Origin of the sequence: Polycladomyces abyssicola, assembly GCF_018326425.1 — a bacterium.
GTDB classification, from domain to species: Bacteria; Bacillota; Bacilli; order Thermoactinomycetales; family JIR-001; genus Polycladomyces; species Polycladomyces abyssicola.
In genome coordinates this window covers 222,501-280,171 of sequence record NZ_AP024601.1, presented here as the reverse complement: position 1 = coordinate 280,171, position 57,671 = coordinate 222,501, and the positions used below count along the sequence as shown (strand labels likewise).

General features: G+C 52.8%; 46 protein-coding genes, 8 tRNA genes, 2 rRNA genes and 1 riboswitch (2 of these 57 cut by a window edge). Of the genes, 16 read left to right on the top strand and 40 right to left on the bottom strand.

Going from position 1 to position 57,671, the window contains the following annotated elements; all coding sequences use genetic code 11:
* From KI215_RS01440 to KI215_RS16060, 4 genes are all read left to right on the top strand, one after another.
* Nucleotides 1-1,565: the final stretch of a cation-translocating P-type ATPase gene (locus KI215_RS01440; protein WP_420830162.1), read on the top strand. The gene continues 3,070 nt to the left of window position 1, outside the view; 1,565 of the gene's 4,635 nt are visible here — the last part of the coding sequence; its start codon lies beyond the left edge, outside the window; it ends in the stop codon at nucleotides 1,563-1,565.
* A complete protein-coding gene (locus KI215_RS01435; RefSeq protein WP_212773856.1) occupies nucleotides 1,562-1,780 on the top strand; it encodes a DUF5132 domain-containing protein in 219 nt (72 codons plus the stop codon). Before KI215_RS01440 ends, KI215_RS01435 begins: the two co-directional genes overlap by 4 nt.
* A gap of 21 nt (nucleotides 1,781-1,801) precedes the next feature.
* The gene (locus KI215_RS01430; protein ID WP_212773855.1) at nucleotides 1,802-2,038 is read left to right on the top strand and encodes a hypothetical protein; all 237 of its coding nucleotides are present in this window, start codon (nucleotides 1,802-1,804) and stop codon (nucleotides 2,036-2,038) included.
* A 130-nt stretch (nucleotides 2,039-2,168) separates the two neighbouring features.
* The gene (locus tag KI215_RS16060; protein WP_275956724.1) at nucleotides 2,169-2,294 is read left to right on the top strand and encodes a hypothetical protein; all 126 of its coding nucleotides are present in this window, start codon (nucleotides 2,169-2,171) and stop codon (nucleotides 2,292-2,294) included.
* Between the two features lie 81 nt (nucleotides 2,295-2,375).
* Here the strand turns inward: KI215_RS16060 and KI215_RS01425 are convergent, their stop codons facing one another.
* The 9 genes from KI215_RS01425 to KI215_RS01385 form a co-directional block, all read right to left on the bottom strand.
* On the bottom strand, nucleotides 2,376-4,532 hold the full coding sequence (locus KI215_RS01425; protein WP_212773854.1) for a Tex family protein: 2,157 nt from the start codon (nucleotides 4,530-4,532) through the stop codon (nucleotides 2,376-2,378).
* A gap of 233 nt (nucleotides 4,533-4,765) precedes the next feature.
* Nucleotides 4,766-5,551 carry an RNA polymerase sigma factor SigB gene (sigB, locus tag KI215_RS01420; RefSeq protein ID WP_212773853.1) on the bottom strand — a complete coding sequence of 262 codons (786 nt, stop codon included), beginning with the start codon at nucleotides 5,549-5,551 and terminating at the stop codon, nucleotides 4,766-4,768.
* Complete coding sequence (gene rsbW / locus KI215_RS01415; RefSeq protein ID WP_212773852.1) at nucleotides 5,517-6,002, bottom strand: anti-sigma B factor RsbW; 486 nt, start codon at nucleotides 6,000-6,002, stop codon at nucleotides 5,517-5,519. Before rsbW ends, sigB begins: the two co-directional genes overlap by 35 nt.
* 2 nt (nucleotides 6,003-6,004) lie before the next feature.
* Nucleotides 6,005-6,331, bottom strand: coding sequence for an STAS domain-containing protein (locus KI215_RS01410; protein ID WP_212773851.1), 327 nt, complete (start codon nucleotides 6,329-6,331; stop codon nucleotides 6,005-6,007).
* A 56-nt stretch (nucleotides 6,332-6,387) separates the two neighbouring features.
* Nucleotides 6,388-7,401, bottom strand: a complete 1,014-nt coding sequence (locus tag KI215_RS01405; RefSeq protein ID WP_212773850.1) for a PP2C family protein-serine/threonine phosphatase — start codon at nucleotides 7,399-7,401, stop codon at nucleotides 6,388-6,390.
* 186 nt (nucleotides 7,402-7,587) lie between these two features.
* Nucleotides 7,588-7,938, bottom strand: a complete 351-nt coding sequence (locus tag KI215_RS01400) for a type II toxin-antitoxin system PemK/MazF family toxin (protein WP_212773849.1) — start codon at nucleotides 7,936-7,938, stop codon at nucleotides 7,588-7,590.
* A 4-nt stretch (nucleotides 7,939-7,942) separates the two neighbouring features.
* Nucleotides 7,943-8,239, bottom strand: coding sequence for a CopG family ribbon-helix-helix protein (locus tag KI215_RS01395; protein WP_212775006.1), 297 nt, complete (start codon nucleotides 8,237-8,239; stop codon nucleotides 7,943-7,945).
* A 404-nt stretch (nucleotides 8,240-8,643) separates the two neighbouring features.
* A complete protein-coding gene (gene alr, locus KI215_RS01390; RefSeq protein ID WP_212773848.1) occupies nucleotides 8,644-9,822 on the bottom strand; it encodes an alanine racemase in 1,179 nt (392 codons plus the stop codon).
* On the bottom strand, nucleotides 9,819-10,250 hold the full coding sequence (locus KI215_RS01385) for a hypothetical protein (RefSeq protein ID WP_212773847.1): 432 nt from the start codon (nucleotides 10,248-10,250) through the stop codon (nucleotides 9,819-9,821). Before KI215_RS01385 ends, alr begins: the two co-directional genes overlap by 4 nt.
* A 374-nt stretch (nucleotides 10,251-10,624) precedes the next feature.
* On the opposite strand from KI215_RS01385, the gene KI215_RS01380 reads away from it, so the two are divergent.
* The 6 genes from KI215_RS01380 (at nucleotide 10,625) to KI215_RS01355 (ending at nucleotide 18,996) form a co-directional block, all read left to right on the top strand.
* On the top strand, nucleotides 10,625-12,211 hold the full coding sequence (locus tag KI215_RS01380) for an alpha-amylase family glycosyl hydrolase (RefSeq protein WP_212773846.1): 1,587 nt from the start codon (nucleotides 10,625-10,627) through the stop codon (nucleotides 12,209-12,211).
* 490 nt (nucleotides 12,212-12,701) lie between these two features.
* Nucleotides 12,702-14,258 carry an aldehyde dehydrogenase family protein gene (locus KI215_RS01375; protein ID WP_212773845.1) on the top strand — a complete coding sequence of 519 codons (1,557 nt, stop codon included), beginning with the start codon at nucleotides 12,702-12,704 and terminating at the stop codon, nucleotides 14,256-14,258.
* Between the two features lie 9 nt (nucleotides 14,259-14,267).
* Nucleotides 14,268-14,885, top strand: a complete 618-nt coding sequence (locus KI215_RS01370) for a sterol desaturase family protein (protein ID WP_212775005.1) — start codon at nucleotides 14,268-14,270, stop codon at nucleotides 14,883-14,885.
* Nucleotides 14,886-14,964: 79 nt separating this feature from the next.
* Nucleotides 14,965-15,157: riboswitch (Lysine riboswitch) on the top strand.
* A gap of 73 nt (nucleotides 15,158-15,230) precedes the next feature.
* Nucleotides 15,231-16,709: an amino acid permease gene (locus tag KI215_RS01365; protein WP_212773844.1), complete on the top strand. Its 1,479-nt coding sequence runs from the start codon at nucleotides 15,231-15,233 to the stop codon at nucleotides 16,707-16,709.
* Between the two features lie 45 nt (nucleotides 16,710-16,754).
* On the top strand, nucleotides 16,755-18,164 hold the full coding sequence (gndA, locus tag KI215_RS01360) for an NADP-dependent phosphogluconate dehydrogenase (RefSeq protein WP_212773843.1): 1,410 nt from the start codon (nucleotides 16,755-16,757) through the stop codon (nucleotides 18,162-18,164).
* A gap of 265 nt (nucleotides 18,165-18,429) precedes the next feature.
* Nucleotides 18,430-18,996, top strand: coding sequence for a shikimate kinase (locus KI215_RS01355; protein WP_212773842.1), 567 nt, complete (start codon nucleotides 18,430-18,432; stop codon nucleotides 18,994-18,996).
* 102 nt (nucleotides 18,997-19,098) lie between these two features.
* Here the strand turns inward: KI215_RS01355 and KI215_RS01350 are convergent, their stop codons facing one another.
* Both KI215_RS01350 and KI215_RS01345 read right to left on the bottom strand, forming a co-directional pair.
* A complete protein-coding gene (locus KI215_RS01350) occupies nucleotides 19,099-19,758 on the bottom strand; it encodes a YdbC family protein (RefSeq protein ID WP_212773841.1) in 660 nt (219 codons plus the stop codon).
* Nucleotides 19,759-19,782: 24 nt separating this feature from the next.
* The gene (locus KI215_RS01345) at nucleotides 19,783-22,428 is read right to left on the bottom strand and encodes a penicillin acylase family protein (RefSeq protein ID WP_212773840.1); all 2,646 of its coding nucleotides are present in this window, start codon (nucleotides 22,426-22,428) and stop codon (nucleotides 19,783-19,785) included.
* A gap of 341 nt (nucleotides 22,429-22,769) precedes the next feature.
* Here KI215_RS01345 and KI215_RS01340 point away from each other — a divergent pair, with 341 nt between their 5' ends.
* Nucleotides 22,770-23,036 (top strand): hypothetical protein, encoded by a 267-nt coding sequence (locus KI215_RS01340; RefSeq protein ID WP_212773839.1) that lies wholly within the window; start codon nucleotides 22,770-22,772, stop codon nucleotides 23,034-23,036.
* A gap of 438 nt (nucleotides 23,037-23,474) precedes the next feature.
* Entirely contained in the window at nucleotides 23,475-24,035 is a 561-nt protein-coding gene (locus tag KI215_RS01335) for an MBL fold metallo-hydrolase (protein WP_212773838.1), read from the top strand.
* Nucleotides 24,036-24,401: 366 nt separating this feature from the next.
* Here the strand turns inward: KI215_RS01335 and KI215_RS01330 are convergent, their stop codons facing one another.
* The 12 genes from KI215_RS01330 to KI215_RS01275 form a co-directional block, all read right to left on the bottom strand.
* Nucleotides 24,402-25,433 carry an outer membrane lipoprotein-sorting protein gene (locus KI215_RS01330; protein WP_212773837.1) on the bottom strand — a complete coding sequence of 344 codons (1,032 nt, stop codon included), beginning with the start codon at nucleotides 25,431-25,433 and terminating at the stop codon, nucleotides 24,402-24,404.
* 40 nt (nucleotides 25,434-25,473) lie between these two features.
* On the bottom strand, nucleotides 25,474-27,030 hold the full coding sequence (locus KI215_RS01325) for an NAD(P)H-hydrate dehydratase (protein ID WP_212773836.1): 1,557 nt from the start codon (nucleotides 27,028-27,030) through the stop codon (nucleotides 25,474-25,476).
* An 85-nt stretch (nucleotides 27,031-27,115) separates the two neighbouring features.
* Nucleotides 27,116-27,502 carry a holo-ACP synthase gene (gene acpS / locus KI215_RS01320; protein WP_212773835.1) on the bottom strand — a complete coding sequence of 129 codons (387 nt, stop codon included), beginning with the start codon at nucleotides 27,500-27,502 and terminating at the stop codon, nucleotides 27,116-27,118.
* An 11-nt stretch (nucleotides 27,503-27,513) separates the two neighbouring features.
* A complete protein-coding gene (locus KI215_RS01315) occupies nucleotides 27,514-28,620 on the bottom strand; it encodes an ABC transporter permease (protein ID WP_212773834.1) in 1,107 nt (368 codons plus the stop codon).
* Nucleotides 28,621-28,623: 3 nt separating this feature from the next.
* The gene (locus KI215_RS01310) at nucleotides 28,624-29,532 is read right to left on the bottom strand and encodes an ABC transporter ATP-binding protein (RefSeq protein ID WP_212775004.1); all 909 of its coding nucleotides are present in this window, start codon (nucleotides 29,530-29,532) and stop codon (nucleotides 28,624-28,626) included.
* 306 nt (nucleotides 29,533-29,838) lie between these two features.
* Nucleotides 29,839-31,359 carry a class I adenylate-forming enzyme family protein gene (locus KI215_RS01305; RefSeq protein ID WP_212773833.1) on the bottom strand — a complete coding sequence of 507 codons (1,521 nt, stop codon included), beginning with the start codon at nucleotides 31,357-31,359 and terminating at the stop codon, nucleotides 29,839-29,841.
* A gap of 166 nt (nucleotides 31,360-31,525) precedes the next feature.
* Nucleotides 31,526-32,428 carry a DMT family transporter gene (locus KI215_RS01300; protein WP_338048316.1) on the bottom strand — a complete coding sequence of 301 codons (903 nt, stop codon included), beginning with the start codon at nucleotides 32,426-32,428 and terminating at the stop codon, nucleotides 31,526-31,528.
* A 309-nt stretch (nucleotides 32,429-32,737) separates the two neighbouring features.
* Nucleotides 32,738-33,505 carry a 3-hydroxyacyl-CoA dehydrogenase gene (locus KI215_RS01295; protein ID WP_212773832.1) on the bottom strand — a complete coding sequence of 256 codons (768 nt, stop codon included), beginning with the start codon at nucleotides 33,503-33,505 and terminating at the stop codon, nucleotides 32,738-32,740.
* A gap of 72 nt (nucleotides 33,506-33,577) precedes the next feature.
* Nucleotides 33,578-34,729 carry a thiolase family protein gene (locus tag KI215_RS01290; protein WP_212773831.1) on the bottom strand — a complete coding sequence of 384 codons (1,152 nt, stop codon included), beginning with the start codon at nucleotides 34,727-34,729 and terminating at the stop codon, nucleotides 33,578-33,580.
* A gap of 30 nt (nucleotides 34,730-34,759) precedes the next feature.
* Nucleotides 34,760-35,788 (bottom strand): CaiB/BaiF CoA transferase family protein, encoded by a 1,029-nt coding sequence (locus tag KI215_RS01285; protein ID WP_212773830.1) that lies wholly within the window; start codon nucleotides 35,786-35,788, stop codon nucleotides 34,760-34,762.
* A complete protein-coding gene (locus tag KI215_RS01280) occupies nucleotides 35,785-36,939 on the bottom strand; it encodes an acyl-CoA dehydrogenase family protein (RefSeq protein ID WP_212775002.1) in 1,155 nt (384 codons plus the stop codon). The genes KI215_RS01285 and KI215_RS01280 overlap by 4 nt, the downstream gene beginning before the upstream one ends.
* Nucleotides 36,939-38,516: a fatty acid--CoA ligase gene (locus KI215_RS01275; RefSeq protein WP_212773829.1), complete on the bottom strand. Its 1,578-nt coding sequence runs from the start codon at nucleotides 38,514-38,516 to the stop codon at nucleotides 36,939-36,941. Before KI215_RS01275 ends, KI215_RS01280 begins: the two co-directional genes overlap by 1 nt.
* A gap of 352 nt (nucleotides 38,517-38,868) precedes the next feature.
* Here KI215_RS01275 and KI215_RS01270 point away from each other — a divergent pair, with 352 nt between their 5' ends.
* The 4 genes from KI215_RS01270 to KI215_RS01255 all read left to right on the top strand — a co-directional run bounded on the left by KI215_RS01270 (nucleotide 38,869) and on the right by KI215_RS01255 (nucleotide 42,200).
* On the top strand, nucleotides 38,869-40,572 hold the full coding sequence (locus KI215_RS01270; RefSeq protein WP_212773828.1) for a phospho-sugar mutase: 1,704 nt from the start codon (nucleotides 38,869-38,871) through the stop codon (nucleotides 40,570-40,572).
* Nucleotides 40,573-40,752: 180 nt separating this feature from the next.
* Complete coding sequence (locus KI215_RS01265) at nucleotides 40,753-41,040, top strand: antibiotic biosynthesis monooxygenase family protein (protein WP_212773827.1); 288 nt, start codon at nucleotides 40,753-40,755, stop codon at nucleotides 41,038-41,040.
* A gap of 16 nt (nucleotides 41,041-41,056) precedes the next feature.
* Nucleotides 41,057-41,500, top strand: coding sequence for a hypothetical protein (locus KI215_RS01260; RefSeq protein ID WP_212773826.1), 444 nt, complete (start codon nucleotides 41,057-41,059; stop codon nucleotides 41,498-41,500).
* Between the two features lie 145 nt (nucleotides 41,501-41,645).
* Nucleotides 41,646-42,200, top strand: a complete 555-nt coding sequence (locus tag KI215_RS01255; protein WP_246512156.1) for a class I SAM-dependent methyltransferase — start codon at nucleotides 41,646-41,648, stop codon at nucleotides 42,198-42,200.
* A 41-nt stretch (nucleotides 42,201-42,241) separates the two neighbouring features.
* Here the strand turns inward: KI215_RS01255 and KI215_RS01250 are convergent, their stop codons facing one another.
* From KI215_RS01250 to KI215_RS01170, 17 genes are all read right to left on the bottom strand, one after another.
* Nucleotides 42,242-43,780, bottom strand: a complete 1,539-nt coding sequence (locus KI215_RS01250; protein ID WP_212773825.1) for a N,N-dimethylformamidase beta subunit family domain-containing protein — start codon at nucleotides 43,778-43,780, stop codon at nucleotides 42,242-42,244.
* 431 nt (nucleotides 43,781-44,211) lie between these two features.
* Nucleotides 44,212-46,038 carry a glutamine--fructose-6-phosphate transaminase (isomerizing) gene (gene glmS / locus KI215_RS01245; protein ID WP_212773824.1) on the bottom strand — a complete coding sequence of 609 codons (1,827 nt, stop codon included), beginning with the start codon at nucleotides 46,036-46,038 and terminating at the stop codon, nucleotides 44,212-44,214.
* A 446-nt stretch (nucleotides 46,039-46,484) separates the two neighbouring features.
* Nucleotides 46,485-47,828, bottom strand: coding sequence for a phosphoglucosamine mutase (gene glmM, locus KI215_RS01240; protein ID WP_212773823.1), 1,344 nt, complete (start codon nucleotides 47,826-47,828; stop codon nucleotides 46,485-46,487).
* 119 nt (nucleotides 47,829-47,947) lie between these two features.
* Nucleotides 47,948-49,159, bottom strand: a complete 1,212-nt coding sequence (locus tag KI215_RS01235) for a CdaR family protein (RefSeq protein ID WP_212773822.1) — start codon at nucleotides 49,157-49,159, stop codon at nucleotides 47,948-47,950.
* Between the two features lie 3 nt (nucleotides 49,160-49,162).
* On the bottom strand, nucleotides 49,163-49,966 hold the full coding sequence (gene cdaA, locus KI215_RS01230) for a diadenylate cyclase CdaA (RefSeq protein WP_212773821.1): 804 nt from the start codon (nucleotides 49,964-49,966) through the stop codon (nucleotides 49,163-49,165).
* A 429-nt stretch (nucleotides 49,967-50,395) separates the two neighbouring features.
* Complete coding sequence (gene ppc / locus KI215_RS01225; RefSeq protein ID WP_212773820.1) at nucleotides 50,396-53,179, bottom strand: phosphoenolpyruvate carboxylase; 2,784 nt, start codon at nucleotides 53,177-53,179, stop codon at nucleotides 50,396-50,398.
* A gap of 690 nt (nucleotides 53,180-53,869) precedes the next feature.
* Nucleotides 53,870-54,766: an arginase gene (gene rocF / locus KI215_RS01220; RefSeq protein WP_212775000.1), complete on the bottom strand. Its 897-nt coding sequence runs from the start codon at nucleotides 54,764-54,766 to the stop codon at nucleotides 53,870-53,872.
* A 519-nt stretch (nucleotides 54,767-55,285) separates the two neighbouring features.
* Nucleotides 55,286-55,360: transfer RNA gene (locus tag KI215_RS01215), tRNA-Gly, on the bottom strand.
* Between the two features lie 3 nt (nucleotides 55,361-55,363).
* Nucleotides 55,364-55,439: transfer RNA gene (locus KI215_RS01210), tRNA-Lys, on the bottom strand.
* A gap of 23 nt (nucleotides 55,440-55,462) precedes the next feature.
* A tRNA-Gln gene (locus tag KI215_RS01205) sits at nucleotides 55,463-55,537 on the bottom strand.
* Between the two features lie 11 nt (nucleotides 55,538-55,548).
* A tRNA-Tyr gene (locus KI215_RS01200) sits at nucleotides 55,549-55,633 on the bottom strand.
* A 6-nt stretch (nucleotides 55,634-55,639) separates the two neighbouring features.
* Nucleotides 55,640-55,715: transfer RNA gene (locus tag KI215_RS01195), tRNA-Val, on the bottom strand.
* A gap of 44 nt (nucleotides 55,716-55,759) precedes the next feature.
* Nucleotides 55,760-55,835: transfer RNA gene (locus KI215_RS01190), tRNA-Glu, on the bottom strand.
* A gap of 7 nt (nucleotides 55,836-55,842) precedes the next feature.
* Nucleotides 55,843-55,918 (bottom strand) — tRNA-Thr (locus KI215_RS01185).
* 1 nt (nucleotide 55,919) lies between these two features.
* Nucleotides 55,920-55,994: transfer RNA gene (locus KI215_RS01180), tRNA-Asn, on the bottom strand.
* 87 nt (nucleotides 55,995-56,081) lie between these two features.
* A 5S ribosomal RNA gene (rrf, locus tag KI215_RS01175) occupies nucleotides 56,082-56,198 on the bottom strand.
* Between the two features lie 65 nt (nucleotides 56,199-56,263).
* A 23S ribosomal RNA gene (locus tag KI215_RS01170) occupies nucleotides 56,264-57,671 on the bottom strand; it runs 1,532 nt beyond the window's last position.

Below are 57,671 nucleotides of genomic sequence, written 5' to 3'. Positions count from 1 at the left end.
AAATCAGCCTGCTGTGCAACAACAGCGAAATTATGGAGGAGGATGGGCGATGGAAGGTCAAGGGTGACCCCACGGAGGGAGCCTTATTAGCCTTGGCCCAAAAAGCACAGATGGAGGAGAATCTTTCCGAGTGGAAACGCATCCATGAAATTCCTTTCGATTCCGCCAACGGCCGGATGACGGTCGCATGCAAAAAAAGGGAGGAAACATGCTATCTGTTTTCCAAGGGGAGCTTGGAATCCATTTTGAAGCTGTGCGATCGTATTCAATCCAGGGGAGAAATCATCCCGCTGACTGAAAATGAAAAAGCGGCCATCCTCCGAAAAAATGAAGAAATGGCGAGTCAGGCTCTTCGCGTTCTGGCTTTTGCCTACCGCGAGGTGGATCACCAGGAGAGTGAGGAGGATTGCCCGGAAGAAACCAACCTCATTTTCCTCGGCATCATGGGAATGATAGATCCACCGAAACCCGATGTGGCGGAAAGTATTGATCAAGCAAGGAAACTGGGGGTCAAAACAGTCATGATCACCGGTGACCACCCCATGACAGCCATCGCCATCGCCAAACAAATCGGGATCTACAACAATGAATCCAGTGTGATCACAGGACGCGAATTGGATCAAATCGACGATGAGGAATTGGAGCGCAGAATCCCATCGATCTCCATCTTCGCCCGGGTAACACCTGAACACAAACTCCGGATCGTCACCGCCTATCAAAAGCGGGGCGAAGTCGTGGCCATGACTGGTGACGGTGTCAATGATACCCCAGCAATCAAACAGGCTGATGTAGGAATCGCCATGGGGTTGACGGGAACCGAAGTAACCAAGGAAGCAGCGGACATGGTTTTGAAAACCGACAACTTCGCCTCCATCGTCGAAGGGGTGAAAGAAGGTCGAACCATCATCAGCAATATCCGCAAAGCAGTGGGATGCTTGCTGACGGGCAATTTGGCGGAGATCATCATCACCGGTGCAGCTGTCATCGCTGGTTTACCGATGCCGCTGATTCCCATCCAAATCCTGCTGATGAATTTGATGACGGATGCATTGCCCGCGATGATTTTGGCGGTCAACCCAGGGAATAAAACCAAACAAACCCGTCGCACCGACATTGTGGACCGCTCATTGTACACAAAAGTGGTTACCCGCGGAGCACTGTTAAGTGCAGGAGCACTCGGTCTGTTCATGATGCATCTGCGTCGCGGCAGTTCGTTGCTCGTCGCACAAACGGCCGTATTTGCCACCTTGGTGTTGGGTGAGCTGATCCAGACTTTGTCTTGGCGACAGGAAGGTTCCCAAGAACGTCTCACTGAGTGGACCAAAGATCGTTTTCTTACAGGTGCACTGAGTGTGTCCCTTCTCACTTTGCTCGGGTCCATCTATATTCCGCCCGTGGCTCGTTTTCTGCACACTGCGCCTCTTCGCTTGATGGATTGGGGGCCTATCGTTTTGGTGGCAGGTCTGGTGTCGAAAGTCTCGGAACCACTGATCGCGGTGTTATCAGGCAAAAACCATCCTATAATCAACCGGACAACACCCAGGTTTGGAGGGACAACCGCATGATATGGAAATCAATGGATAAATGGATTGTCGGAACGGCTTTGATCCTGGCCGTTCCGGCGATTCTCCCCATTGCAAAGCAAGTGTGTCAGCCCATACGGCAACGGGGAACCTATGCATGGATCAGGATGAAGGAAGAGATGGAAGATTTTATAGCGGAAGCTCAGTTTGAGCGTATGAAAAAACGGTTGGACCGGGAACTGGATATGCTTCCGTAATGTTGAAAAGGAGGAACCGCCGTGAACAACCGGGACAACATCGAACAACATCTGTCCCAAGCATTTTCCCATATCGAACAAGCGTTGGATCTGAGTATTGAGGAATATAAAAGAATAAAGGAAAGCCAAGAAGCGCTCGGTCGCCAATGGGAGGATTTTCTGGGCCGTGTATATCACACCATCAAAGAAAAAGGAAAATCGAACCGGATCAATTTGCTGGGGTGGATCTCCTTTACACGCCTCCGGAAATGGTTATAAGTTTGCATATATAGGGATGCCTGTTCGCTATATGGATGACTGTTCATGATATGGGTATATTTTCTATGGATGCCTTCTGGTGCCTTTGCTATTATGGTGAAGGTGATTTTCAACCAGGGGGTGTAGATCCATGCAACAGGCAGCTGCAATTGCCACACTGATCTCAGCTATCTCTTCCTTGATTGTGGCTATTGTTGGTGCCATCCGTCTGTACCTCGAATATAAGCGTAACATTCGATTCGCTTATAATGATTAACCGAAGTCAAAGCCCGCAATGGGCTTTTTTTATTGCAAAAACGGGGGCAAGCCCCCGTCGTTGATCAAATCCGCGATGAAATTACTCCGTTTCCTCTGCCGATACGGGGATCATGCTGAGACCGACGCGTTCCCGTTCCAAATCCACCTTCAGAACCCAAACGTCCACAATGTCCCCTACTGAGACGAGGTCCATCGGATGGCGTACATACCGTTCACTCATTTTGGAGATGTGCACCAACCCGTCATTTTTCAAACCAATATCCACGAAAACGCCGAAATCGACCACATTGCGTACGGTTCCTTTCAGTTGCATCCCCGGTTTCAAATCTTCCGGCTTCAACACGTCGGAGCGGAAAATCGGGGCCGGCAGTTCGTCACGCGGGTCCCGTCCGGGCCGGAGCAATGCGGAGATGATGTCCCGCAGGGTAGGCACGCCGCAATCCAGACGTTCGGCCATCGCTTCGACATCGACCTGTCGCAACTTTTGGTTGAGCGATTCGGTTCCGATCTCTTCCGGTTGGCTGTCCAACGCCGCCAACAGACGTTCCACCACCGGATACGATTCGGGGTGGATGGGCGTTCGGTCCAACGGGTTCTCGCCATCGGGAATGCGCAAAAAGCCGATACACTGCTCAAATGTTTTGGCTCCCAGACGGGGAACTTCCTTCAATTCTTCCCGGTTGCGGTACCGCCCTTGTTCTTCGCGCCTTTTCACGATGTTTTTGGCCACTGATGCACTGATGCCTGATACATACTGCAACAGGGAAACAGATGCGGTGTTGACGTCCACCCCCACGTGGTTCACTGCCGATTCCACTACGGCAGTCAGGCTTTCCGCCAACCGTTTTTGCGATACATCGTGCTGGTACTGCCCCACACCGACGGCTTTGGGTTCGATTTTCACCAATTCCGCCAACGGGTCTTGCAGACGGCGGGCGATCGAAACAGCGCTCCGCTGTGCCGCGTCCAGGTCGGGAAATTCCTCTCGAGCCAGTTTGGATGCGGAATAGACGCTGGCTCCCGCTTCATTGACGATCACGTAGTACAATTCCCGATCCATCTCACGGATCAGCTCCGCGACAAACGCTTCCGTTTCCCTCGATGCCGTCCCGTTTCCGATCGCGATCAAATCAACGCCGTAATCTTCCACGATTCTCTTGACGGTGGCTTTGGCTTCCGCCACTTTGTTCTGCGGCGGGGTGGGGTAGACCACGCCGACATGGAGCAATTTTCCTGTATCGTCCACCACGGCCAGCTTACAACCCGTACGGTAAGCAGGATCAACACCCAGTACGGTTTTGCCGCGTACCGGCGGTTGCAACAACAGATGTCGCAGGTTTTCCGAAAAGATATGAATCGCCTGTTCCTCTGCTTTTTCCGTCATGGCCGAACGAATTTCACGCTCGATCGACGGGGCGATCAGCCGTTTGTATGCATCTTCTGCCGCCTGACGCAGATAGGCGTGCGGCGGAACGGAAAACCACCGGTACAACCGTTCCAAAATCGGGCCATCTTCCACTTCCACCTGCACGCGTAGGATTTCCTCGCGTTCACCGCGGTTCACTGCCAAAATGCGGTGGGAGGGCATTTTATGTACAGGTTCACGATAATCGTAATACATTTCATAGACGCTGCGCACGTCCGGATCTTTGGCCGAGGAGACCAGCACCCCGTGTTTCCAGGTGTACTCCCGCACCCATTTGCGTACCTCGGCGTCATCGGACAACGCTTCGGCGATGATGTCCATCGCCCCGGCCAGCGCCTCTTCCGGCGTTTTCACCTCTTTTTCCTCATTGACAAACTGCGGGGCCAAAGCGGTCACTTCCGCTTCATTTTTCGCCTGCAGCATTGCCTCGGCCAATGGTTCCAAACCGCGCTCTTTTGCCACAGAGGCACGAGTTTTCCGTTTGGGGCGGAACGGTCGATACAAATCTTCCACTTCCTGCAATTTAACCGCCCGCAGAATACGCTCTTTCAATTCGTCCGTCAACTTGCCCTGTTCGTCGATCAGCCGGATGACTTCTTCTTTTCGCTGATTCAACTGGACGAGATATTGATAACGATCTGCGATCGCACGCAACTGTTCCTCGTCCAACTCACCTGTCCGCTCTTTCCGGTAACGGGCGATAAAGGGGATGGTGTTTCCTTCCTCCATCAACTCGACACCGGCCTGCACTTGTTTGACCTGAATGCCCAACTCTTCGGCAATCAGACGGAACATCTCTTGAACCTGCATAATCGCCTCCCGTATTCAGAAAAATCTTCGACTCCACCATGATACTCCGCCATACCTGAGGACGCAAATGAACGGATCGTGACAAACGGAGTACCCTCGGCGTTTTTGGAAGGGAGGAACAGTCTCAAAGGAGGGAACAACAGATGGAGAATCAGGGGAGTGAATTTCGCAGGGCATGACAAAAAACCAACGAGGCGCCCAACGTTGGTAAAATCGGGATATCACAAATTCGCTCACATGCATTCCGAGGGCTCCAGCCTCAGCGTTTCCCTTAGTTTTCGCAAGGCTCGCCGCTGAAGACGGGATACGTGCATCTGGGAAATGCCAAGTCGTTCTCCAGCCTGTTTCTGGCTCATATTTTCATAAAACGTCATACGGATGATTTCCCGTTCACGCTCAGTCAATACCTGCAACGCTTTTTCCAGCAGCATCCGCTGGTCCACATGCTCATAACCTTCATCTTCATCTCCCACGATGTCCAACAGCGTCACCTGTGAACCATCACTGCTCGCCTCGATCGGAGTGTCGACGGAAACGGCGTTGTAACTGCGACCCATCTCCATCGTTTCCAACACTTCCTCGGGCGTCACGTTGAGGTATTGGGCGATCTCTTCGATCTGCGGAGATCGGTGCAGTTTCGAAGTCAGTTCTTCTACTGCTTTTTTGATGCGTGGTCCCAGCTCTTTGATGCGACGTGGCACATGTACGCTCCACGTTTTGTCACGGATGTACCGTTTGATTTCTCCGACGATCGTGGGCACGGCAAATCCCTCGAAACTCCGGCCATAGGCGGGATCATACCGCTTCAATGCAGCCAGGAGACCGATCATCCCCACTTGTACGAGGTCTTCGTAAGGTTCACTGCCCCGGGCGAATTTGGACGCCAAAGTTTCCACCAGTTCGGTGTAATGCGAGATCAGTTCTTCCTGAATGGCACTGTCTCCGCTCTCCTGGTACTGACGAATCTTCTCCAATACCTCTGCGTCAGTGAGATCGGGTTTCTGTGGGCGAGTCGACATCTGCCTCCACCTCGTCCCTCCTGATGTACTTCGTCAACGTCACCACCACACCGTTGTCGCCTTTGATCTCTACGCGATCCATCAGCGACTTCATCAAATAGAGACCCAAACCTCGCTCGCGCAAGGCATGATAGGGAATCCGCCCGTTGATCGGACCTGTTTTGGCTTCGACGGCCGATACGTCAAAGCTGTACCCTTGATCGATGATTTCGATTTCCAGTCGGTCGACGTACAGATTGCAACAGATGGAGATTTCTCCGCCTTCTCCTCGATATGCGTGATGGACTGCATTGGTGCACGCTTCCGCCACCGCCAGTTTCAAATCTTCAATGTCGTCATATGAGAAACCCATACGGGTGGCGATTCCGGAAATAGCCAAGCGCACTACGCCCACGTAATCAGCTTTGGCGGGAATGGTCAGCTCGATCAGGTCCCTCGGTTGATCTTTCATGATCATTCGTCCTCCTGCGTACCTTCAATCTCGATGATCTCATTCAAGCCGGTGATCCGGAACAACCGTTCCAAACGCGGACTGACCCCCGTGATAACGAGACGTCCCGACGCAGCCCGCAAGGACTTGTATGCACCGATCAGGACACCCAATCCCGTACTGTCGATGTAATCCACTTGCGATAAGTCCAGATACACCACACGGCTGTCCTGACAAAGCGGCATCAGTTTTTCTTTCAATTGGGGAGCCGTGAAGGCATCTATCTCGCCTGTGACTTCCAATGTCGTTATCCTGTCAGAATCCTGCCGTTCCTTGATGGATACGTTCATTGGCTTCAACCTCCGCTACTAGAGTACCCGTTTTCCGAAAGCTCGAAACACCTCTTTTATCCATCTGAAGGTTTCGGGCGGATTAATAGGATGGTCTGGTCGTCCTTCAGCTTGTAATTAGCCAATTCGTATATATGCTGAAAAATCGATTCCACTGCTTCTTGAGCCGGCTTGTCCAGATATTTTAAAATTATTTCTTTAAATCGTTTTCTCCCTAAAAAATCTTCCTCAACCCGACATTCCGTCACCCCATCAGAAAACAGTATGATGGCATCGCCGGGTTTCAACTGGACCTGAAACTCCTGATAAGTGGTTTCCCGTGACACTCCCAGAACAAGCCCACGGGATTTCAGATCGTGAAACGTTCCTTCTTCCGCCCGATAAAGCAATCCGGGCTCATGACCTGCTGTGGCATAGCGGAACGTGTGGTTTATTGAATCGTACACCCCGTATACCATGGTAATAAACATACTGGGGTCGACGTTGCGTTCCACCACCGCATTCAGATTGCGCAACACTTCTGCCGGACCTGGCGGATTGTGGACCAACACATCCATGGCATATTTGATCATCGACATGCATAAGGCTGCGGGAATCCCTTTACCGATGATGTCGGAAAGGGCAATTCCGACTTTCCCTTCCCCATGATCGACGAAGTTGTAGTAGTCACCGCTCATTTTATTGGCCGCCATACTGACGGCGCCGATTTCCGTACCCGGCAACTGGGGAGTGGAACGGGGGAGCAAGGTTTGCTGCATGCCGACGGCCACTTCGATCTCATACTCCAGTTCCCGTTGGCGGTCAATCAGTGTTTCATGCTCTTTATATGCGATGCCGTAACCGATCATGATCTCGATCAAAAGATCGAACATGTCTACTACGACGGGCGGGACATCGGGAAGCATCTTTTTCACGGCGGCGGCGTGCATACTGATGATCTCCTCCGGGGGAATGCGCTGCTCCATCATCCACTTGCTCAACTGTTGGGCAGCGTAGAGATGGTCCTCTCGCTTCTCCCGCGAATAGGAACAAAGCAATTCCTCATATTGGCGTTTCAAATGCTCATCCATAGTGTCACCTCGTCCCGTTGTACGTCCGCCTCTACCTTACGCTTATGATCTGTCCCGGACCAGCTGCCCTGTTAAACCCATGAGTGGTTACCGCTCTATCAGCTCAACTGCATTGTATCCCGATTCCCGCATTCTTTCAACAAAAAAGGGATAGGGAACGCGCGTGGCATTCCATATCCCTTTCCGTCAAAAATCGATCATACCCAAGCTGATCATCAGCGCTTCGTTGACCCGATTCATCATTTCCTCATCCAAATGGGTGATTTTGTCGGTCAGACGCTGTTTATCAATCGTGCGAATCTGCTCCAACAAAATCACCGAGTCCCGATCAAACCCGTAGGTCTTCGCGTCGATCTCCACATGGGTGGGCAACTTGGCCTTTTGAATTTGAGCGGTAATCGCGGCGACGATCACGGTGGGGCTAAACCGGTTGCCTATATCGTTTTGGATGACCAGAACAGGTCTGACCCCACCCTGTTCCGATCCAACCACTGGTGATAGATCGGCAAAGTAGACATCGCCACGCTTGACAATCAAATGGTTACACCCCGCTAACCAGTCGTTCCAAAGTGTCGTCCGCTTCTTCTTCGGCTTCGAAGGCCTCGGAAGCAATATTCAAATTGATTTTCGCCATCTCCATGTAGCCGCGCTGCATCATCTCACGGATCAACCGTTTTTTCCTCTCCTGCAGATACAGCTTCATCGCCTGGCGGATAAATTCGCTTCGATTGGAGTTCTCTTTCGCCACCATACCGTCAACTTCTTGCAACAGATGCTTGGGTAGGCTGATCATGATTCGCTTGGTTTCGGACAAAACTTCGCACCCCCAACCAATCATCACCGTTGGCGATTTCCCTTACAATACTACCATTATGACGTAAGGGTTGCAAAAATATACTTTGATCAAATGAGTCCGCCCCCAAGACAGTCCGGGGAGACACTGTGACTTGCTTCACACGGCTGGAGCACCAAGGGGACTCCCTTTGGTCACCGTGGGTTTCTCGCTTCATCTGGCGTGACAACCCACATCCATCCACCGATGGATTCGTCCAAACCTGGGTGTTTTGGTTTAACGAGCTTTTTGCTCACCCAGTAGTTTTAAGACTTTCGCACTGGGGTTTTCCTGCTCGCTCTTTAATAAATTTATTCGACCCATACGACAAAATTCCTGCTGTTCCCCTGCGTATTACCGAGGATTTTCACCATAGCGTCGTACCTGTCCAGCAGATTCTATCGGAGATGTTAAAAATTTGCTTGTCCCAGTCGATTTACCACACTGATGATGCGTCCCCCTTTTTTGTAGACGCGCGGAACGCGATAACCTATCATGCATGTCACTTCATAGGAGATGGTGCCCAGCGCTTCTGCCACTTCGTCGACCGTGATCCGCTCATTCCCTTGCTTACCGTAGAGAACCACCTCGTCTCCCACCTTGACCGGCATGGCTTCAGTCACGTCCAGCATCGTCTGATCCATGCAAATCCTGCCGACGATCGGCACCCTGCGTCCGTTGACCAGCGCTTCGCCTCGATTGGAGAGCAAACGGTTGAAGCCATCTGCATATCCCACGGGGATCGTCGCGATCCAGCGGGTTCCGTCGGTTACATACGTTTTTCCATAACTGACACCCATACCCGCAGGCGGCCGTTTGAGATGGACGATTTTGGTTTTCAGCGTCAGAGCCGGGCGCAAGTCCACTACTTCACGGTTCACTTCGTCGGAGGGATAGTACCCGTACATACTGATCCCCAAACGAACCAACTGATGTGCATATGCTGGCAAATCAATCGCCGTGGCGCTGTTCGCACAGTGAACAAGCGGGATCTTGATTCCTTCCGATTGCAACCGAGTGATGATCCGTTCCAATTGTTCATGTTGCCATTCCGTATAGGATTTGTCCACTTCATCCGCCGTGGCGAAATGGGTGAACAACCCTTCCACCTCGATGGTATCGTACCGTCCGATCCTGTGCAAAAACGGCAACACTTCATCTTCAAACAATCCCAATCGGCCCATGCCGGTATCCACCTTGACATGAACCGGTACTTTGCGTCCCAAACGGGCGGCTTGACTTGCCACCTCGTCCACCACCGCATCCGAATAAACGGTCAACGTTACATCGCGGCGTACGGCCTCTGCCACCGCTTCGGGCGGGGTATACCCCAACACCAGGATCGGTGCTTCGATTCCCGCATTTCTCAGCTCCAGCGCTTCGTCCAAAAAGGCAACCGCCAGATGGGTCGCACCAGCTTCCAGCGCCGTTTTCGCCACCGGAACGGCACCGTGACCATAGGCGTCAGCCTTGACGACCGCCATCAGCCTGACTGATGACGGAAATCTATTTCTAAATTGTTGAACATTATGTGTGATAGCATCGAGATCAATCTCTGCGATCGTATCACGATAATAGGTTTGGTTCATCCTCGAGCTCCTGTTCGCCGAATGATCTCCAACTGCGCTTGCAATTGATCCACGAATTGATTGCTGACCAAAAGCGGACGGCGTTTGCCTCGTATTCGGAAAATATAGGGCAAATCATAAGCCGGTTCAATCTGAACCAACGGGATTTCTTCTCTCTGATTTCCCATATAAATAACCAGCTTGTCCTCATAAAGCACGTAACGTGGACGATACAACGCCCGAAATAGTGCGGGAAACCCGAATATCACCACAGCCGCCACGACGATCGTTCCCATGATAAACGGGACAGAGCGGTAAGGAAACAGCAAGAACAATCCGGCAAACCCGGCGAGAAACAGTCCCGTCTCCAACAACCGCATCAGGCCGCTTTTTCGATAGAGCAACACAGAATACGGTGTCTGCTCCTCATAGATAACCGAGGAATCCATCTCTCCACCTCTTTCAAACCGAAGGCGGGTCAACAGCACTTCGGCAAGGTGCCAATCCGGGTGACCCGCTCCCTGCTCACAGGATTGAGAGCCGGTTGAGAGCCGCCCTTCTCTCAGGTCAACGATTCACTCTATTCAACCACTCAAAGACGCATCCGACAACGTTTTACACCCATCATCATACATGCTCAGACACGGAATTGCAAAGGGATAGGGGCGTACATTCCGTGAAATCCATCGCTTTCCAGAAAAACCATCCTTCTACAATTCAACGAAATTTGGCGAAGAAGATATTTTTTCTTGCATTTATATTCATATATTTCATACAATAATTTGCGCAAACGGTTTCACCATATCTGACAGGGGGGAGCTGAATGAAGGGGAAACGAGTGATTTCGTCAATATTGGTGATGGTTTTCCTTTTCCTCATGGTGCCGGGAGTGAGAGCAGACAACACCTCTTCCGCTTCACAAGGCAACCGGTTTACCTTGCCGCATGGTGTATTTTATGAGATTTATGTGCGCTCATTTACTGATGCCAACGGGGACGGAGACGGGGACCTGGCCGGGATTGTCTCCAAACTGGATTACCTCAACGACGGCCATCCCCATGCTGGGAAAGACCTGGAAGTGGACGGTATCTGGCTGATGCCGATCACCAAATCACCGAGCTACCACAAATATGATGTGGTGGATTATTACCAGGTTGATCCGCAGTACGGCACATTGGACGATTTCCGCCGACTGGTGCATGAAGCGCACAAACGCGGAGTCAAGGTGATCATCGACTTGGTCGTCAATCACACCAGCAACCAACATCCCTGGTTTGTCTCCGCGTCCAGGGACAAAAACAGCCCTTATCGGGACTACTACATCTGGGCGGACGCAAACACGGACATCCACGAAAAAGGTCCGTGGGGACAACCCGTCTGGCACGAGACCTTCCCTGGCTCGGGAGACTACTATTACGGACTGTTTTGGAGCGGCATGCCCGATTTGAACTACGACAATCCCCGCGTTCGGGAGGAGATCATCAAAATCGGGAAGTTTTGGCTGAAACAAGGGGTCGATGGCTTCAGGTTGGACGCGGCGAAGCACATCTACCCCGACACGCAGGAGGCCAAGAATCACGAGTGGTGGAACCAATTCCGCAGGGAAATGCAGAAAGTGAAGCCCAACGTGTATCTCGTCGGTGAAGTATGGGATGCCAAAGAGCGTGTCGCTCCGTACTACGGTGAACTGGTTACGCTGTTCAACTTTGATCTGTCGGGTCGCATTTTGCAATCCCTTCAACAGGGTCAAGATGCGGGCATTGCTGCCTTGGCCGCCGAAACGGGACGGATGTATGCTGACGTCAACCCCCGTGCCATCGACGCACCATTTTTGACCAATCACGACCAAAACCGCACGATGAGCGTATTGAACGGTGATGAGAACAAAGCGAAAACAGCCGCGGCCATCCTGCTCACCCTGCCCGGTAACCCGTTCCTTTACTACGGGGAAGAAATCGGTATGCTCGGGGAAAAGCCGGACGAGTACATCCGCGAACCTTTCCGCTGGTACCCAGGTCATGGCCCCGGACAAACGACCTGGGAGGAACCCCGATTCAACACCAGACCAAACGCCGTCTCCGTACAGGCACAAATGCACGATCCCGATTCCCTGTTGCACTGGTACCGTCAGTGGATCCGTTTGCGTCACCAGCATCCTGCACTGATGTACGGGACTTTGCAACCGCTTTCCGTCAAGGAACCACAGGTGGCGGCTTATCAACGAGTCAGCCGAGGCGAGCAATTGACCGTCCTGCACAATCTGTCCGACCAAACAGCCACTGTCACGGTTCCGGCGGATCATCGCTTGCGCGTTGTATACGCCGGCCCCTTCGATGTGCAAATCCGACAAAACGGACCGGATCAAGCGAGGGTGACGCTCCCGGCGCATACATCAGCACTGTTGAAATGATGTACAAGTCCAACATTCTCTTACTTCATCATTAACAATCACGTACGAAACCCGTCCGTATTATCACCGGACGGGTTTCTCCCATTTGCACATCTCTCTCATACCATGCAACTAACAGCATATCATTGGTTGTATTCAGCCAAGACCCGGTTGATGTGATCGACGAACTGACTGGCTTTTCCTCGTTGAAAGACAATAACCGGAATATCGATACTCTCTCCAGAATCGGACACAATCTGAATATAAGTTCGGAACCCCTTCAATAGTAAAATCACTGCGGGGATAAAATAAACCATTGTCAATGGTAAAAGTATTCGATCTCGTCTATGTAGGATCCATTTGATAAGTACGCTTGTTATATGGAGGGTGTTGAGACTGCTGACAAGGTAACAGGTCAAATGAACCTGATTCCCAGGAGAAGACATTGACACTTTATTTCAGAATAAATAGAATAACATAGACAAATCAGAAAAAATGAGGAGGGAAAGTAATGGAATCGACAACACTACATCACGTTCCAGTGCGGGATTGGGAGGAAATCGAGCTGACACCGCCAGATGCGAGCGCAGATCTGATGCGTCGAGCCCGAGAAGCCTTTGATACTTGGCGACGAAAAAGTATTGATGAACGGCTCTCTTTATTGCGCGCCCTGCGTCACCTCATTGTCGACAGGATGGACGAAGGTATGGAGATCATCTCACAAGACACGGGCAAACCAAAAGTGGAAGCACTCACCAGCGACATCCTGACGGTGCTGGATGCCATCCGTCATGCGGAAAAACGGGCCAAACATGCCCTGAAACCAAGAAGGGTGCGTACGCCGATCTCCCTGATCGGTAAACGGTCCGTCGTCACCTACCAACCCCGCGGGGTGGTGTTGGTGATCTCACCGTGGAACTACCCGTTTCAGTTGTCGGTGGTTCCCGTGATCGAAGCGCTGGCCGCAGGCAACGCTGTCATTCTCAAACCATCGGAAGTTACTCCTCGGGTAGGTGCATGGATCGCATCCCTGTTTCGCGAGGCCGGCTTTCCCGAAGGCGTGGTCCAAGTGGCGATCGGTGAAAAGGACTTGGGCGCCCGATTGATCGAGGAACACCCGGATTATATCTTTTTCACCGGCTCAGTACAGACGGGAAAAATCATTCAGCAAGAGGCTGCCAAACGATTGATCCCCACCACACTGGAATTGGGCGGGAAGGACCCGATGATTGTCTTTGCCGACGCCAAGCTGAACAGGGCAGTCCAAGGTGCAGTGTGGGGAGCGCTCACCAACTACGGTCAGGTGTGCATGTCGGTGGAACGGATTTATGTGGAAGAGCCCATTTACGACACCTTTGTGGAAACACTGAAACGGGAAGTAGCACGACTGCGGTCGAACGGCGGAGACGAAACCGATCTCGGTACCATGACAACAGAAATGCAAAAGGAGATCGTCCGCCGTCAAGTGGAGGATGCGGTCGCAAACGGAGCCAAACTGGTCAGCGGCATCCACCCCCGGGACTGGCCGAAATCCGGCGACCTCCGCATTCAACCCATCATCCTGACGGGTGTGGATACCCGATCCGCTGTCATGCGCGAAGAAACATTTGGCCCGGTCATCTGTGTGTTGCCGTTTCGGGACGAGGCGGAAGCAATCCGTGCGGCCAACGATTCCGTCTATGGATTAAGTGCCAGCGTGTGGACGAGTGACATCGCAAAAGCCCGCCGGGTGGCACAATCATTGGAAACAGGCAGTGTCCTCATCAATGACGTTGTTCTTGCCATCGCCAATCCGTACCTCCCGTTCGGTGGGGTGAAGGAAAGCGGGATTGGACGTTATCATGGCGACGAGGGATACCGAATTTTTTGTCATGAAAAATCCCTGCTGATCGACCGCGGTTGGTTGCCCTCGGAGGTTCACTGGTTTCCGTACCAAAACAAGCTCACCCCCTTCCGCACATTGGTGGCCAACCTTTATGGGCGGAAACGATCGTTTTTCCGGTTTATCCGATCCTACCTGACGTTACTGGCAACGTCTTTGCGTGAATCCGGATCAAAAAGGGGATGATACGGGATGGTGCAAACTCGGTTTCTGCGGGAGTTTTTCGGCCATCGCGACATCTGGATCACCGGTATCGTTTTCGCCGCCGGCACCGCATTCACCCTGCCTCATCTCGATCAAGGAGCTGTTTGGGGAGCGCTGGTGCTCGGCATGGTGTTATATGCGCTCAGCGAGTACTTGATTCATCGCTTCTTCTTTCATCTCCCGCCACCAAAGAATCCTTGGCTGTTGCGGTTGTTGCAGCGGTTGCACTATCACCATCACAAAGACCCGGATGACCTTCACCTGTTGTTTTTGCCGATATGGTACAGTTTTCCTCTTGTGGCTACAGTCTCCGGCATCCTGTACGCAGTCTCGGAGGATACTGTCTTCACGGTCGCGTTTACCACCGGTGTGTTGGGTTTCCTCTTATATTACGAATGGTGTCACTATGTGGCACACCGTCCCATCCAGCCGATCACGCCCTGGGGCCGTTGGATGAAAAAGATGCACCTGTGGCACCATTTCAAGAACGAACAATATTGGTACGGGGTAACCAACCCGGTGTTCGACATGGTGATGGGGACGTTCAAAAATGAACGGGAAGCTGATCGAAGCGACTCCGTCCGCGATTTGGAAAAGTCCAATGGATGAAAATCCCATTGTTCTGACGCGATCATTTCGTTATACTCATGGACGAGTGACAATGGAATAAGCCTTCTCCATCTCGCCGCGGTGAGATAGAGGTTGCGGCTTTTATGAGTAGGCCGGTCGAGCTTCAGAGACAGCGAGGAAGCCGGTTGAAAGGAAAAGCCGCCGAAGTCCGCGTCGCATGCTCTGGGCACGCGGGCTGGGCCTGTTACCGAACAGGAACAGGACTGTCACGTCTGGTCGGTTGAAAGCGGACGTGGAGCGCTATCTTGGCGGAAGGTGATACGGATGTTCAATGCCGTCGAGCCTTTCGACGGCATTTTTTATTATGAAAAGGAGTGTGAACACATGAAAGTCACGTCAAATCCATCTTTGCAAGCGGAAAATTCCAACCGCCTGCAGCGGCGGTTGCGTTCCCGACAATTGACCATGATCGCCATCGGCGGTTCGATCGGTACCGGTTTGTTCGTGGCCAGTGGCAACTCCATCCACACGGCCGGTCCCGGCGGAGCGTTGTTGGCCTATCTGGCGGTTGGGTTCATGGTGTACTTTTTGATGACCAGCTTGGGCGAAATGGCGGCATTTCTGCCCGTTTCCGGATCATTCAGCACTTATTCGTCCCGCTTCGTCGATCCGGCGCTGGGTTTCGCCATGGGATGGAATTATTGGTATAACTGGGCGATCACCATTGCGGCCGAGCTGTCCGCGGCGACGCTGGTGATGAAATTCTGGTTCCCCCACAGCTCATCTTTTTTGTGGAGTGCGTTGTTCCTGGCGCTGATGATTGGTCTGAATCTCCTTTCCGTCAAGGGCTACGGTGAATCGGAATACTGGTTTTCACTTATTAAGGTGATCACCGTCATCGTGTTCATCGCCGCAGGGTTGTTGATGATCTTCGGTATCATCGGCGGACAGAAGATCGGTTTCCAAAACTGGCAAATTGGAGACGCACCATTTCACGGTGGTTGGCTGGCCGCACTCAGTGTGTTCATGGTTGCCGGATTCTCATTCCAAGGGACAGAAGTGATCGGAGTAGCCGCCGGAGAAAGTGAAAACCCGCGGGTCAATATCCCCAAAGCGGTGCGGCAGGTCTTTTGGCGTATTCTGCTGTTTTATGTGCTGGCCATTTTCGTCATCAGTCTGCTGATCCCGTACACTGATCCCCGACTGGTGGACAGTAGTGTGGAAAATATCGGCGTTAGTCCGTTCACTATCGTTTTTGAAAAAGCGGGGCTCGCCTTTGCCGCTTCCGTCATGAACGCGGTCATTCTCACCGCCGTGCTCTCTGCCGGCAACTCGGGGATGTACGCTGCCACTCGGATATTGTGGTATATGGCCAAAGAGGGACAAGCTCCCCGCTTTTTAGCCAAGGTCAACGCCAAAGGCATACCGGTCAACGCCTTGATTGTAACGTCTTTGGTCGGGGCTACAGCTTTCCTGGCCTCCGTGTTCGGTGACGGAACCGTGTACGTTTGGTTGCTCAATGCCTCCGGATTGTCCGGGTTTATCGCCTGGTTGGGCATCGCGATCAGCCATTACCGGTTCCGTAAGGCGTACCTCGCCCAGGGACGGGACTTGCGCGATTTGCCTTACGTCGCTAAGTGGTATCCGTTTGGTCCCATATTCGCCTTCGTCCTGTGCATCATTGTCATCGCGGGACAAAACTACGGGGCGTTTACCGGTGACCATATCGACTGGTACGGCATCCTGGTATCCTATATTGGGTTACCGCTGTTCCTTCTCTTGTGGTTGGGCTATAAATGGGTGAAGAAAACGCGCATCGTACCACTGTCCGAATGCCGATTTGACGAAGGCGACGCAGTTTGAGAAGATGGGAATGTTGAGAGTTCGTCACGAAAGGATGATCGCAACGTGTCCCAAGCGCAAATCGGTGTGATCGGATTAGCCGTTATGGGCAAAAACCTCGCATTGAACATAGAAAGCAAGGGATTCTCCGTTGCCGTCTACAACCGGTCTCCGGAGAAAACGGAACAACTCCTGAAGGAGGCCACCGGCAAGCGTCTGAGCGGAGCATTCAGCTTGGAAGAATTCGTCGGCATGCTGGAGCGTCCGCGAAAAATCATCCTGATGGTAAAAGCCGGCGAGCCCACCGACCGCACTTTGGAACAATTGGTTCCGCTGTTGGAAACAGGGGACATCGTCATTGACGGTGGCAACGCCTATTTCCACGACACGATCCGTCGCAGTCGGGAGTTGGCGGCCCGCGGCCTTCATTTTATCGGCGCAGGTATTTCCGGTGGGGAAGAGGGAGCGCTGAAAGGCCCCGCCATCATGCCTGGCGGTGACCGTGAGGCCTTTGCCCAAGTGGAACCGATCCTGACCGCCATCGCGGCCAAGGTAAACGGGGAGCCCTGTACCACCTACATCGGTCCGGACGGTGCCGGTCACTATGTAAAAATGGTGCACAACGGCATTGAATACGGCGACATGCAACTGATCGCCGAAGCCTACCACCTGATGAAGGACGTGCTGGGCCTGAGCAATGAGGAGTTGCACCGTGTATTTGCCGAGTGGAACAAGGGCGAGCTGGACAGCTACCTGATCGAAATCACTGCGGATATTTTCACCAAAGTGGACCCTGAAACCAGCCAATCATTGGTTGATGTGATCCTGGATACAGCCGGCCAGAAGGGAACCGGCAAATGGACCAGCCAAAGCGCGCTGGATCTGGGCGTTCCGCTGTCCATCATCACCCAGTCAGTCTTCTCCCGCTTCCTCTCGGCGATGAAAGCGGAACGGACACGGGCCGCCCAACTGCTGCGCGGGCCGAAACCGGTTGCGGTCGACAACAAGGAAGAATGGATCGAGCGGATTCGCCAAGCACTCTATGCCAGCAAAATCTGCTCTTATGCCCAAGGTTTCGCCCAAATGCGCGCGGCTTCCGAAGCCTACGGGTGGAACCTGGACTACGGTGCGATCGCCAAAATCTTCCGCGGTGGCTGCATCATCCGCGCCCGCTTCCTGCAAAACATCATGGAAGCGTACGAGCGCGACCCTGACTTGGCCAACCTGCTCCTCGACCCGTATTTCCGGGATGTCGTGGAGCGCTACCAGGATGCGTGGCGTCAAGTCGTCACCCTTGCGGTTCAGTCGGGCATCCCGACACCGGCATTTTCCGCCGCACTGGCCTATTTCGACAGCTACCGTATGGAGCGCCTGCCGGCTAACCTCCTGCAAGCCCAACGGGATTACTTCGGAGCACACACGTACCAACGGATCGACAAAGAGGGTGTTTTCCACACCAACTGGCTGGAGGATTAAACGCTCGTTTCTATAAACATGCGGCCTTTTCCCACCCGATCTGCTTCGATGCACGGGGCGCGGGAAAAGGCCGTTTTACCCTATTCTGGATACTAACGATCCCTGGGATTCAATTCAAAGTTTTTCTGGAATTTTTCGGGAGTTTTTCAACTCCCGGTTTTTTTATTTGCAACCATATCTCCTCTTTTCCTTCACCATTGATCCAGGTATTTCAACCTGCTATGCTAAACACAAAAATGTTTTTTATGAAGAGAGTGAGCTTCATATGTCAGATGTGTCGGAAATCCCCATTCGTGAGAAAAATATTGTATTGATAGGATTTATGGGCGTCGGTAAAACAACGGTCGGCCAGCTTGTGGCTAAAAAACTTTATCGTGACTTTATTGATATCGATGAAGAAATAGAAAAAATTTATAATATGTCGGTAACAGACATCTTTAGGAAAATCGGTGAGACAGAATTTCGTCGAGTAGAAAGGGAGCTAATCGTAAATATTTGCAATCACAAGAAATTGAAGATCATCTCCTTGGGTGGAGGTGCTTATTTACAAGAGGAAGTGAGAAAGGTTTGTTTGTCTAAATGCATCGTCTACTTCCTTGATCTATCGTGGGAATCTTGGAAAGAACGACTCCCTTTGATCATCGACAGCCGTCCCGTTCTGCAAAACAAAACGTTACATGAGATTGAAGACCTGTTTTTTAAGAGAAGAAAAGCTTATTCCCTGCATAATTCCAAAATTACCATCAACAATTTGGATGCAGAAACGATCGCCAACAAAATAGTAGAGTCTGTCAAATTCGCCTGGGACATTTATCAACCTCAAGGTGAGTAAGGATCAGTAGAATGATAATAAAAAGGGAACCGTCTTCCCAACCACGGAAGTCGGTTCCCTTTTTCCGGCGGATCAAACTTTCAGGCATGTCCATTCCCTTGCTCATCTTCCTTTGGCAGATTGTACAGTCGCCGTCACCCGCCAACTCGGCTCACACCACACTTCATACCCGACAAGCTGTTCGATATCCAGATCCAACTGCGCTTGCTCCCGCAGGTTCGCAACATGGTTTTTCACATATGTCCGATGTAACATCGCACTTTTCCACCAAGTGATGGTGAGAAAGCGCCGTGCCGACACGTTCCCCGCGAACACACCGCCCAACATCCCGTCGGTTTGCTCCATGGCAGGGTTCCATACCTCCTGCTGCATTTGGAGAAAATGATCTTCCCTCCCGGGCAGTACCCGACAGTCCGCAACGCGGATCAGCTCCGCTTCCATCCATCCGCCTGACTGCAACCTCTCCAGATGGCCGACCGGCAACATCATTTCCATGACGGTAACAGCAATCCGGTCAAACGTCTCCTGTTGACCACCGGATACATAGATCTCATCATGGATCTGATCCATAAACGCCGTATAGCTTTCCCGATCCTTCCACAATCCGACAATGCACGCCTCAGTGTGATCAGCCGCATTCCACCCGCCGAATTGGGCCACAAACCCCTGTACGTCCCGCAGTGCCGACCATCGCTGTTGCTCCCGAGAAAAGGCTTCCCGTTTTTCCTCCGGCACATCGCACACAATCCATTTGATCAGCATGCGAACACTCCTTCTCTTTTATTCCTACGGATTTTTCACACCCACCTGAACCACCTGCTGGAAGGTGGGCCGGTTTACCCATCGCATGTCCGGTGCGGCAAGTAGACCCATGGGCTTTTGCTTGATGGCATCTTGAGCGTCATCATACACCCAATTCTCCACGTCATCGGAATTGTATTCCTTACGAAGACGGTCTGCCGTTATTCTCATCGCCTTCCACAAATCCAACCTGCAAGAGGAGAGATTTCCGTCACCACAGTAAACCGTGTGCCAGGGGTCCTTCACCTTTTCACCCAGAAGCCGACGCAGATCCTTGTTTACATAGGAATAATAACCCTCGAGAAAAGCCGAACCCAAACCGCCCCGCGGCGAATCCTCGAGTACATTGGGCAAGTTCGTTCCACTCAGGGCTTTATCAAACATCACCCTGGTCAGGGTTTCGAAATAAGCATCCCCGATAGCCACGGCCACTGCATCATCATAAATGCCATCTTTGGGGGATGAATCACGCCGGTGTCCCCCGGACTCCACCCATGCAGCCAACCGGTCCCTCATCTCCTGAAGTACGGGATCATTACCGGGGGCTTTTTCTCCCAATACTTTCAACACCCACGGATAAACCTCCTGCGCCTTCAAATCCACCGTCGCTGCGTCCATCATGATGTTAACCATGTCCGCCTTAGTCAGTTTCTTCCCGGAGGATATCATCTTCGCCAACCGCTTGTCCAAATGAAGGGAACGGTGAACGGGACCGTAGCTGAAGTTCGCGTCATTGGCTCGGAAACCGGGAGCCTGTTTATTGTTCCAATTGGCGAAGTATCCCCGTTTGGGGTTGATGTCATGGGGCTGCTCCTCCGGCTTCAGATAATTCCCCGTCCAGTCGTATTCCCCGGTCCCCCATGCAGGAAGATCGGGATCCGTCCTGGGGTCCCGCACGGGACACAGGCAAGAGTGCTTATATGCAATATCCTTTTTGTCCACGTAAAACCAATTGAAGGTGTAATCCACTTTGTCGAACGCCTTTAAAAAAGAAGCGGAACCCTCTCTCATAAAATCCGGATCGTTGATTCGGCGGAAGCCCAGAGCGCTGTTTAATTCTTTGCCGTAAGTGGAGCGCTGGGTGGTTACAGCCACCGGCTCTCCCCTGACGGTTCCCCGGGCATTGACAGGGCCGTAGACAGTCCGTTCCACCTTGATGTCAAAGATAAGACTGTCTTTGGACGGCTCGGGTATTCCTGCGGCCGTGGGTTTAGCAATTTGCCGGTGAGTATAAACGTCCATGGGACGACATTCCCCTTTGTACCAGTAACCCTGGGATTTCATCGTGGGTTTGCCTCCATCCGGCTCGCAGAGTTTAACCACCCACTGATCCACGTTGTCCGCTCCGGAGGAGGTGGCCGACCAGGCATAGTCCCGTCCCCGCCCCAGTTGCACATACATGTTGACCCCAGCAAAACCCACTCCCCGGGCATCAATCCCCGGTCCGTGAACATCTGTCTCCACCAGCAGCTGGGGGCTGAAGTAGCCTGTCTGAGGACCGAATACGGCAATGGGACGTCCCTCTTTGGTGTGTTCTGCATTTACCAGTATCGCATTGCTCATCCCCTTGGGCGCCCTCAAGTCGATCGAACCGAAGGGGCCGTCCGCCACCATCTTCGGCGGTTTCATCTCTTCCAATGTTTTGCCGACGGTTTCCAAGTCGAGTATGGCCGTGGATTTTGGATCGACGGAAGAAGGCTGGTTATAGGGAAAGGATTTTTCCGTCGTCACGGGAGCTTCCACGTCCTCCGCGCTCCGGAAATCCTCCCAGATCGCCCGTCCCTTGTGGGAACCGTGTTTTTGCATTAACTGGGACAGAAATCGGCTACTGGCCACTTCGTTTCCGCCGCCCTTCCCGAAAATCCCGCCGACCAAGCTGGCGATGGCCACACTGTCTTCGAGCTTCCACTCTTTCGGAATCTGCTGGAGGGCGGGATACTCCGCGGGAAGCAAGTTGGGATTCATTCGCGCTTGACGTATAAAAGCGTTCACCCCGTCTATGTAGGCTTCTATGTCTTTGCAGACCTGGGCTGCTTCCTCTCCCTGAAGACAAAGCTCGTTGGCCTGACGGGTCAATTCTTCCTCTTTGTACGGGGCTACCTTCACCTGGGCCCTGTCCATCTCCTTGTTTGCTTCACTGGCCCCGAGAAATTCGCTCAGCCGCCCCCGTCCCAGATGGCGGAGCACATCCATCAGGAACAATCGGTCCTCCGCGGTTACATAGCCCACGGCAAACATCGTGGCCTCCCTGGTTTTCCCTTGAATGTGGGGGACGCCAAATTCATCCCGCTGAACCGTTACGCCTTTCGTCGGGGAATAGGTACGTTCCACTTTACCATTGACACCGAAGGTAGCTTTCTTGAAATATTTGACAAGTTCTTCATCCTTGATCCCCTTTATGCGATCCACCAGGGAATCGTACATTTGAGTCTGATCATTGAAGTGCCTGGGATACTCTCCGGTCAGTTGAAATTTGGTCATTTCCAGTGCGTTTACCGTCCCGTCTTGACCCGGAGGCATGATATTGAGGAAACCACCGGGATCATTAGACGTTTGGGCGCCTCCCGTAGAAGGCATCAACAAAAACTGCATGTTGATCAGCACGAGTATGACAATCACATACCGTTTCAATACAGGACCTCCTCACTAGTGAATTTGCCATCCGGACATCCAATATTTTTTATTTTTTTGAAATCTAGGCTCGGATTGAAAGATCACTTTCAACTGTATACGGTAATGATTTTCCATCTCCATATATTTACCAGATTGGTCTTATGATTCCTCCCTCAGGATCAGAATCATGTTTCTTCCCTTCGACTAGGGAATCAGTCACCTGCAGGTGGGTCAGCTTACAGAAAAAAGGTGCACATCCACCTCATGTGGGAATAATAGGAGACTTTCCCCTGATCGGAGATCATGACAAAACAGCCCTCCTTCAGGGGCGGTTATTTGAAAACAGGGAGGGAGTATCCGTGAAGGTGCAGGAAGAAGTCTGGACTCATCTATTTCAGAAAATTCACTTCCTTGAGGAGGCCCACGCTGAGGAAAATCCGGGGCGACAGCTGGAGATGATCCGCGATGCGGCTCCCCGGTTCAAGGAGTGGTTTCGTCAGACAGGTACCGTAACAGCCTTTCACTCTTTTGATCTCATCACACTTCCTTATCCTCGAAAGTATGCGCTGTGGCGGGCTGCATTGTCTCCCGTGAGTTATGTGTGGTTTACAGAAACTGCCGCCTAAAAGCCCACGGCGACCATCGGAAGTGCCCTTGGGGTATTTTAATCGTGGGATGAAAGGCGGCGTTGCTTGGAATCCCCCTTGTGGGGATGGCAAGACAACTTGTCTATAGTATAATCGAACGTATGAGCGGTGTTCATTCCACTGGTAGTGGGTTCCGTTCCTTGAAAACGTTATGGTATGGGGTTCCAGCGGCGAACCAGTCTCTCCCGCTGGGTAAAACCATAAGAGTGAAAAAAGGAACTAGGACACTGGTAACAGGTGTCCCGCCCATGCGGGTACATACAGCCCGGCTGTGCATGGGATGGGCTGATGAGACAGCCCTGAACTTGGGAGTTGTCCAAAACAGAAATGGACTGAGGACGTGAACTACCCAAGAATCCCACGGCGACCATAGGGAGTGCCTGTGGTACTTCAGCCGTGTGGAGTCTCAACAATCGTATGTTTATTGTAAAGTGGCGGTCAAAAGGAAAGGTCTGGACACTGCTGAATGAACCTACCGAATACGAATTGGTATCCAGTACCCCCTATTTTGCCGAGCAGATTCGAAGATATGGTGAGTTTTTCAGTCACACCCTGTTGTCATACCGCTACGGCACGGTGGAAAATCATCTGGAAGCCGTCGAGATCCGGCCGGAGGATATTGATTTTATCACTTATGACCATCTACACACCCAGGATGTGCGGAGGTGGATCGGGACGACAAAACCCCGAGCGGACATCAGCCCCGATCGGCCGGTTCAGGCTTACTTTCCCAAGGCCAAACTGATCGTTCAACGAAAGGAATGGGATATTCTACCCCGCCTCCATCCGTTACAGCGGATCTGGTACCAACCGGAAAAATTCACAGACATCCCCGAAGAGCGGTTGCTGATGATCGATGGAGACGTCCTTTTGGGGCCTGGGGTTGCTTTGATGTGGACACCAGGGCACACTCAGGGAAACCACTCGCTGGTGGTCAACACAGACTCGGCACCTGGGTTTCCAGCGAAAATGGCGTAGCCGCTGAGTGTTACGCACCAATGGAAAGCGGTATCCCCGGTCTGCGTCGGTAGGCAAAGAAAACCGGGTTGGAGGTAGTGTTAAACGCTAACACCATCGAGAACACTGCCCGCCAATACAACTCGATGGTCCAGGAGAAACTGGTGGCAGACCCCTGTAAGGATCGTCCCGGATTACCGCAGTTTCTTCCCCAGCTCTGAACTGTGCGGGCATATCTTTGCTCCTGGCACCCGGCCTTCCTATCAGCACAAGCGGATCTCTTTCGGTAGGATCATTCGGCCAGAGAATGAAGGAACCCAGTTAGGGTGAGAATCGTTGTAAACAAAAACAAACCCCGCTCGTGACGACACGAAACGGGGTTTCGCTTCATTTTTTAGGCTGATCCTGCACCGATTGAGCGATTTTGACCATTTCCGCTACAGGCAGATTGCCGTACAACTCAAATTCCGTGTTATTGTGTGTCCAAGACAGCCGCTTCTTCTCACTGCCTTCCAACAAAATGCCGACCGTGTAGCCCAAATCGACCGGTTGACCGTACATCGGAGCACTGGCCTGTACGGCATCAGGATTTTTCTGTGTTAGGGTGAACGGTTGTCTTCCTTGGTACCGCATGATGACAACCTCGCCTTCCATGCTGACGACGGTTTGCTCATCGACCAACTGACTCCCCTTCGGCACGTAACCCGGAACCATCGCTTCCACTTCTTTTTCCGAATGATGGTTTTTGTCGGTTTGCGCATGACGCATCGAAGGCAATGTCTGCTCGTTCAGTCCGTTCATGTTGCGGTTCATGTCAAACGCATCTTTGTCGAAAGACGGGTCAGTATTGAAGCGGTCAAAGGTGACTTCCACCATCACCTGATCCTGATCGTTGAGCAATACCGCCTTGGTTGGATACAGATCTTTGTTTAACCAAATCCGTTGCCGACTCAACGTCTGATTGTTGGTTTTGGCACGAACATCGAATTGATATCCGTCGGAGCCCGCCTTAAACCCACGGGACTGATCGTCGATAATGCTGTTGATCAATGATTGGTACAGATAGATTTGCCCGCTGGATTCCGGCCAGTCGCTTTGGAAACGGAAACTCTTGTTCAGGTGGGGTGTCAACACGTACACCCCGTCGTCATTGCGAAGCAGAATTTGGGTGATGTCTTTTTTGGTGTTTTTGAGGGAGACTCGGTAAAAGTTCGGCTGTTTGTACCATACTTCCACTTCGTATATTTGGGGGGTTTTGCCGGTATGAATTGTCATCTTGGCCTTTGTCGTGTATCCTTCCATTTTTTCATATCGCTTCGACAGATCGCTCACGATATCGGCGGCGTTTTTCTGTCCGCATCCCGTCAAAACCACCATGATCAACAAAAGGGCGGCCACCCCCCATGCAATCCGACGCATTTCATCAGCCCCTTCGTCCATTTCCCGGGAAATGTGTCGGTTAGGTACGGACGCGATCGGACAACAGTCGATGAAACGCAGGCCCCACTTGCAATAGAATGTCGGAAGCGATCACGCTGTGTTCGGCGGATGTGACCGCCAACTCCCCAGCCAGCCCGTGAACATAGACACCCATTGGAACAGCGGCTGTCGGTGGGATTTTCTGGGCCAACAACGCGCCGATGATTCCGGTCAACAGATCGCCGGACCCGGCTTTGGCCATGGCTGGACTGCCGGTGGGATTCACCATTTGGGTGCCGTCGGGAAATGCAATGATCGTATACGTTCCTTTGAGGACGACGGTGACACCGTATCGTTCGGCCCATTCCTTGGCCACACGGTAACGCTCTTCCTCCACACGGACTGTGTCGGTACCTGTGAGGCGGGCCATTTCACCCGGATGTGGCGTCAGGATGAGCTCCCCTTTACGTTCAGTGAGAATATCGGGATGATCAGCCAACACGTTGAGCGCATCCGCATCCAACACCATGGGCAGGTTTGTCTGCCGGAGCAGTTCGGCCAGCCACTCGCGTTCTCCCGTAAAACGTCCCAAACCGGGACCGACGGCCACCGCCGTTAGGCGATTCAAACGCTCGCCGATGCGCTCTGAACTGCCGGGTGCAAAACGCCCATGACCGTCGTCTGACCATGACCATACGAGCGCTTCCGTCACTTTGGCCGCCAGGGGATCGTGTTGTGCTTCGGGTACGGCAATCGTGACCAATCCGGCACCGGCGCGCAGGGCGGCGGTACCGGCCATGGCGACAGCTCCCAGCATCCCGCGGGAACCGCCGACGACCAGCAGATGACCGTGCGTCCCTTTGTGCGCCCATCTTGACCGGGGTTTCAGATATTCCCGCCACCACTGGGGATGGTTGACACGTGCGGCAGGTCTCCGGTACGTAGTAACTGATGGCGGGATCCCGATATCTGCCACGATCACCTCTCCGCAGTGTTCGGCTCCCGGACGCAAGTAATGACACCATTTTGCATAGGCGAATGTCACCGTCTGATCCGCTTTGATCGCCACAGACGCGACCCGTCCGGTATCCGTCTCCACCCCGCTGGGCACATCGACGGCCACCACACGCCCCCGTGTATGATCGTTTACCAGCCGGATCACCGACTCCATCACCGGACGAACCGGTCCCCGTATCCCTGTTCCCAGAAGAGCGTCGACGACAACGTCGGCTGTCTCCAACCATCGCCGCAGTTCGTCCGCCTGCTCAGCCCCGAACGTTTTTACATCCATACCCAGCTGACGGCAAGATTCGTAAAACGTTCGGGTGTCCGCCGTCATTCTTTCCTCGGAACCGACCAACCACACTGCCGTCCGCCATCCGGCCATAGCTAGATGCCGGGCGACGACAAACCCGTCCCCCCCGTTGTTGCCATGACCTGAGAGTACCACCGCCTGACCCGGTTGGGCGAAATGCTCCGTGATCGCCTGTGCGACGGCAAGTCCCGCGCGTTCCATCAACACCACACCCGGTATCCCGATGTGTTCGATGGTGTACCGGTCCAGATCGCGCATCTCCTGTGCAGTTACCAAATACACATGGGTCCCTCCCAACCGCGTTATATCTATATGAACCGGCCCGTCCGGATATGCTGACAAGGTTGACGGGCCCAGGTTCCGCCACTCACCATTCGTTCGGCACCCGTTCTACCACCACCGTGGCGACGGCGTAATCCCGTTCATGGGCAATAGTGAGGTGAATCCGCACATCATCCGCCCATCCCAGTTTCCGTCGACTATGCTCGGAAAGCCGCACTTCGGGACAACCGTTGTCAGTACTCAAGATCTCAATATCCTGAAAGCCGAGAGTTCGTCCGATACCAGTTCTGGCCGCTTTCGCCAACGCCTCTTTGGCCGCAAATCTCCCTGCCAAATATTCGATTTGGCGCACATCCCCCTTCGGCCACCACTGTCGTTCTTCCGACGTCAGTACGCGTTGTGCCAAGCGTTCCCTGTCTTTTTGCCGCAAACGATCCAATTGTACGATATCCGTTCCGATTCCGATAATCACCCTTATTCACCTCACTCTGCATCCCAACGGAACATCCAGGCAGCCACGGCAAACGACCCGATCATCCATGCCGTCAACACCACTACAGGTGTCCATAACGCCGACAGACCGGCACCTTCGTTCATGACCGAGCGCAGGGCATGCGTCAAATGGCCGATCGGGATCGCGTCAACAACACGGCGCAACCAGTCGGGCAAATCTCGTAACGGGAAAAAGACGCCGCCAACAAAGATCATGGGAAACGAAAGTAATCCCGCCATCGGCCCGGCCGTCTCCGGCGTTTTGGCCAAGGATGCGATGATGAAGCCGATGGACATGAACGTCAGCGTCCCCAACAGGATCAGTATCAACAACAACCACCACGAACCGTAAACATGGACCCCGAACACCCAATAGGCCACCAACAGCACGATCAGCGCTTGCAGGCCGTTTAGCACGATTCGAGCCGTGATCTGGCCGGCGATGAATGTGGCGCTGGACAACGGTGTCGCCTGCATTCGACGCAGGATGCCCCGTTCTCGCCAAGATGCGATTGTGGCGGCCACGCCGTTCATATTGTTGTTCATGATCATCAGCGCTAACAAACCAGGCACCAAAAAGTCGATATAACCCAATGTGTGGCTTTGGATGTTCACCGTTTCAGTCGTGATCACAGGTCGAAACCCGATCAACCGTTTGTTCAACTGATCCACCATTTGACCCACCACGGTCGTCCCAAGCTGGGCGGCTGTCAGATTGCTTTTGTCCAGATAAAGGACTATTTCCTTGGACGGAACTTTCTCCGCCCATTGGTTGAGATGACGGCCGAACCCATTTCGGATCAGTATCACCAGCTGACGGTCACCTTGTTTTACCTGAGCGATCCCCTGATTCAAATCCTTTTCCATTTCGACCGAAACACCGCGAACCGACTTCAATGATTGCACAAATTCACGGGAAGCGGAGGAATGGTCCTGATCGACGACCGCGACATCCAGCCTGAATGTGTTTCCCCCTTTGATCAATGTGCCCAAAACCACCATCATCAATATCGGAACCACCAGCGACCAAATCACGACGTTTTTGTTTCGCAAAAACAACAACAACTGCGCCTGGGTCAATCGCCAGTATGCCTTCACGTCTCATGTCAACCTCTTTCCCGTATAGTGGAGAAACACATCTTCCAGCGTTGCCGTTCGTGTTCGCAAACCGGATAATGGGACTCCGCTTGTTTCGGACCATGAAATCAAATCGCGCAACGTCTCCGGCAGCCGCTCCGTCAACAGCATCACATTGCGATCCTCGGAGCGGCGCACCTCCTTCACTCCACTCAAAGCAGCGAGCGGGGAAGAGTCCAATTCCGATTCCCAGGTGAATTCCACCACACTGTCCACATCCAACTGACGGATCAGTCCCGCCGGGGTATCCAATGCGATGATTTTCCCCTGATGCATGATCGCCACACGGTCACACAACTGTTCCGCTTCCTCCATATAGTGAGTGGACAAAAACACTGTTCGTCCCTCATCCCGCAAACGCAGGATAATGTCCCACAGCGCGCGCCGTGCTCCCGGGTCCAACCCGGTCGTCGGCTCATCCAAAAACAAGACCTGCGGATCATGTACCACGGCCAGTGCAATGGCCAAACGCTGCTTTTGTCCACCTGATAGATGTTTGACCCAGGTATTCCGTTTCTCTTGCAGGTCAAAAGCCGTCAGCAGCTCGTCCACCGGACGTGCATGGGGGTAGAAACTGCTGTAGAGCACGATCATCTCCCGTACAGTCATGTGCTCGAACAACGCGGTTGACTGCAACTGCAAACCGATTACATGTTTCACCCGATCCCGCTCTCGGACCACATCCATTCCGTCGATCCGGATCTCCCCTTCGTCCGGTACGCGCAATCCTTCGATCATCTCCATGGTCGTGGTTTTTCCCGCACCGTTTGGCCCCAACAGGCCAAAGACTTCCCCCCGCTTCACGTTGAACGTTACACCGTCCACCACGGCCACACCGTTATACCGTTTGACCAATCCACTCACTTCCACCATTGACTGATCCGCGCCGCCTTTCTCGTATTGGGATGACTGATTCAACCATTCTTGTACCTTCCAGTATACTACTAATCACGATAGATTCGACCCTTCTTTCCGGCCATCACATCATGCTCATGCATGGATTTTCCAGAACTTATCAAAAATCGATCAACCCGTATATTCTTGCGTTTTGCGCTTGTTTTTCGGCTCGCTCTGCCAGTTGCCCTGCAAAGAAGCAACAAATGAACGATTCCTGGCAAAACAAAATGGCTTCTGCAAAATACAGAAGCCATTTCATGAGATTGGCGGGACCCTTTTTATTCACTGCATCTGCTTTTGTTGATTGGCATGTTGACGAAGCACGTATTTCATCACTTTACCCATGCTGTTTTTCGGAAGTTCCTCCACAAAGACGACTTCATGCAGGAAGTGATCGGGCAAATACCGGCGGACATGGGTGATGATCTCCTCTTCGGTGACCGTGCTTCCTTGCTTCCGCACGACATAAGCCCGGGCAAGCTCGCCCCATATCGGATGTGCGACACCGACCACGGCGGACTCGGCCACTTCCTCCAATTGATTGATGACCGATTCCACTTGTGCCGGGAACACATTTTCCCCGCTGGTGATGATCATATCCCGCAGCCGGTCGACCACGTACAATAAACCGTTCTCGTCCATCCAGCCCGCATCCCGCGTATGGTACCAACCATTTCGAATCACTTCCTGGGTGGCTTCCTCCATATTCCAGTATCCTGCGAACGTCAATGGCCCCCTTAACACCACTTCTCCGATTTCACCTGGAGGCAATGATTCGCCCGTGGTGGGATCGACGATTTTCATCTCCGTCAGATATACAGCTTTTCCCGCCGATTCGCATGTCTCCAGACCATATTCCGGCAGCCAAAAGGTGGCGGCTCCCGCATACTCCGTTGCACCGTACACCTGTATCACATGGTACCCGAAGTCGTACATCCCCCGGATCAACTCCGCCGGTACCTTGGCCCCGCCGCAGATAATCATGCGAAGAGAAGGCGCATCCACATCCTGATGCTTCAACGACTCATAAATGTAGTTCAGCATCGAAGGTACGGAAAACATGATGTTGATCCTCTCAGCATGGAGGAGATCCCAAATCTGGATGGGGTGGAATTGGTCGTTCACGACCACCGTAAGGCCACGAACCAGGGCGCAGATGGGAATCACCATGCCGCTGATGTGGAACAACGGGGAAACCACCAAAAACCGATCCCGATACCGCCAATCCAATGTGGTCGTGTTGGCGACGCTGGCTGAGTATAAATTGGTGTGGGTACATACGACCCCTTTGGACCGGCCGGTAGTTCCGGAAGTATAGATGATCACGGCAGGATCTTCTCCGATCACATCCACCTGCGGCTCTTCATCTGGATATCCTTCAACCAACTCTTCCAAAGTGTCTTCTTCTATGTCCATGCGAATTTCCTGCTGAATGAAAGGAAGCCTGCCCAACAAAGGAGTGACCTCATCAAATTCTCCGTCGTAAAACAGGATTTTGGGAGTACAGTCTTCCAATATGTAACGAATGCCATCCGTTTTGAGCCGCCAGTTGATCGGTACCGTCACGGCACCGATTTTAGCCGCAGCCATATAGATGATCGGAAAATGATGACTGTTTTTGCAAATAAGTGCAATCCGATCTCCTTTTTGAACCTGCAATTGGAGCAGGTAATGAGCCAACTTGTTCACGATCCCATTGTATTCCCGGTACGTCAACCGTTTCGTCGGCGACACCAAAGCCTCCACATCCGGTGACAACCGCGTCCGGTGGCGAAGCAGCTCTCCAATGACGCTGACAGACATAGGAACCTCCTTGTCAATCAGTGGATTGATCATTTTACATCATTATATTAGTATACTTGCACGCAATTGTGAACTGTTTAATCAACAACTAAAAATTTTCATAGTTTCCCTTTTCCGAGAATGACTGACAAAACCTGCATCTATTCGATATACCAATCCCCCTTTTCTATTTCCTCAACACCTGGGTTTGTTTCTGTTTGGTTTGGGCCGTTGAGAGATAAATTCCGGCAAAGATGACAAGCAACCCGATGACCATATGGGGGGACAAGGGCTCATGCAGCAAAACTGCTCCCCAAATGATCGCTGTCAGTGGCACCAAGTATGTAACATTGACGGCAAATTGGGCACCACCTGCTGTGATCATGTAAAAAAACAGCAGATAGGCAATACCGGATCCAAATACCCCCAATCCTATCAACGCAAAGGCAGACTTGAGATTCCACAGAGCATCCAGTGAAACCCCCCGGGTGAATGCCATACCGATGAGCCCCACCCCGACACCCGTTACCAACGTCACCGTGGCGGTCAACAGCACATCCACGTCCGACAAAAAGCGCTTAGTATATTGTGAAGCGAAACCATAACACATGGCGGCCACCAACATCGTGCCGATTCCGACAAAATGTTCGCGGAATAAATCCGCTACGCGGAAATCCATCAAAATCAAAATTCCGACAAACCCCGTGGCAATCCCAATCCACTGCCGTTTCGTCAAAACCACCGAATATGCCACCACACCGATCAAACTCGTCCAAATCGGCGTGGTGGCATTGAGGATCGATGCCGTATTGCTGTGGATCTGCGTTTCGCTCCAAGAGATCAATCCCCAAGGCAGGCCGGCATTCAACACTCCGACTAAGACGAGTGGCCCCCACGGAATGGACCGCAACGGCGGTACTCCGCGATACAACAACAGCGGAATCAATACGGCAACGCCCGCAAGACAACGTAGAAAAACCACTCCCCATATGCCCGCCGGTTCCAACAGATATTTGATGAATACAAAGGACAATCCCCAGATGAGACTCAGCAAAACCAGCGCACCGTACAACCGGAACATATGATTCATACGTTTCATTCCACTCCTTTTTTCTTGCAATCTACTCTCTCCATTATGACAGATCGTGATCAAACGCGCTTTTCTGTTATATTCCCATTATAGAAATCTCCCATCCAAAAAAGAGCGATCCGTCCAATCACCGGAACGGATCGTCACTTTGGCGTGTCTGATCATTTCATTTATGAGCTTTCCGTAGCTTCGCTAGCCGGGACTTGGTAAGTCGCTCGCCTGAGAAAACATTGCCCCTCGCGGACTTACCAAACACACCCTCATTTATCAGAAACTGCTGTATAAATGAGTACAACTTTCCCGGAAGTTTTATCTCGGCTGCATGCGTAACGCACCGTCCAAGCGGATGGTGCTTCCGTTCAGCATGGGGTTTTCGACGATGCTTTGCGCCAGCAGAGCGAACTCTTCCGGCCTGCCCAGCCTGGAAGGAAACGGGGTCATCGCACCGAGTGCCTCCCGCGCTTTTTCCGGCAGAGAAGCAAACAGCGGTGTGTCAAATAAACCGGGCGCGATCGTCATGACGCGAATGCCGTGAGCAGCCAGTTCACGTGCGATCGGCAACGTCATGCCCACGATCCCGCCTTTGGAGGCGCTGTATGCAGCTTGACCGATCTGCCCTTCGAAAGCGGCCACCGAAGCCGTATTGATGATCACTCCCCGTTCCCCCTCGGCGTTTGGTTCGTTTTGGATCATTTGCTCCGCGGCCAGTCGAATCACATTAAAAGTGCCGATCAGATTGACTTGGATCACTCTTGCAAACGAGCCCAGATCATGCGGACCATCTTTTCCGAGCACTTTTTTGGCAATACCAATTCCTGCACAGTTGACCACCACATGCACCGTGCCGAAGCGGTCCGCAACCGCGTTCACCGCATGTTGCACGCTCGTTTCATCGGTAACGTCTGTTTTCACGAATATCGCCTGCTCGACCCATTCTTCCGCCAAAGCGGCACCTTTTTCCTCGTTGGTATCCCAGATGGCTACCTTTGCTCCCAATCGTGCAAAATGGCGTACCGTCGCTTCGCCCAGTCCGGATGCACCACCGGTAACGGCAACCACACCTTTTCGAACATCCATACCTTATGCCACTCCTTTCCCCTGAATATGATGAATAACACCACTTCCCTTCCGTCTACCGCTCCATCGCGTCTACATCGCCTCTATGATGGTCGCGTTGGCCATGCCGCCGCCTTCACAGATGGCGATCAACCCGTAGCGGGCGTTTCGCCGGCGGAGTTCGTATGCCAACGAGCCGACCAACCGTCCCCCTGTCGCTCCCAATGGATGTCCCAACGCAATCGCACCACCGTTGACGTTCACCTTTTCCAACGGAACACCTATCTCTTTTTGCCAAGCCAACACAACGGGGGCAAATGCTTCGTTGATCTCAAACAGGTCGATATCCTCCACCCTAAGACCCGCCCGCTGCAACACCTTTCTCGTGGCCGGGATCGGCCCGGTTAACATCGTCACCGGATCGGCACCGACGACAGCAAATGCGACAAACCGGGCCAAAGGACGGAGACCATATGCCTCCACCGCTTCTTTCGAACCGATCAGAAGGGCGCTCGCCCCGTCGGAGATTTGACTCGCGTTGCCAGCCGTAATCAGGTCGACGTGGTCGAATGCGGGGGGCAATTGCGCCATTTTTTCCAATGACGGGTTGTCGCGGATCCCTTCATCTTCCTCAACACGTACGTGTGTTTGTACGGGGAGGATTTCTTGTTGAAAATATCCCCTGGCACGAGCCGCTGACGCCCGTCGATGACTGTTATAAGCATACCGGTCGAGATCTTCACGCGTCAGACTCCACTGTTTGGCAATCATATCCGCGCCATACGCTTGATCGAACCAATTCCCCTCCAGACGATACCGCTCGCGAATCCCTTCCGTCATCGGGGTGCCCATCCCCCGGCCCAGCGTGGACATGATAGGGATCCGGGACATCGATTCCACCCCGCCGGCGATCACCAAATCGTACTGCCCCGCCATTACGCCTTGCGCCGCAAATTGAACCGCTTGCAATGACGAACCGCATTGCCGATCCACCGTCGTGGCGGGAACTGACTCGGGGAGACCGGCCGACAACCAAGCATTGCGGGCGATGTTGGCCCCCTGTTCACCCACTTGGTCCACGCATCCCATGATCACATCGTCCACTTTGCCCGGCTCGATCCGGGTGCGACGAAGCAATCCTTGCAAAAGGCCGCCCAGCAAATCGACGGGGTGAATCTCTTTCAAAGCGCCGTCCCGTTTACCGAACGGGGTTCTAACGGCATCCAACAAATAGGCTTCTCTCAACGCTCTCCCTCCCTGTCTGGTGCTCCTCGCTCAATCTACTTTTTCCGTATGCTTCAATAACGCTTCCGTGTGTGCGCCCAATTCGGGAACTTGGGCGTTTGGGGAAGACATTCCGATGTTGCCGATATCATGCTTCACCTGTGGATGTTGCCACACTTCTTCCGGTTCCAGGACGGGGGTCAAACAACAATCCGCTTCACGCCCCCATGCCTCCCAATCTTGAAGCGGACGGGAACGAAACCAACGCTTGATCTCTTCATAAACCGGATTCTCGTCCGTCGCGGGAGAAAAATAAGCTTTCAACCAATCCTCTCTGCCCGAACGCTTGCAAAATCGCTCCCAAAACTTTTCTTCCAGAGCAGCCAAGCTGACATACCGGCCATCGGCTGTTTCATAGATGGCGTAATTGACGACCTGGCCGCTCAGAAATGGAATTCCCTCGGGCTGGTATCGATAATGCGCCATCAACGAAGCCATGACGCCGGTCAGCGAAATGTCCAGATGAGCCCCTTCCCCCGATCGTTCCCGACGGAACAGCGCGGTGGTAATCGCTTCGCTCGCGGCAATGCCCCCGATCAGGTCGGCCCATGTGAGGGCGGGGTGAACAGGACTGCCCTTGTCGTCCTTGATTTGCGACAGTGCCCCGCTGAGTGACACGTAATTCAAATCGTGGCTGGCGAGACCGCTCATGGGCCCAGTCTGGCCGTACCCGGATAAAGAGCAATACACTATGTCGGGTTTCACTCTCCGAACCTGTTCGTAGCCCAAGCCCAGCTGAGTCATTACACCCGGCCGAAAACTCTCCACCACCACATCGGCGTCCGCGATGAGACGCAGGGCCGATTCTATCCCCGCCCGTTGTTTGAGGTCGATCACCACACTTTTTTTGCCGCGATTGTATGCCTGGAAAACAGCGGGCATCCGTCGGCCGGGATCGCCGCCGGGCGGTTCCACTTTGATCACCTCGGCTCCGCGGTCCGCCAACCGTTGGGTGGCAAACGGTCCGGGCAGATACCATGAAAAATCAATGATACGAATGCCATGCAGCAATGGTTTCACCTTCCCTCTCCCAATCCCAAGCGTCTGGCGATAATGGATTTCATGATCTCATTGGTTCCCGCGTAAATGGAGGTGACAGCGATGTCCCGGAATCTCCGTGCGATCGGGTATTCCTCCATGTATCCGTAACCACCGTGCAGTTGCATGCACTGTGCGGCCACGCGCTTGGCCATCTCGGTCAGCCACCATTTGGCCATCGAGACCTCGGTGACACAGTCAACGCCTTTCCTGTGTTCTTCGATCAGACGTTCGAGAAAGGCCCGCCCCAGTTCGATCTCCGTAGCCATCTCCGCCATGGTGAATTGCGTGTGTTGAAACTGGCCGATCGGCCTTCCAAATGCCGTCCGCTTTTTTACGTAGTCCAATGTTGTTCGAAACATCTCTTCAGCCGCCACCCAAGCGGACAGTGCCACCACCAAACGCTCCTGTTGCAGCTGGTTCATCAGATAGTAAAACCCTTTTCCTTCTTCACCCAGAAGATTGCGGACCGGCACGCGACACTCGTCAAAAAAGAGTTCCGCTGTGTCCAGACAGTGCAAGCCCACTTTCTCCAACTTCTTCCCTCTTTCAAATCCCGGTGTTCCGCGTTCCACCACGAGCAGACTGATCCCTTTGTGTTTCGGTTCTGCGCTGGGATCGGTTTTGCACACCACGATGATCAAGTCAGCATGAATACCGTTGGTGATGAAGGTTTTTTGCCCGTTCAGCACATAAACGTCCCCTTCGCGTCGGGCCGTCGTGGTGATATTGGCCAGGTCGGAACCCGTTCCCGGTTCCGTCATGGCGATGGCCGTAATCAAGTCACCGCTGACACATCCCGGCAACCAACGTTGTTTTTGCTCCTCCGTACCATAAGCGGTAAGATAGGGAACCACGATTTCATTGTGCAGCGCAATGCCGGCCAAACCGGAACCGACGCGTTCCATCTCCTCGATGATGGCCACCGCGTACAACCAATCGGCACCCGCTCCGCCGTACCGCTCTTCCACGGTGGGACAAAGCCAGCCGTTCTCCCCCATCTTCTTCCAAAATGATCGAGGGATCAGCCGATCCTTTTCCCACTGCTCGTAATGGGGTACAGCTTCCTTTTCCAGAAAGCGACGGAATGTTTGGCGAAACACCTGTAACTCCTCTTGGTGTGCCAACTTCATCAACCGGCCCCCTCCTGACCGACGGAGACACCCGTTGCTCCAGAACGCAATCGATACCGCTGAATTTTGCCGCTTGCGTTTTTCGGCAGCGCTTCCACGAAAACGTAACGCCTGGGCCGTTTGTAATTGCTCAATTTGTCACTCTCCCGCAGAAACGCATCCAATGTTTCCTCCGTCAACGAATGATCCTTGGGCACCACATACGCGACGACGCGTTCTCCCCACGTTTCATCCGGCTCGCCGACGACGGCTACTTCGAACACACCGGGGTGTTCGTACAAGACGTCCTCGATCTCCCGGGGATAAATATTTTCGCCCCCGCTGATGATCATGTCATCCATCCGGTCCACCACCCAGAGATACCCTTCTTCGTCGAGATAGCCCAAATCGCCGCTGTGGTACCAACCCTTGTATAAAGCTTTTCGATTGGCTTCCTCGCGTTTGTAATAGCCCTGCATCAAGCAAGTTCCCCGTACCAGAATTTCGCCCACTTCCCCCGGCGGGAGGACCTCTTCCGGTTCGGAGGGACCATCCGTTCCAGGCCGGACCACGCGCACTTCGTGATGAATGGCGGGTTTCCCGGCAGAACCTGCTTTTTTCAGTTGTTCATCCGGGAGGAGAAACGTGACAGCAGGGCCCATTTCGGTCATGCCGTAGGCCTGTACCAAGCCGATCCCCAACCGCTCATGAATGGTTCGTACCATTGACGGTGCCATCGGTGCCGCCCCATAGAGTCCCAACCGAAGGGACGACAAATCGTAGTCCTCCACGTTTTCTTTCAGCAACAGGTTCCACATGGTGGGTGCAGCGAACAACATGGTCACTTGTTCTCGCTGAATGGTCTCCAACACGGTGCGGGCATCGAATTGATGCAACAAGACATTGCCGGCGCCGATGTGCACCCGCGGCAGAAAACAACAGTGCAGTTCCGCCGCATGAAACATGGGTGCGACAGCCAGTCCACGGTCTCGGGGCGTGAGTTGCGTCATGGCGATCAGGATTTGGCTCTGTTCGATCAGATCGCGATGACGGTGCATGACCCCCTTGGGTTTGCCAGTGGTGCCGCTGGTGTACATGATGGAAAAGGTGTCTTGTTCGTCCACATTGATATTGATGGAAAGATCGGGCGCTTTCTCGACCAATTCCCAATAATCCTGTGCATATCCTGATGATGTTCCTCGGTCGATACACCAAAACACCAAGTCATCCTGTCGTTCCGCGATGGGCCGGATCTGTGCTTCCACCATCGACTCAAAGACGACCACTTTCGGCTCCGCGTCCCGGAGAATAAACGCAATCTCCTCACTGGAGAGCCGATAATTGATAGGGTTGAAGACCGCTCCCAACTTGGCACAGGCGAAAAAGAGGGAGCCCAATTCCAAGGTGTTGTACAACACCGCGGAAACACGGTCTCCTTTCTTCACCCCCGCATCCGTCAATGCCCGCGCCAACCGATTGACGTGTTGGTTCCACTGTTCATAGGTGACGCGCCGGTTTTGACGGAGATCCAAAATCGCTTCCCGGTCCGGATGCCGTTCCGCCGTCTGTTCCAACAGTGTTCCGATCGTGGGATACATGCCCCGTCCTCCTTAATGTTGGATTCAATGGTCGACATATTTCCCATACCATCGCGAAGAACCGTACCCATGATATTTATTCGGAAATTCTGCTCATTTCCCTTTTTCATTGTGAGGTTATTCTTATAATTGATAATTATCTCAAACATATAGCCCGCATTTCTCCTCGTGGTCCGTTTCTCCGCTTTGCGGGGCTCCTGAAGGTCGCTTGCCCGGGAAAACAATTCGTTGCAATAATATTTCACCCTTTATGAAATATCTCCTAGTTGTCAGTTGTCAATTGACTCTCCATCGTGCATGATGAAAGTGATGTTTTGCTGAAAAAAACGATTTCTGAAATGGGAGTGTCGCCATGGAAGCTTTCGAAAGATGGATGTCGTTTCCCGATTTGGATCCCGGGCTAAAAGAAGAGTTGGCGATGTGCCGACATGACGAAACGGAAATCGAGGACCGGTTCTACCGCCACCTCACGTTTGGTACCGCAGGGCTGCGCGGGCTGATCGGTGCGGGAACCAACCGGATGAACCGTTACACCGTCCGCCGCGCCAGTGAAGGTTTTGCTCGGTATTTGCTCAATCAGTCCGATGCCCCGGAAAAGGGGGTTGTCATCGGCTACGATTCCCGCCACGGGTCGTTAGATTTCGCCCGGGAAGCGGCGGGGGTGTTCGCCCATCACGGCATCCAGGTCTACCTGTTCGACGAATTGTGCCCCACACCGATGCTGTCGTTTGCCATTCGCCATTTGGGGGCGGCGGGCGGCGTCATGATCACCGCCAGCCACAACCCGGCGGAATATAACGGATACAAAGTGTTCGCCGAAGATGGCGGGCAGATCTCTTCCGATACAGCACACCGTATCATTCAGCAAATCGAACAGGTCGAAAACGAACTGACCATCCCTTGTATGCCGATAGAAAAAGCGATTGAAACGGGACGCCTTCACATAATGGGAGAAGCCATCCGCAGTGCATATACGAGTCGGTTGCGTGCGCTGTCCTTGCATCCCGATTTGGCAAAACGGATGAATAAGCCGCTGCGCATCGTATTCACCCCGTTGCACGGGACCGGCAACAAGCCTGTACGCCGCATTCTGCGGGAGCTGGGTTATGAACACGTCTACACAGTATCCGAGCAGGAGCATCCTGATCCCAACTTCTCTACAGTCACGTCGCCCAATCCGGAGGACCCCCGCGCTTTCGACATGGCGCTGGCGCTCGCCCGGGAACGGGACGCTCATCTGGTGATCGGCACTGATCCGGATGCTGACCGCCTGGGAGTTTGGGTACGCGTGCGTGAAGGAAAATACCAACCGCTCAACGGGAATCAGATTGGCGCATTGTTGTTGTATTACCTCTTGGAACAGAAGAAGCAACAGGGCGACCTCCCTGAAAACGGCGCTGTGATCAAATCCATCGTCACTTCGGACCTGGGCCAATCAATCGCCCAATCCTACAGCATCACGATGGAAGAAACCTTGACCGGATTCAAGTATATCGCCGCCAAAATCGAGGAGTACGAAAAAAGCGGCCGTCATACATTCCTGTTCGGATACGAGGAAAGCTACGGCTATCTGGCGGGTTCATTTGTGCGGGACAAAGACGCCGTTCAAGCCGCAATGCTGTGCTGTGAGATGGCCGCCTACTACAACGAAAAAGGAAAGAACCTGGTCAATGTGTTGAACGACCTGTACCGGCGGTACGGCACCTATCGGGAAGACTTGCTCTCATTGACCCTGGAAGGAAAAGCGGGACAGGAAACGATCACCCGCATCATGGAGCGGTTGCGTGGAAAGCCGTTGTCCGACATCGGTGGCTTCTCCGTACGAGAATGTCAAGATTATCTGAAAGGGATCGACGGGCTGCCTTCTGCGGACGTATTGAAATACCGCCTCGAAGACGGCAGTTGGGTTGCCGTTCGACCGTCGGGGACCGAGCCGAAGATCAAATTTTATTTCAGCGTAGTGGCCGACAATGCAGAACGTGCCGAACAAACCTTGCATCAGCTGCAAACGTCGATCCGTTCGCTGATCCGCCCCTTTACAGAAAAAGACCAATGAAGCGGGGATGACCACTCACGAGGAATGTAGTATATCCGGTTCACTTGCAGATATTTCTACAGGAGGCAGCCGGGGAGCGGAACTTGTCAGAAAGTTGTCGCTTCCCCGCCACGCTTCACAAGCTTCCGTCTTTTGTTACAATATCAATGCCGTCAGAAGAAAACGAACGGAGGAATACGCATGTATCAGGTGAACAACCGCATTCGAATCGAATCCGCGGAACAACTGCAACATCTGGTGGAACGATTCCGTACGGCACCGGAATCGATGAAGGAAGTGCCCGGATTCATCTCGTTTCGCCTGCTCAAAGCGGAAGACGAGTCCCATCTGTTGGTGGAGACCGTTTTTGAATCAAAAGAGGCCTTTGTCAACTGGACGCAAAGCGAACATTTCAAACGGGCTCACGGCGGTCGTACCCATCAAAACGCCCGACCTGATCTGTCCGCATACGAAGTATTAATCAAGTAGAGAAAGGAGTCGTCGAATGGCGTATCATATCGCTCTGTTTATTCATGTCGTTTCCGTCGCCACTTGGTTTGGGGGATTGTCCATGATGGCCATTTGGCTACGAAATGCTGCTCGCGGGCAATCGATCGATGCACAGGCGTCACTCCTGGCTGCCCATCGGGCCAACATGACCATGCTGGTACCGACGGCCATACTGGCGCTCATCACCGGACTGTATATGCTGATGAGCGGCGATTGGGGGAGTGACAAACCGTTGTGGTTGCTGATCAAAGAACGCTTCGCCAGCACGTGGATTCTGATCTATGTTCTGTTGTTTTCCTTCTTCGGCGGTAAACTGCTGAAGAAAGCACAAGCAGAAAAGGATACCGAAATCGCGGTCAAGCGCTACATTCTTTGGCTCAATCTCTCATTGGCGATTTTGACGCTGATCATCTTGGTTGTGACATTCAAATTCTCCTGAACCGACCGCAAGCGTTTTTCGTCCGGTTATCGGGTGGCCCTTTCCTCTTTCGCGGAAAAAAGGCCACCCTTCTTTTTTAACCAAGACTATGAACTCTCTTTCTCTCCCGTTATAATGGAATGAAAGAAGAGAAGGGAGTTTTATTGTGCTGGATCACGCCGTCTTTTTGCTGAAGTTTCTGCGATCACCCAGGAGCATTGGAAGCATTGTACCCAGTTCCCCTTTTTTGGCTTATGAAATGATGAAACCCGTCGATTGGGAACAACTGGACGTTATCGTGGAATTGGGTGCAGGAACGGGTGCATTGACGCGATACATTCACCAATGGAAAAAGGCGAACAGTTACGCCCTGATTTTCGAAAAGGATCGGCAGCTTCGGAATCGGCTGAAAACAGCGTATCCCGATTTCCTCTTCGCCTCTGATGCCCGTCACCTCTCCCGCGAGCTTCGCAAACATGACTTGGGGCAAGCGGATTGCATCTTCAGTGGGCTGCCGTTCGCCAACTTCCCCCCACCGCTGCGGAACAGGATTATTCGGGAAGTGCGACGTTCACTGAGACCCAACGGCCTATTCATCACCTTTCAATACACGCTCCAGATGAAACCACATTTGGAGCAACAGTTCCACACGGTTGAAATCGTCTTCACGCCCTGGAACATTCCGCCCGCTTTCGTATATATCTGCCGAAACCATGAATGACAAAAAAGCCCCTTCACCGGAAACACCGGTGAAGGGGTGTTTTATGACTTCAACCGTTCCAGCACATTGGTCGTCATCCGTTCCACCTTGGCATTGTACGCCGCCTGAGCCGTATGGCCGAACGGATCCAGGAACCAGCTCCAATAAAACGTTCCCGTCGCAAATGCCGCTTTGCCTCCCGGTTTGGGATACCAAACCACATTGGCATAGTTGGGTTTTCCGTAGCAATATATCGGCGAGTGGGCAATCACCTGAACACCCGGGATCTTGCCACCGTAACGATCGATCTCGCCGCCGACTACACCCGGAATCTTGTCCCCTTTCCTCAAACCGGTTCCTTCATAGATCCAATGATTGGGGTCAGAAACCACCAATGGAGCGGGATGGTCCGGGATTCCGGCGTACATGATGCCAAAAACCTGATCTTCCGGCTTCAATACCGGTTTATCGCGAAAACGCGTCGTGACCAATTCCGGATGGATATAATAGTAAGGATCGCGATCGGCATTTTGTTTGTAAGAAACCATCACGCGATTGGGACGTCCCTCTTTGTCCGGTTCAAAGCGAACCTGCCAGTACCCGACATTGGCACCAAACACCGCCAAATTGATACGGTTGTTGGTAAGGGTCTCGATGCTGTTTCGCATCTGCATCGACCAGTATTCGGAGTGTCCTGCAATAATCAGCGCTTTGACCTGCGCTTTCTCAAGCAGACCGAGATGCACGTCCATATCTGTCAGGTAAGTGAGGCTGTACCCTTTTTTCTCCAGCCAGCGAATGAGGTTGTACTCAAACTTGAAAAATTGACCTGCACCAAAGAAGTCATCAAACGGACGGTTGAACGAAACTTTGGCGGATTGAATTCCTTCAGTGCTGTTGTAGGAGTACAAACTCTTGCCGCCCCAGGCATTGTAGGCTTGATAGGTATTGGTTGCGATCAAGACGGCAAAATCAGCGTGCGGCACAGGTTGACGGACGACGAACGGTATATAGCTTTGTCGCCCTTCTTCGTCTACCAGTTTATTCAGATAAAAACCGGTTGTCCAGTGATCGGGGATGCGAATGGCGTGTGTCGGCTTCCAACCGGCGTCCATCGTTTCCGGATCAGGCGTTGATGGCTGTGATACGGGTGGAAATCCATCGATTTTTTCGACCAAACGTCCCCCACGTCCACCGTACCAACCCATCCGATAGATCTCCATCCGATACGGCTTCTGGCTGGAAACGTAAAACGTGATCCAGTTACCCGGACGGACCGATACGGCGGAAGCGTAACCCTGCAACAGGTGTTTACCGGGGATCGAGATCTTCCAGTTGTTCGTTCCCGGTTTGCGGTTTTCTTCACGAATGCTGGTTGCATGTGACGGTTCGCTCAGCGGTGGCTGGCTCCCCTGCAACAAATGCAAATGATTGGATTGCCCCACCAACATCAACAACGACTTGAGGAAATCAGGTGCAAAGGTGCTGGACCCCACGACCATCCCCATCAACTGAGTTAATTTCTCAATCGCTTCCCGTCGCGTTAACTCCTGTTCCAACTGCTTTTGTGAATACTGAGCAATGCGATTCCACCAGTTCAACCTCGTTCGCCTCTCCCATTCACCTTATTTTGTATGTGTATAAGGCCTCTTTTTCTATATTACAGGAAGAATCGATCATTTCACCAAGAAAATTTTTGACGAATTCAGGTTGATTTCCTATTCCCTTCTTCAAGGCATGGGACAGGGATATTTGGGAAGGAATTCTCACATTTTGCTCTCACATACATTCATAATATTTCAACCGGTCCCATTATCCCTTTGAGCCGGTTGATTGTAGTTGAACCACACGTTCACTTGAATGTTGGCTTGTACCTGAACAAGAACGAAGAAGATCCCAGTCGCATGTTTTACTTCCCTTCCAAAAAGATCAGAGGTACTGGCACAAGCCCGATGACATTGAACCATACTAACATTAAAAGAAAATAAAAAGCCCGCAGCCTCAAGGCTGCAGGCTTCACTTTGCTTTTCAATTACTCCACGGTTACACTCTTGGCCAAGTTACGCGGTTTGTCCACGTCGTATCCGCGGGCCACACAAGCGTAATAAGCGATCAATTGAAGCGGAATCACCGCCAAGACCGGGGTCAGGAGCGGCAAGGTTTTCGGAATGGTGAAGACTTGATCCACCGATTTGTGAAGTTCCTGATCCCCTTCCAGCGCCAGTCCCAACACGTGCGCTCCGCGGGCTTTCACTTCGATGATGTTGCTGACCATTTTGTCGTAGATCGCTTCTTGGGTGGCCAGCGAGATCACCGGTACGCCTTCTTCAATCAGAGCCAGGGTGCCGTGTTTCAATTCACCCGCTGCATATGCTTCGGAGTGGATATAGGTGATCTCTTTCAGTTTGAGAGACCCTTCCAAGGCTACCGCATAGTCCAATCCGCGACCGAGGAAGAACAGATCCTCATGACGGGCGATTTCCTGAGCGAATTGCTGAATGGCCGTCGTATTGCCCAACACTTGATCCGCTTTTTCCGGCAACTGTTGCAATGCGGTGACGATATCAGCCAACTCGCTTTCCGCCCGGGTGCCTCGGATGCGGGCAAAATAAGCACCCAGCAGGTAGATGGCGATCAATTGAGACGTGTATGCTTTGGTGGAAGCCACCGCGATTTCCGGACCAGCCCAGGTGATGATCACATCATCCGCTTCGCGGGCCACGGAGCTACCCACCACGTTGGTGATCGCCAGCACGCGTGCTCCCGCTTTCTTCGCTTCGCGGAGTGCAGCCAGGGTGTCTGCCGTTTCACCCGACTGGCTGATGACGACCACGAGTGTATTCGGGGTAATGATCGGGTTGCGATACCGATATTCGGAAGCGATATCCGTCTCGACCGGGATCCGTACCAAGTCTTCGATCACGTATTTTCCGACCAACCCGGCATGATATGCGGTACCACACGCCACGATATGGATCCGTTCAATATTGTTGATCTGATCTTCGCTCATCCCGATCTCGCGGGACAGATCCACTTGGCCATCTTTGATCCGACCGGCCATGGTATCCCGGATCGCTTTGGGCTGTTCATAGATCTCTTTCAGCATGAAGTGATCGTAACCGCCTTTTTCAGCGGTGACGACATCCCAATCCACATGGAGCGTGTCCCGTTGAACCGGAGTTCCGTCCGTTTTCATCAATTGCACGCCTTCGCGTGTGATGACGGCCATTTCTCCGTCTTCCACCACGTAAATGTCACGTGTGTGTTTCAAAATGGCCGGGATGTCCGAAGCGATAAAGTTTTCGCCTTCACCTACACCGACGATCAACGGGCTGGCCAGACGGACCGCCACCATTTTGTCCGGTTCATGCTCACTGATGATGCCCAGAGCGTAAGCCCCTTCCAACCGGGCAACTACTTTTTGCACCGTGGATACCAGATCTCCGTCCCACAGGTCGGCGAGAAGATGAGCAATCACTTCCGTGTCCGTCTCAGAAGTAAATACGCGTCCCTTCGCTTGCAGTTCTTCCTTCAGTTCGAGATAGTTCTCGATAATCCCGTTGTGGACGACAGCGAACCGTTGTTCCTGGTCCACATGCGGATGCGAGTTTTCGTCGGAAGGCTTCCCGTGGGTCGCCCAGCGCGTATGACCAATCCCCAGATTGCCCGGCAGGGAGCGGGATTTCAGCCGTGCTTCTAGTTCACTCAACCGTCCTTTGGATTTTTGCACACCGATCGTTTCGCCGTTATAAACCGCCAATCCAGCGGAGTCATATCCACGGTATTCCAGCTTGCTCAGGCCTTCCAACAAAATTTCTTGGGCTTGTTTCGGCCCAATGTATCCAACGATTCCGCACATCGGTTTCACCAAACCCCCTTCAATTGACAGAGCCGGAGAGGTATTTCCCTCTCTTTTTATTCTTTGTTTTCGTACGCTCTATTTGCTCATTCTGTATTTTTTCAACCGACGTGACTTGCGGCATCGTGCCGAAACCTTTGTGGGACGAGTCGCCTCATCCTTTTGTGTTTCGGCTCGGCGGCCCCGATGCCGGGCCGGGAGGTATCCGCCGAAAAATCGATCGTCCTCCACCTCGTCAACTGCCTTTACCGGCAGTCCTGGCGCTTGACGACAAAACCGGAACACGAACCATCCCCTGTTTTTTCCACATCACCTCCCACAAGTAAAAACTATTTATTATCTTACGCAATAATCGATTCATTGTAAAGGCGAACGGTCGTCTCCCGCCCGCCTCTTTTCGAATGGGGGATCGGGAGACGACTTTCGAACCTTTACCGGACACACCCTTAGGATGCCAATTGTTCGCGCACCACTTCCGCGATGCTCTCCACATATTTTTCCAGCGCGTTCACATCCGGCCCTTCCGCCATTACCCGAATGAGCGGTTCCGTACCGGACGGACGCACCAACACGCGCCCTTCGCTTCCGAGCGCTCGTTCCACTTCCGAGATTTTGCTGCGGATCGCTTCGTTTTGATCCCAGCCCTCTTTCTTTTTGACGGGGACATTTACCAGTATTTGCGGGTATTTGCTTACGATGGACGCCAGTTCCTTCAAGGTGCGTCCCTTGTCCTTGACAACCTGCAAGAGCTGCAGTGCGGTCAACAACCCATCTCCTGTCGTGTTGTGCTCCAAAAAGATGATGTGACCGGACTGTTCACCGCCGAGAATGTAGCCACCATCCCGCATCGCTTCCATCACATAGCGGTCGCCCACTTTGGTTTTTTCCGCGGCGATTCCCAACTCCTCCAGTGCTTTGAAAAAGCCGATATTGCTCATCACCGTGGTGACGACCGTGTTCCCCTTCAGTTGTCCTTTTTCCTTGAGATATTTCCCGCAAATCGCCAATATATGATCGCCGTCCACCAAATCGCCATTTTCATCCACAGCGATCAACCGGTCTGCATCCCCGTCAAACGCCAGTCCCAAGTGCGCTTGGCGGTTGACCACTTCCTGCTGCAGTTTCTCCGGATGAGTAGAGCCACTTTCCACATTGATATTGACACCATCCGGCTCAGCAGCGAGTACCGTCACATCCGCCCCCAGCTCGCGCAACAGTTGGGGAGCCAAATCTGATGCCGCCCCATTGGCACAATCCACCACGATGTGCATGCCGCACAAATCCGTATCAATCGTGGTTTTCAAGTACTCCAGGTAATGCTGTGCCGCATCGGGGTAATCAATGATCCGACCGATTCCCTCCCCTTCTGGGCGCGGCAGGCGATCTTCCGGCTCATCCAGCCACTTCTCAATCTCGGCCTCGGTTTCGTCCAACAGCTTGAAACCATCTGCACCGAAAAATTTGATGCCATTGTCTTGGAACGGGTTGTGGGAAGCGGAAATCATCACACCCGCATCCGCTCCATAGTGACGGGTCAAATATGCCACACCCGGTGTGCTGACAACCCCCACACGGATTACGTCCACACCGATGGACAACATTCCTGCAATCAAAGCGGATTCCAACATCTGACCGGACAGACGGGTATCACGTCCCACCACCACGCGCGGACGCTCTTTGGTTTGCGTCAACACATACGCACCGCAGCGGCCGAGACGAAACGCCAACTCCGGCGTTAGCTCCCGGTTGGCCACACCTCGTACACCGTCTGTTCCAAAATACTTACCCATGATGATTTCTCCTCCTTCACACCTTCAGACGTCCGTTGGAACAAAAATGTTCCCCCCGGACGTGTCACCCTTCGGAACGATGGGGAAAAAACAAACGCCAGTCCCCGTTTGGTTGGTATCTATTTAGAAAGCCGTACTGTCGCCATCAAAGTTTGATCATACTGCAGCCGGACAAACGGCGGTAATTTGATTTGGATCGGTCGGGCATAAATACCCGGCGGCAACCGGGACACATCCACATACGCGTGGATATCGCCGGATTTCAGATTCCGGACCAAGTCAGGGGCTCCCGTCACTGTCATATACAACTTTCCCCCCGACGGAGTGATCACCTGCGACTTCAACCCCTCGCTTAAACCACTCACCTTAACAGGCACGTTGGTCAATGTGCGGGCCTGCGCCGGAACGATCTTCACGGAGATGCGCACCGTTTTCGGCTCCACTCTGTCGACATCGTTAACCAACGGGATGGACATCTCGAACGTATCATCCTTCTTGGTCCGAGACAAGTCCAATTTGGGTCCAGGATATACTTCTAATCCTTTAATATATTCCGAGGGACCGTAAACGGTCACTTTATCAACGTTCATGATCAATTGGCTGACGGCGTATCCCGACGGAGGATACTTGGCAATGCCCACATTGAGTGGGATCTCAGCATTGGGGCTGGCCACGGGCACTTCTACATCTACGACAGGCCTTGGCAAAATCTCCGCTTGGTTGAGTGGACCTTCTTCCCCGTATACTTGTAACGTAACTGACTTCGAAACCGTTTCAGTCGCTCCGTCCACATTGACAACCGCCTTGACCGCGGTCACCTGGTTCAACAGCGATGCAGAACCCCGGATCAGAACACGCGTTGGAGAGATGATGGGTTTGCCCGCTTTGTAACCGGGAGCGGGCGTGCCCACCAGATCCACCTGTACGGGCATCTCTTTTTGTTCTTTGAGCTCCAGCGTCACATCAACCTGTGATGGTTCCACTTCCACCTCAATGCCGGACGGCAGACCTTTCACCTTCACCGGCACGTTTCGGTGTGTACCGGGACCCAGATGGCGCAAATCCACATAGGCGTGGTACTCGTCCGGATTCAGATGATTCAATGCGGACAGGTTGCCCTTCAGCTTCAGATTGACTGTCTTGGGGGCATCCGTCAAATCCATACGTTCCTGATCAAACCGCGCTTCTAATGAGACGTTGCGGATGGTGGTGAAACTCTCATCTTCTGTGGGGAGCGGCAGTGTTTTATCATTGACTGACATCCACAATGTGATTGCCAATCCGAGAGCGAGCAATTTCAGTACTGTATTGCTTTCAAACCATTTTTCCATCGCTCACTCCCCCTTCCAACTCCAAAAGTTACTGTTTTTCTCGGGGGGCCTCAGCTCCTGATACAAACGCGACAAGAGCATTTCCTCACTCAGTCCGCGCTCCAGCTGACCGTGAATGGCCAATGAAACACTGCCGGTTTCCTCCGAGACGATCACGGCGATGGCATCGGACACCTCGGACATGCCGATTCCTGCACGGTGCCGGGTTCCCAGCTCTTTGCTGATAAAAGGATTTTCCGACAAGGGCAGATAGCAACCGGCGGCCATAATCCGATCTTTGCGAATGATCACCGCACCATCGTGCAATGGCGTATTGGGCAGAAAGATGTTGATCAACAGCTCTGAACTGACGGCTGCCGACAATTCGATGCCGGTCTCGATGTAGTCGGATAACCCAGTTTGTCTTTCCACCACAATCAATGCACCGATACGGCGTTTGGACAAGTGGGTGACCGCTTTGTTCAATTCACCCACGAGACGGCTGACTTCCTGCTCTTCGGCAAATTTGCTCCGTCCGAAAAAACCGCCCCTTCCCAACTGTTCCAATGCCCTGCGCAGTTCGGGTTGAAAGATGATCAAAATGACGATGACACCTACAGAAAACAAATTCTGCATCAACCACTGCAATGTGGACAGGTGAAAGAAGCTGCTGACCATCCAGACGGCCACGACCACAAAAATCCCCTTCAACAGTTGTACTGCTCTTGTACCGCGAAGGAGCAACAACAGCTGATATATGATATAGCTGACGATCAAAATGTCGACAATATCATTGACATAACGGGTCAAACCGTCCAGCGTAAGCATGGGGCGCCTCCATCCGATTGTTGCCTTCTGTTAGTCTGTGATGGGATGCAATCGGAGATTCCACTTTCTCACGCCTTTTTTCATCATAAGGCATCCCACAGTAAAAGAAAACATGATACCTGAACCACCGCAGGCGGCATCACTCACCGAAAGAGCGCTTGTACAATATAAGGACAGATCTTGTCACTCATACACTTAGTGTAGCAAAAATGGAAAACGAAAGGTGATTTTTCTACAAAACAAAGATGAAAAAAGGACCCCCTGACGGAAGTCCTTACATCCCACAACCGCGATCGTTAGACGTTACTGATATCTAATCAGCCATCCGTATTTTACGATTCTCCTCAATATCAGAGACTGATGACAAAATTTCGCGAACAGCCCATTTTTCAAAAACGTCCCGGATGGAGCTATTGTTATTTCCACGAATCATCCCGTATTGCGCAATCCCGCCGCAATGCCGTTAATGGTCAACAGCACCTGTTCCAGTGTTTCCTGGCACTCTTCTTTGGAGGGGCAGTGATACCGCAACTGATGCAACAAATCGACTTGGATGAAGCTGAGCGGGTCCACATACGGGTTGCGCAGCCGGATCGATTCCTGGATCACCGGCACATGATCCAACACATCCGCTTGCCCCGTGATGGCCAGCACCATTTCGCGGGTCAAGCGATACTCCTCCTCCAATTTGCCGAAAATTCGCTCCGCCATATCACGATCCTGTACCAGTGAATCGTATTCGCGGGCAATGACGAAGTCCGCCTTGGCCAACGCCATCTGCAGGTTGTCGACCAGCGAACGGAAGAACGGCCAATCCTGGTACATTTCCTTCAAGATTCGCAAGCCGTCTGCATGTTTTTTCACAAACCGAGTAAATCCCGTGCCCGCCGCATACCATGCCGGGAACAGATACCGGCTTTGCGTCCACGCGAAAACCCAGGGAATGGCGCGCAGATCTTCGAACGCTTGGCTGTTTTTGCGGCGCGTCGGTCGCGAACCGATATTAAGCTCCCCGATTTCCGGAAGCGGTGTGACCGTATGGAAATAAGTGAGAAAGTCGGGATCTTCAAATACCAACGATTGATATGCTTTGAGCGCCTCTTCTGAAATTTGGGCCATCGCCTCCAACCATTGCGGTTTCAACTTAGACTCCCGACCGGATAGAGCGGATGCGGCCGACATCAATAACGCGGAAGTGGCTTGTTCCAAACTGCGGAACGCGATGGGTTTCAATGCATAACGCGAAGAGAGTACTTCTCCCTGTTCCGTGATTTTCACTCCGCCCACTACCGTCTCCGGCGGCTTTGCCTGGATACTGCGATTCAGCGGACCGCCGCCGCGCCCCAGCGCCCCGCCGCGGCCGTGGAAAAATTTTGTATTGACCCCGTATCGACGGGACAACCGGTACAACCGCTGTTGGGCGTGATACAGTTCCCAGTTGGCCGTCAGCATACCGCCATCCTTATTGCTGTCCGAATACCCAAGCATAATTTCCTGAGTGGGATGATGCCCCGCATTTGCTGGCACATAAGACGGATGACGATAATACGCCTCCATGATCTCATGAGCGCGATGCAAATCGTCGATCGTTTCCAGCAAAGGAACCACGTGGAGACGGGAGACCGGACCGTTCGGCGTTTTCCGGAACAACCCCACTTCTTTGGCGAACAGTACCACCTCAAGCAGATCGCTGGTGCCTTGCGTCATACTGATCAGGTAGTTGCGGATCGCTTCCTCGCCAAATTCTTCCTTAGCCCGGCGGATCACACGGAACAACTCCAAACATTGTTCCGTTTCCGGCGAAAACGACATGAACGGAGACGTCAATGGCCGAGGATCTTCCAGCAACTCCGTCAACAAATCGATTTTTTCCTTCTCAGACAATTGATCGTACCGATCAACGATGCCCATGCTTGACAAAATCTCTGTCAGGGCCTTTTCATGTTCGGCACTGTGTTGACGTATATCCAACGTAAGAAGATGGAATCCGAACAGCTCTACTTGTCGGATCAACTGACCGAGATCCCGATCGGCAATCACATCGGCGTGATGAGCGCGCAAGCTTTGCTCGATCAGCCGAAGGTCGGATAGAAAAGCTTCTGGGGAACGGTAGATACCATGATCTTTCTTGCCCAGTCGCGTATGGTGAAGTCGTGCGAGCATATAGGTCAATTTGCGGCGGTACGGTTCATGCTCATTCCGCCATTTGCCTTCCCCGATATCCACCAATACCACTTCTTCTTCATCCGCCCGCAATGAGTCGAGCAAAGCCTCCGATACGCGAACTTTCCGCGTGGAATGGCTTAATTTTTTGATCAATCGCCTGAGTGCTTCCTCATACTTCCTGATCACCAAGTCACGCTGCAACCGCAAGGTTCGCCAAGTTACTTCCGGCGTCACCGAAGGGTTGCCGTCCCGATCCCCGCCAATCCACGAACCGAACCATAAAAAGGAAGGCACATGCCATTCATGATCTGGATAATACCGTTTCAGGCAACGTTCCAGTTCGCTGTGAATCCCGGGCAACACATCGAACAGCGTCTCATCCACGTAGTACAGGCCGTTTCGCACTTCGTCCATCACTGTGGGCTTACGTTGCCGCAGCTCATCACTTTGCCATAACGTGATCACTTCCCCCAGCAACTCCTGGCGAATACGCTCCCTGTCCTCTTCCGTCAGATAGGGATGATCCAACTCCTCCACCCGCTTGGCAATGCGGTGATGAATATCCAATACCGTCCGGCGCATCGCCTCAGTGGGATGAGCAGTGATCACCAGTTCCAATGCGAGCACGTCCAGAATCTCTTCCACCTGCTCGGGCGACAGCCCCTGTTCCTTCAATTCCCGTACGGCACTCTCAATTGAATGGGGCTGAACCACATCTTGCCTCGAACGACGGTACTCGCGATGACGGCGAATCCGGTGGTTTTGCTCTGCAATGTTGACAAGTTGGAAATAGATGGCGAACGCACGGATCACATCCCGACGCATTTGAGGAGACAATCCCTGGATGAGCGTTTTGCACTGTTTCAGGATCTCCGGATCGTAGCTTTGACGAAGCTGTTTGGTCATTTCACGGATCCTTTCCACATTATTTAACAATGCTTCTCCTCCGTGCATGACCAGAACATCTCCCAAGATGTGACCCAAAAAGCGTACATCCCGTCGCAACGGATGATCTTTCTCTGTCTCAATCGCTTTAACTTGACTCATCTTGCCTGCGACACCTCCTCAACCACCTTTACACCGCTCTATCGCGGCACGGAAACCATCCTGTCCAATCTGCAAGTGAATCAAGGTTTCTATACTGTATTCCCCACTTACAGATAAGCGGAAACCTTCTTTCACATCCAACGATAAATATTCTAACATATGCATAATTATAAATGTATTTCCGAAGAATGAAAAGTGAAATAAATGCCATTGCACCACGATCGGAGCCTGGTGATGCGGTATCCCGGTAGAATTGGATGCAGTTTTTATGGTGGACGAGAAAACCGTAAACGGAGGGAACTGCAACGGAGAGAAAAACGGAAACGGGCATCCCGCCTTTCAGGGGTTTGTGGGGAATGCCGATGATGTGATGAGAAGGTCAACCGCCCGATCAAACAGTACACCCACGAACGGTTGAAATGTTCAGGGCGTGCCCAATCGTCCGATACTGCCCGACCACAATCGTATGCACCACTTTCCCGGCACGCTCCTCCTGCATCACGCAAATAAGGAACCAAGGCCTTTTGAAACCGCTGGAGCAAGGCGCAGGGCAAAGTACGCTTGGTTTTGAGCGCATTGCCCGCGATCTCAATGTTGTGATCCCCGAGTCTTCGCTCGCCTGGGAAACATTGCTCCCGTACGTATGACCAGACACGCCCTAAAGAGATTGAAATGAAAGGGAAGCCGTGTCTACAACACGATTTCCCCAAAAGCCGATCCCACCAAAGCCACAGCAACTTTGGCCGTTTTATTGCCAATGTCCAAAATCGGGTTGACTTCCACAAATTCCGCCGAGGTAAGCACTTTGGCTTCCGCCAGCATCTCCATTGCCAAGTGGCTTTCGCGGTAGGTAATCCCACCGACAACCGGTGTGCCGACACCCGGACAATCTTTCGGATCCAGTCCGTCCAGATCCAAACTGAGATGAACCCCGTCCGTACCGTCTGTCACCACTTTCAGCGCTTCTTCCATCACACGTGCCATACCGATCCGGTCAATGTCGTGCATGGTGAAAACGCGGATACCCAACTCCTTGATCAACTTTCGTTCACCGGGGTCCAATTCTCGTGCACCGATGATCACAACGTTTTCCGGACCCACTTTGGGTGCGTATCCGCCACAATGGACCAGCTTCTCATGACCATAGCCGAGGCTGGCTGCCAGCGACATGCCGTGGATATTGCCGGAAGGCGTGGTTTCGTGTGTATTCAGATCACCGTGTGCATCAAACCAGATCACGCCCAATTTGCGGTGGTGTTTGGCCACCCCTGCGATCGTGCCGATCGCAATGCTGTGATCCCCTCCCAACACCAGGGGGAACCGTCCTTTTTCCACCGTTTCGGAGACGGTCTCCGCCAGCTTTTCATTGACGGCGACAATTTCGTCCAAATATTTCAACTTGGGATCGATTACTTTATACGTTTCCAACGTGGGCACGGACAGATTGCCGATGTCCTCCACGTCAAATCCTATTTTGGTCAGTTTTTCATGCAAGTTCGCGTAGCGGATCGCACTCGGGCCCATATCAACTCCGCGACGTCCGGATCCTAAATCCAATGGTACCCCGATCACTGTGATGGGTTTCAGCTCTTGATACTGGTTCATAGGCGCCTTTCTCCCTTAGGAGAGATTCCCCCCTTTTTCAAGCTTATGTGCGACTATTCCGCGGATTTCATTGTACCATAACGTAAAAAACCCACCAATCCAGGCATTTCACGGATTTTTCCATATGATGGTTATTTCCGTATAAATTTGCGTGCTCTATACAAACAGCAGGATTCACTATTCGGGATAAAGGTCTTACCGCTCCATTCCCATAGGATATGCCTAGAATCAAAGGCATGTAATGCATTGATTTTTCTAAACCGTTGGACTGGTCCATGCCGAGTTGTCTCTGCTGAACGGAATACCACAGGGAACCGCCGATCCTGAGATGTGGCTGAGAGGAGTGCTGATTTGCATCAGCATGAATAAAAAAAAATCTCCGCTTCTGCGGAAATGGGAAGCTACTGACCGGTTGTCGACTTTCTGAAAGAGCACTCCATTGCTTTTTCCTCATGCAAAAAAACCCTTCGTGAATCTCACGAAGGGTTTTCCTGTTCTGTTTGGAGCGGAAGACGGGATTCGAACCCGCGACCCCCGCCTTGGCAAGGCGGTGCTCTACCCCTGAGCCACTTCCGCATATGGTGAGCCATCCAGGACTCGAACCTGGGACACCCTGATTAAAAGTCAGGTGCTCTACCAACTGAGCTAATGGCTCGTATTATTTTTAATGGTTGTGGATGGCTGGGGAGGCAGGATTCGAACCTGCGCATCACGGAGTCAAAGTCCGTTGCCTTACCACTTGGCTACTCCCCATTATGTAGGGATGGTGGAGGGGGTAGGATTCGAACCTACGAAGGCAAAGCCGGCAGATTTACAGTCTGCTGCGTTTGACCACTTCGCTACCCCTCCACAGGGTGGTGGACGGTGACGGGATCGAACCGCCGACCCCCTGCTTGTAAGGCAGGTGCTCTCCCAGCTGAGCTAACCGTCCCAATTGAAGAGCTTGAAGGAAACCCCTCAAGCTCCTCTTGCATCTGGTGACCCGTAGGGGATTCGAACCCCTGCATGCCAGCGTGAAAGGCTGGTGTGTTAACCGCTTCACCAACGGGCCGTATCGATGGAGCTCCCAACCAGACTCGAACTGGTGACCTCTTCCTTACCATGGAAGCGCTCTACCGACTGAGCTATGGGAGCTTGGCTCCTCAGGCAGGACTCGAACCTGCAACCTACCGGTTAACAGCCGGGCGCTCTACCATTGAGCTACTGAGGAATGTTTCAATTTCAATCGGCAAGAGTTAGTATACAACGATTTGTCCTCATTTGCAAGCTGTAATTTTTGGTTTTTGAAGGAGCTCCTGCCTGGCAGCGTCCTACTCTCCCAGGGGCTCCCGCCCCAAGTACCATCGGCGCTGGAGGGCTTAACTTCCGTGTTCGGAATGGGAACGGGTGGTTCCCCTCCGCTATCACCACCAGACAGGATATGGTGTTTGGTTACACCTTCAAAATTGGTTACGGGATCGTCTGCATTCACTTGCGAGTGAGGGGAAGCCCTCGACCGATTCGTATCCGTCAGCTCAACGCATTACTGCGCTTACACCTCGGACCGATCTACCTCGTCATCTACAAGGGGTCTTACTCCCACGAGGGGATGGGAAATCTCATCTTGAGGGGGGCTTCGCGCTTAGATGCTTTCAGCGCTTATCCCGTCCGCACTTGGCTACCCAGCGATGCATCTGGCGACACAACTGGTACACCAGCGGTGCGTCCATCCCGGTCCTCTCGTACTAAGGACAGCTCCTCTCAGATTTCCTACGCCCGCGGCAGATAGGGACCGAACTGTCTCACGACGTTCTGAACCCAGCTCGCGTACCGCTTTAATGGGCGAACAGCCCAACCCTTGGGACCGACTTCAGCCCCAGGATGCGATGAGCCGACATCGAGGTGCCAAACCTCCCCGTCGATGTGGACTCTTGGGGGAGATTAGCCTGTTATCCCCGGGGTAGCTTTTATCCGTTGAGCGATGGCCCTTCCACTCGGAACCACCGGATCACTAAGCCCGACTTTCGTCCCTGCTCGACTTGTAGGTCTCGCAGTCAAGCTCCCTTCTGCCTTTACACTCTTAGGCGCGATTTCCAACCGCGCTGAGGGAACCTTTGGGCGCCTCCGTTACCTTTTAGGAGGCGACCGCCCCAGTCAAACTGCCCACCTGACACGGTCCTCCAGCCGGATCACGGCTGCGAGTTAGAACCCCGGTACAGCCAGAGTGGTATCCCACCGGCGCCTCCACCGAAGCTGGCGCTCCGGCTTCTCAGGCTCCCACCTATCCTGTACAAGCTGTACCTAGATTCAATATCAGGCTGCAGTAAAGCTCCACGGGGTCTTTCCGTCTTGCCGCGGGTAACCTGCATCTTCACAGGTACTACGATTTCACCGGGTCTCTCGTTGAGACAGCGCCCAAGTCGTTACGCCTTTCGTGCGGGTCGGAACTTACCCGACAAGGAATTTCGCTACCTTAGGACCGTTATAGTTACGGCCGCCGTTTACTGGGGCTTCGGTTCAGAGCTTCGCCTTTCGGCTAACCCTTCCCCTTAACCTTCCAGCACCGGGCAGGCGTCAGCCCCTATACTTCGCCTTACGGCTTAGCAGAGACCTGTGTTTTTGCTAAACAGTCGCTTGGGCCTCTTCACTGCGACCTCCTCGGGCTGTTAACCCTACCGAGGCACCCCTTCTCCCGAAGTTACGGGGTCATTTTGCCGAGTTCCTTAACGAGAGTTATCCCGCGCGCCTGAGGATTCTCTCCTCGCCTACCTGTGTCGGTTTGCGGTACGGGCACCTCACTCCTCGCTAGAGGCTTTTCTTGGCAGTGTGGGATCAGGGACTTCGGTACTTCAATTTCCCTCGCCATCACGGCTCAGCCTTATGACCGGACGGATTTGCCTATCCGATC

Bases quoted from the DNA above. Each gene is read 5' to 3' on its own strand.
- KI215_RS01425 (WP_212773854.1), bottom strand. From the start codon at position 4,532: ATGCAGGTTCAAGAGATGTTCCGTCTGATTGCCGAAGAGTTGGGCATT.
- sigB (WP_212773853.1), bottom strand. From the start codon at position 5,551: ATGTCGACTCGCCCACAGAAACCCGATCTCACTGACGCAGAGGTATTG.
- KI215_RS01435 (WP_212773856.1), top strand. From the start codon at position 1,562: ATGATATGGAAATCAATGGATAAATGGATTGTCGGAACGGCTTTGATC.
- KI215_RS01330 (WP_212773837.1), bottom strand. From the start codon at position 25,433: ATGCGTCGGATTGCATGGGGGGTGGCCGCCCTTTTGTTGATCATGGTG.
- KI215_RS01375 (WP_212773845.1), top strand. From the start codon at position 12,702: ATGGAATCGACAACACTACATCACGTTCCAGTGCGGGATTGGGAGGAA.
- KI215_RS16060 (WP_275956724.1), top strand. From the start codon at position 2,169: ATGCAACAGGCAGCTGCAATTGCCACACTGATCTCAGCTATCTCTTCC.
- cdaA (WP_212773821.1), bottom strand. From the start codon at position 49,966: ATGCTTACGCTGGACGGTTTGACCCGTTATGTCAATGATATTGTCGAC.
- KI215_RS01295 (WP_212773832.1), bottom strand. From the start codon at position 33,505: ATGGATGTTCGAAAAGGTGTGGTTGCCGTTACCGGTGGTGCATCCGGA.
- KI215_RS01280 (WP_212775002.1), bottom strand. From the start codon at position 36,939: ATGAAGTTGGCACACCAAGAGGAGTTACAGGTGTTTCGCCAAACATTC.
- KI215_RS01395 (WP_212775006.1), bottom strand. From the start codon at position 8,239: ATGATTGGTTGGGGGTGCGAAGTTTTGTCCGAAACCAAGCGAATCATG.
- KI215_RS01265 (WP_212773827.1), top strand. From the start codon at position 40,753: ATGTATCAGGTGAACAACCGCATTCGAATCGAATCCGCGGAACAACTG.
- KI215_RS01310 (WP_212775004.1), bottom strand. From the start codon at position 29,532: ATGGTGGAAGTGAGTGGATTGGTCAAACGGTATAACGGTGTGGCCGTG.
- glmS (WP_212773824.1), bottom strand. From the start codon at position 46,038: ATGTGCGGAATCGTTGGATACATTGGGCCGAAACAAGCCCAAGAAATT.
- KI215_RS01410 (WP_212773851.1), bottom strand. From the start codon at position 6,331: ATGAACGTATCCATCAAGGAACGGCAGGATTCTGACAGGATAACGACA.
- KI215_RS01300 (WP_338048316.1), bottom strand. From the start codon at position 32,428: ATGAATCATATGTTCCGGTTGTACGGTGCGCTGGTTTTGCTGAGTCTC.
- KI215_RS01275 (WP_212773829.1), bottom strand. From the start codon at position 38,516: ATGTATCCCACGATCGGAACACTGTTGGAACAGACGGCGGAACGGCAT.
- rsbW (WP_212773852.1), bottom strand. From the start codon at position 6,002: ATGAAAGATCAACCGAGGGACCTGATCGAGCTGACCATTCCCGCCAAA.
- KI215_RS01380 (WP_212773846.1), top strand. From the start codon at position 10,625: ATGAAGGGGAAACGAGTGATTTCGTCAATATTGGTGATGGTTTTCCTT.
- ppc (WP_212773820.1), bottom strand. From the start codon at position 53,179: ATGAGTCAAGTTAAAGCGATTGAGACAGAGAAAGATCATCCGTTGCGA.
- KI215_RS01235 (WP_212773822.1), bottom strand. From the start codon at position 49,159: ATGGAAAAATGGTTTGAAAGCAATACAGTACTGAAATTGCTCGCTCTC.
- KI215_RS01385 (WP_212773847.1), bottom strand. From the start codon at position 10,250: ATGGATTCCTCGGTTATCTATGAGGAGCAGACACCGTATTCTGTGTTG.
- KI215_RS01365 (WP_212773844.1), top strand. From the start codon at position 15,231: ATGAAAGTCACGTCAAATCCATCTTTGCAAGCGGAAAATTCCAACCGC.
- KI215_RS01260 (WP_212773826.1), top strand. From the start codon at position 41,057: ATGGCGTATCATATCGCTCTGTTTATTCATGTCGTTTCCGTCGCCACT.
- glmM (WP_212773823.1), bottom strand. From the start codon at position 47,828: ATGGGTAAGTATTTTGGAACAGACGGTGTACGAGGTGTGGCCAACCGG.
- KI215_RS01350 (WP_212773841.1), bottom strand. From the start codon at position 19,758: ATGCTGATCAAATGGATTGTGTGCGATGTGCCGGAGGAAAAACGGGAA.
- KI215_RS01270 (WP_212773828.1), top strand. From the start codon at position 38,869: ATGGAAGCTTTCGAAAGATGGATGTCGTTTCCCGATTTGGATCCCGGG.
- KI215_RS01305 (WP_212773833.1), bottom strand. From the start codon at position 31,359: ATGTCTGTCAGCGTCATTGGAGAGCTGCTTCGCCACCGGACGCGGTTG.
- alr (WP_212773848.1), bottom strand. From the start codon at position 9,822: ATGAACCAAACCTATTATCGTGATACGATCGCAGAGATTGATCTCGAT.
- KI215_RS01405 (WP_212773850.1), bottom strand. From the start codon at position 7,401: ATGGATGAGCATTTGAAACGCCAATATGAGGAATTGCTTTGTTCCTAT.
- KI215_RS01335 (WP_212773838.1), top strand. From the start codon at position 23,475: ATGTTTATTGTAAAGTGGCGGTCAAAAGGAAAGGTCTGGACACTGCTG.
- KI215_RS01355 (WP_212773842.1), top strand. From the start codon at position 18,430: ATGTCAGATGTGTCGGAAATCCCCATTCGTGAGAAAAATATTGTATTG.